The sequence below is a fragment of the Plantactinospora sp. DSM 117369 genome (assembly GCF_053764795.1).
Map to the genome: position 1 here is coordinate 6,977,501 of NZ_CM132446.1, position 57,671 is coordinate 7,035,171.

Consider the following 57,671-nt stretch of genomic DNA (forward strand, 5'->3'; position numbering starts at 1 on the left):
CACCGGCCCGGCACCACGGCGCCGTACGTAGTCGACGCCGGCGGTGATGTTGCCCCACTGGTCCGAACCGCCGAACTGCAGCGTGCAGCCGTACCGCCGGTGCAGCTCGAAGAAGTCGTTGGCCTGGAGGAGCTGGTAGCTGAACTCGGTGTAGCTGATCCCGCTCTCCAGCCGCGCCTTCACCACCTCGCGGGCCAGCATCCGGTTGACCGGGAAGTGCTTGCCGACGTCGCGGAGGAACTCCGCCACCGACATCTCGCCGGTCCAGTCCAGGTTGTTGACCGGGCGGGCGGCGTTGTCGCCCTGGTACGACACGAAGGGGGAGAGCTGCCGGCGGATCCGATCCACCCAGCTCGCCACCACCTCCGGGCTGTTCAGCGTCCGCTCGCCCCGCTCGTTGGGATCGCCGATCAGCCCGGTCGCCCCGCCGACCAGCAGCAGCGGGCGGTGCCCGGCGAGTTGGAGCCGGCGGGCGGTCACCACCTGCAGCAGGTTGCCGATGTGCAGGCTCGGCGCGGTGGGGTCGAACCCGACATAGAACGTCACCGGACCGGAGCGGAAGTGCTCCGCCAGCTCGGCGGGATCGGTCGAGTCGAAGAGGAGACCCCGCCACCGCAGGTCCTCGAGCGGAGACTCCCCGCCGACGGACGCGGCGGGAGGAAGGCTGCTATCGGTCACGGTGCCGATTGTCCACCATGCCGGCGGTCCGCCCGTACCCGGTTTGACGGCCCGCTGGCGAGCCCCGACGAGCCGGCGCCGGGACGGCGGGGCGTTGACGGGACAGGACGGCCGAAGGCACGCTACCCGGGCCAGGGCGTCACAAATACCGCGACCCGTGGAGGCGTACCCCGTGACCGTGCCGAGTCAGACCCGCCAGCCGGTACCGAGCCCCGCCAGCGGCGGCGGCCTGATCCACCTGCGCCGGGCCGGAGTCAGCCTGCTGGTGGACGGCACCGATCCCGGCGTGCCGGTGGTACTGCACTGGGGCGCCGACCTCGGACCGCTCACCGGGCCGGAACTCGCCGACCTCGGCACCGCGCTGCGCCGGCCGGTCCGGACCGGCACTCCCGAGGGCCGGCCGGTCGGCATCCTGCCCGAGCACACGTACGCCTGGTTCGGCCTGCCCGGGCTCACCGGGCACCGCGCCGGCCGCGACTGGTCGCCGCGGTTCCGCCGCACCGAGCTGCGGGTGCGGGACGACCGGGACGAGTCGGCCGCGACCATCGTGGTGACCGCCACGGACGAGGCCGCCCGGCTCGATCTGGTCGTCGAACTCGAACTGGATCCGGCCGGGCTGCTCCGGCTCCGGGCCGAGCTGGCCAACCCGCCGGACGCCGACCCGTACCAGCTGGAGGGGCTGCTGCTCGGGCTGCCGGTGCCGCCGCAGGCGGACGAGCTGCTCGACCTGACCGGCCGGTGGTGCCGGGAACGCAGCCCCCAGCGGAGCCCGTTCACCGTCGGCTCGCGATCCCGGGAGAGCCGCCGGGGCAAGCCCGGCCTGGACGCCTCGCTGCTGATGGTGGCCGGTACGACCGGCTTCGGCTTCCGGTCCGGTGAGGTCTGGGGGGTGCACCTCGGCTGGAGTGGCAACCACCGGCTGCACGCCGAGCGGACCCCGGACGGCGAGGCGCTGCTCGCCGCCGGCGAGCTGCTGCTGCCCGGCGAGATCGAGCTGGCGCCGGGCGAGCGCTACCGCACGCCCTGGCTCTACGCGTCCTACGGGCAGGGGTTGGACGAGATGTCGGCCCGCTACCACGCCCATCTGCGCCGGTCGGCGCGGGCCGGGAGGCGGGCGCGTCCGGTGGTGGTGAACACCTGGGAGGCGGTCTACTTCGACCACGATCTCGACCGGCTCACCGCGCTGGCCGACGCCGCCGCCGAGGTCGGGGCGGAGCGGTTCGTCCTGGACGACGGCTGGTTCCTGGGCCGGCGCGACGACCGGGCCGGGCTCGGCGACTGGTACGTCGACCCGGCCGTCTGGCCGGACGGGCTGCATCCGCTGGTCGCACACGTACGCGGGCTGGGGCTGGAGTTCGGGCTCTGGGTCGAGCCGGAGATGGTCAACCCCGACTCGGAACTGGCCCGGGCGCATCCGGAGTGGATCCTCGGCACCGGAGGCCGGCTGCCCCGGCAGGCCCGCTGGCAGCAGGTCCTCGACCTGACCCACCCGGAGGCGTACGAGTACGTGCTGGGGCGGCTCGACGCGCTGGTCCGGGAGTACGGGATCGGGTATCTGAAGTGGGACCACAACCGGGACCTGATCGACGCCGGCCACCAGCCGTCGGGGCGGCCCGGGGTGCACGGCCAGACCCTGGCGACCTACCGGCTCCTCGACACGCTCCGGGACCGCCACCCGGGGCTGGAGATCGAATCCTGCTCCTCCGGCGGTGGCCGGGTCGACCTGGGCATCCTGGAACGGACCGACCGGATCTGGGGCAGCGACTGCATCGACGCCCTGGAACGGCAGTCGATCCAGCGCTGGACCCAGCTCCTGCTGCCGCCGGAACTGATCGGCTCGCACGTCGGCGCGGGCCGGGCACACACCACGGGCCGTACCCACGACCTCGGCTTCCGGGCCGGCACCGCCTTCTTCGGCAGCTTCGGTATCGAGTGGGACCTGACCGCGGCCACCCCGGAGCAGCGCCGGGAACTGGCCTGGTGGGTAACGCTCTACAAGCGGCACCGCGCGCTCCTGCACAGCGGGACGGTGGTCCGGGTCGACCATCCGGATCCGGCGCTCTGGGTGCACGGGGTGGTCGCCGCGGACCGGTCCGAGGCGATCATGGCGATCGTCGCCACCGCGACCGGGACGACCACCAACCCCGGACCGGTACGCCTGCCCGGCCTGGACCCGGACCGCCGGTACCTGGTCCGGGCGGTCGCGCCGGAGGACGCCGCGCGCGGCCTGCCGGCGCCGCCGGGCTGGACCACCGGTTCCGGGGTACGACTTTCCGGGCGCGCCCTCGGGCACGCCGGCCTACAGGCCCCGCCGCTGCGCCCGGAGCAGCTCCTGCTGGTCCACCTGGGCGGTGACTGACCCGGCACCGGCCGGCGCCCCGGACCGACGGCTCCCTCGACAGCCGCTCGGCTGACAACCGGCTCCGGGTGACAACCGGCTCCGGTGGCGGGCTGGGGAGGGGGTGGGGAACGGCGAGTCGGCGGGTCAGCGACCCGGTACCGTGACCAGGCCGGTCTGGTAGGCGACGATGACGAGCTGGGCGCGGTCCCGGGCGTGCAGCTTGGCGAGCAGCCGGCCGACGTGCGTCTTCACGGTGGCCGGGCTGAGCCGCAGGTGACCGGCGATCTCGGGATTGGACAGGCCGCGTCCGATCAGGGTCAGCACCTCCCGCTCCCGGTCGGTCACCCCGGTCAGCTCCCGGGCCACCGGTCGGTCCGGTTCGGGCAGCCGGGCGAACTCGGCGATCAGTCGACGGGTCACGCTCGGCGCGAGCAGCCCCTCCCCGGCGGCGACCACCCGGATCGCGGTCAGCAGATCCTCCGGCGGAGCGTCCTTGAGCAGGAAGCCGCTGGCGCCGGCCCGGATCGCCGCGTAGACGTACTCGTCGAGGTCGAAGGTGGTGAGGATGAGCACCCGGACCTGACCGGCGGCGGGTGACTCGGCGATCCGCCGGGTCGCGGCAATCCCGTCCAGCTCCGGCATCCGGACGTCCATCAGCACCACGTCCGGGCGCTCCCGTTCGGCCAGCTCGACGGCGGCGGCGCCGGTGCCGGCCTCGCCGACCACGGTCAGCCCCGGCGTCGTCTCGATCAGCACCCGGAAGCTGCCCCGGAGCAGCGCCTGGTCGTCGGCGATGAGCACCCGGACGGGCTGGTCGGTCACCGGCCCGCTCCGGCCGAGCCGCTCCCCGGGCCCGCCTCGACCGCCGGCGGAGGCGCGGCGGCCAGCGGGGACGGGCGTTCGGCGGGTCGGTACGGCAGCCGGGCCGAGACGCGGAACCCGCCGTCGGCGGCCGGTCCGGCCTCGAATGTGCCGGCGTACAGGTGTACCCGCTCGCGCATGCCGATCAGGCCCTGCCCCTTCGGATCGGCCGGCCGGACCGGTCGACCGGGCTCGTTGGTCACCTCGATCCGCAACTCGGCACCGGCACCGGACACCGCGACCCGGCACCGGACCGGTCCGGCGTGCTTGACCACGTTGGTCAGCGCCTCCTGGACGATCCGGTACACCGAGCGGCCGACATCCTCCGGCGGCTCCGCCCCGGCGGGCAGCTCCAGCGCCAGCTCCGCGGCCACCCCGGCCGCCGCCGCCCGCTCCAGCAGACCCGGCAGGTCCGCCAGGCCCGGCGCGGGACCGAACTCGACCGGCGTACCCGGTGCGCCGGTGCGCAGCACGCCGAGGGTACGGCGCAGTTCCGCCAGCGCGCTCCGGCTGGTCGCCTCGATGTCCCGCAGCGCGTCCCGGACCTCCTGCGGCCGGGACTCCGCCACGTGGTTGGCGATCGCCGCCTTCACCGTGATCACGCTCATGCTGTGCGCCACGATGTCGTGCAGCTCGCGGCTGATCCGCAGCCGCTCGTCGACCGTGGCCTGCCGGGCCAGCTCCGCCGCCGACCGGGACGCGTACGCGCGCCGCTCGCGTACCGCCCGGCCGAGGATCCAGGTCGCGGTCAGGAGTACCAGCAGGAAACCGAGCCCGCTGACCGCCTCGTCCCAGTCCGCGGTCTTCGGGATTATCACCAGCGCGGCGCCGGCCAGCACCAGCAGCAGGGCCGGAACCGAGCGGCGCAACTCGTCGCCGAGCGCCACCTGGTAGAGCGCGAACGCGACCGCGATGAACACCGAGACCGAGGCGTAGACCGGCACCACCTCCACCAGTACGGCGGAGAACGCGGCGACCGTGACCACCGCCAGCACCGGTACGGGCCAGCGCCGGCGTACCGCGATCGGCCCCGAGACGACGACCGTGCAGAGCAGGGAGAGCCAGACCGGTTCCCGGACCAGCGGATCGGGGTACCCGGTCGCGGTGGGTGGGTCGGCGGCGGCATACCCGCAGATCACCGCCAGGCCAAGCGCCGCCAGCACGTCGAGGGCGATCAGGTCGACGCTGCGCAACCGGCGGGTGAGCAGCGGACGCGGGTGCACGGCGGTCATCCGTCGACGGTAGCGGCCGGCCCGCCCTGTCGCGTCCACCCGGAGCGGGTCATCCTGCGGTCTGATCCGACGGGTGTCGGGGCGGTCGGGTAGCCCGCAGAGCCGGGCCGGAAGTGACGGCTGCGCTCCGATGTGCCGGGGCCGCCGATGCCAGATCTTCGACGGCATGACGCAACGAGAGGAAACACCGGACCTGACCGTCGCCGTGCGGCTCCGCGACGTCGTCCGGGCGTACGGCACCGGGGCCCGGCGGGTGGCCGCGCTGGACGGGGTGACGGTCGACTTCGACCGGGGCACCTTCACCGCCGTGATGGGGCCGTCCGGGTCCGGCAAGTCGACCCTGCTGCACTGCGCCGCCGGGCTCGACCGGCCGACCGGCGGCACGGTCATCATCGACGGCACCGACCTCGGCACCCTCGGCGAGACCGCGCTGACCCTGCTGCGCCGGGCCCGAGTCGGGTTCGTCTTCCAGTCGTACAACCTGGTGCTGGCGCTGACCGCGGCGCAGAACGTGGCGCTGCCGCTGCGGCTGGCCGGCCGGCGGCCCGACCCGGCCGAGCTGGACGCGACGCTGGCCGAGGTCGGTCTGGCCGGACGGGGCCGGCACCGCCCGGACGAACTCTCCGGCGGGGAGCAGCAGCGGGTGGCGATCGCCCGCGCCCTGATCAGCCGGCCCGCGGTGCTCTTCGCCGACGAGCCGACCGGCGCGCTGGACACCCGGACCTCCCGGGACATCCTGCGGCTGCTGCGCAACCTCGTCGACCAGCACCGGCAGACGGTGGTGATGGTGACGCACGACCCGGTGGCCGCGGCCCACGCCGACCGGGTCGTGCTGCTGGCCGACGGCCGGGTGGTGGACGAACTCGGCGGCGACCTGGCGGCGGAGACGATCGCGGCCCGGATGACCAGGTTGGAGCCGGCATGCTGAGCTTCGCGGCGCTGCGCGCCCGGTGGACCGGACTACTCGGCCCGTTCGTCGCGCTCTGCCTCGGTGTGGCGCTGATGTCGATGACCGCGCTGATCCTGGTCTCCGCGCAACCCCGGGTGCCGGACCGGTACGCCGGCGCGGAGGTGCTGGTCGCCGCGCCCGCGGTCGAGGCGGCACCGGGCACCTTCCCGGAGCGCCGCCCGTGGTCGCCGCAGCGGGTCGCCGAACTGACCGGGCGGCTCGCCGCGATCAGCGGGGTGGCGGCGGCGGTACCGGACCGGTCGTTCTACGCCCAGGCGGTCGTCGACGGCCGACCGGTCGGCGAGCCCGCGCTGGGGGATCCGCAGGGCCACGGCTGGTCGAGTGCGGCACTGGCGCCGTACCGGCTGGTCGCGGGCGGCCCGCCGGTCGGGCCGGACGAGGTGGTGCTGGACCGGGCGCTCGGGTTGGCCCCGGGGAGCCCGGTCACCCTGCTGACCGCGACCGGGCCGGCCGGGTACACCGTCGCCGGCACCGTGGACGGACCCGGCTTCTACCTCGCCGATCCGGTCGCGGCACCGCTGGCCCGGGGCGTCCGGCTGATCGGCCTGGTCGTCGCGGACGACGCCGACGTCGCGGCGGTACGGGCGGCGGCGGAGTCGGTGGTCGGCCGGGACGGTACGGTGCTGACCGGCACCGACCGGGCGGAGGTCGAGCCGCCCCGGGACGTCCGGACCCGGTGGATCGGCATGCAGGTGCTGACCGCGATGACGGCGCTGGCCGGGTTCGTCTCGATCTTCGTCGTCGCCTCCACCTTCGCGTTCGGGGTCGCCCAGCGGCGCCGGGAGTTCGGGCTGCTGCGTACCGTCGGCGCCACCCCGGGACAGCTCCGCCGGCTGATGTACACCGAGGCGCTGGCGGTCGGTGCCGTCGGGGCGGCCGTGGGAGCGGTACTCGGTATCGCCGGTGCGCCGGCCTTCGGCGCCCTGCTCGTCGACGCCGGTTTCCAGCCCGTCGGGTTCCGGGTGCGGATCGAGCCCTGGCCACCGGCGGCGGCGTACCTGGTGGGTCTGGTCGTCGCCCTGCTCGGGGTCTGGTCGGCGTCCCGCCGGGCCGGCCGGGTACGCCCGCTGGAGGCGCTGCGGGAGGCGGTGGTGGACCAGCGCCCGATGACCAAGTCCCGGTGGATCGGCGGGATCCTCAGCACCGCCTTCGGGCTGCTGTTGACCGTACGACTGGCCGGGGCGGGCCCGGACGACATCGTGAACTACGCGTTGTACGCGGCGATGGCGCTGACCGGCGGGCTGACCCTGCTCGCCCCGGTACTGGTGCCGCCGTTGACGTACGCGCTCACCTGGCCGCTGGAGCGGCTGCCCGGGGCGACCGGGATGCTGGTCCGGCGCAACGCGCTGACCGCGGTGCGGCGTACCGCGTCGACGTCGGCGCCGATGCTGCTGACGGTCGGGTTCGCGGTGCTGATCGCCGGCTCGGTGGCCACCTCGGCCGGCGCGTACGCGAGCCGGGACGCGGCGGCGATCCGGGCCGGTTCGGTGCTCGTCCCGGCCGGTACGCCGGGACTGTCGGACGCGGCGGTGGCCGCCGTCCCCGGCACCGCACTGCTGCCCAGCACCGTCTACGCCGATCCACCCGGCGGCGCGGCGACCGGTGCCGGTATCCCGATCATCGCCGCCGGGGTGGACCCGGCCGGGTTCGCCCGGGTGAACGGGCGACTGAGCGTGCTCTCCGGGGACTTCGCGGCCTTCCGGGGAACGCAGACCGCGGTGGTCACCGCCGAACTCGCCGGTCGACTGGGCTGGTCGGCGGGGGCGCCCGCGCTGCTCGGCTATCCGGACGGCACCGGCGGGCAGGTCCGGGTGGCGGCGGTGGTCGCCGACGGCTCCATCCCGACGCAGTTGCTGCTGGCCCGGGAGGTGATCCGGGCGCACGATCCGTCGGCACTCACCGAGGCGGTCTTCACCCCGGCGACGGTCGGCCAGGACGGCGGCGGAGCCGGCCCCTGGGCGGCGCTCGGGGCCCGGCTGGTCGGCGTCGCCGAGTACGCGGCGGAACGGGACGCCGCCGAGGACCGGCTGGTCTGGCTCGGCACGCTGATCCTGATCGGGGTCTCGGCCGGCTACACCGCGATCGCACTGGCGAACACCCTGCTGATGGCGACCGCGCACCGGGCCCGGGAACTGCTGGTGCTGCTCCGCTCCGGCGCGACCGTCCGCCAGGTGCTGGCCGCGGTCGCCGCCGAGTCGGGGCTGGTGCTGTCGATCGGCACCGCGCTCGGCCTGCTGGTGTCGATGGTCGCGCTGCTGGCGATCCGCTCGGCGCTCAGCGAGCAGGTCGGGGTACCGGTCGAGTTGGTCGTGCCCGGTTCGACGATCGGGCTGTTGGTGGCCGGATGCGTGGTGCTGGCCCTGGCCGCCAGCGTGTTGCCGGCCCGGCTGATCCTGCGGGCCGGGCCGGGCGGCGGCGGGTACCGGGTGGAGTGAGCCTTTTCAACCTGGACAGCGCGGCGCGTGCGCCCCCCGACTTCCACCCTGCGGACACCACGGACCGTACGGGGAGGTTGCGAAGGTTCAGTGACCCGACCCGGCCGGTTCGGCCGACCGCGGGGGCATCGCCCGGGCCGCCGCGGTCGCCGACCGGGTGGTTCTTCGGGTTGCCGGGGTTGACTGCCGGGATCGCCGGGTCGACAATCCCTATGGGTTAGATGGGGAATCGGCGCAGCGGTGCGCGGTTTCACCACCGTCCCGTACCCGCCCCTGGTACGCCCATCGTCCGAACTGACGGCGCTGGCCCCGGCCGGAACGCCGCGACCGCCAGCCCGGACGGGCCTGCCTCGACCAATTCCCGGGAAGGAACGTCCCGTGCGAAAACTTCTGCTTCTCGCCCTGGTGGGGCTCGGCGCGCAGCTCGTCGACGGCAGTCTCGGCATGGCCTACGGCGTGACCTCCACCACCCTGTTGCTGGCGATCGGCACCAACCCGGCGGCGGCGTCCGCCACCGTGCACCTGGCCGAGATCGGCACCACGCTGGCCTCCGGTGCCGCGCACTGGCGGTTCGGCAACGTCGACTGGAAGGTGGTCGCCAAGATCGGCATACCGGGGGCGATCGGCGCGTTCGCCGGCGCCACCTTCCTGGCCAGCCTCTCCACCGAGGTCGCCGCGCCGATCATGGCGCTGCTGCTGCTCACCCTGGGGATCTACATCCTGGTCCGGTTCACCGCCGCCGGCATCCCCCGGGACCGTCTCGGCCTGCCGCTGCGCAAGCGGTTCCTGGCCCCGCTCGGACTGCTCGCCGGGTTCGTCGACTCCACCGGAGGCGGCGGCTGGGGGCCGGTCGGCACCCCGGCGATCCTGGCCAGCGGCCGGATGGCGCCGCGCAAGGTGATCGGCTCGATCGACACCAGCGAGTTCCTGGTCGCGGTGGCCGCGAGCATCGGCTTCCTGATCGGCCTGGGCAGCGAGAACGTCAACTTCGGCTGGGTCGTCGCGCTGCTGCTCGGCGGCGTGATCGCCGCGCCGATCGCCGCCTGGCTGGTCCGGCACATCCCGCCACGGATCCTCGGTTCGGCGGTCGGCGGCGTGATCATCGTGACCAATGCCCGGACCCTGCTGCGCAGCGACTGGATCGACGCGCCGGACGGCGTACGGTACTCCGTCTACGCGGCGATCTACCTGGTCTGGGCGCTCGCGCTGGCGTACTCGATCCGGCAGTACCTGGCGCACCGGGACGAGGAGACCGTCGAGGCGATCGACACCGTGGCGCCGGCCGCCGAGGCCGAACCCAGCGAGAAGACTTCCGCGTCTACTCCGGCCTGAGGCGGAAGCGGTAGCCCGACCGGGCGTACCCGACAAGCGCACGGCGGCCGCGACAATGTCGCGGCCGCCGTCGTCGTCTCCGCGCCCCGACGGGCTACTGCACCGCCAGGATGTCCACGACGAACCGGAGCGGGCCGGCCGGCTCGCCGCCGGTCGGGTTGTCGCCGTAGGCGAGGTCCGCCGGAATGTCGAGCTGTACCCGGCTGCCGGCCTTGACCCCCACCAGACCCTGGTCCCAGCCGGGGATCACGGCGCCGACGCCGATCTGCAGCGGGAACGGCTGGCCCCGGTTCCACGAGGCGTCGAACTCCTGACCGGTCCGGTAGGAGGCGCCGACGTAGTTGACCGTGATCGTCTGGCCGGCCCGCACCGCCGGCCCGGTGCCCTCGACCAGCGGCGTCACCGTGAGCTTGGTCAGCTCACCGCGACCGGCCTCGACGGTCGGCCGCTGTGCCAGCCGGGGATCCAGGTCGGCCGGCGGCCGGGACGGCGCCCCGGGGCTCTCCGGCGCGCCCGTCGGCGCCGGAGGGGCGGTCGGCTCGGCGGCCGGCGGAGTCGTCGCGGCGGCCGCCGGAGCAGCCGAGGAGCTGGGTGCGTCGTCCATCACCTGCGGCAGCACGACGATGGCGGCGACGCCCAGCCCGGCCAGGACGATTCCGACGGTCCCGCCGGCCACCCGCTGCACACGGGCCCGGTTCGCGGCGGCCTGAGCCGCGGCCGCTTCCGCGGCGGCCCGTCGTTCCTGCTTGGTCGGACGCCGCTGGCTCGTCGGCCCCGGCTGCTCGGGACTCTGGACCGGATCACTCATCTGATCTTGCACTCCTCGGGGGAAAGTGGAGTCGGGCGGGACGCCGTCGGCCCGTCGAACGGCTCCGCACACCGTACCCGCGCCGACGCTGCCGACGTCGGCTCGGTCCGGCGGGACTAGCCGGTGCCGGCGGAGATTGAGGACCGGGCGTCCGGAATGACCGTTCTGCCCGACGGGCCTTCGGCGATCGGCGAGTCCGCACCGGCGGCCGGCGAGTCGGCCAGGGTCCGGACCGGCCGCAGGGTCTCCGCCACCCCACCGGTCACGTCGGGAATCGGGTAGTGGACCGCCCGGACGGTACGACCGGCGTCGACGACCAGGGTCAGCCGCTTCAGCCGTACGGTGCCGCCGGCCCGGAAGGTCGCTGGTCGCCTGGGGCGGAGGCCAGCGGCGGAACGCGGTGTCGCCCGCTCAGGTCCGCTCGCCCGCACCGGGCGGCAGAACCGGCCGGACCGGCCGGCGGTCGCCAGCGGGCAGGCCGGCGTCGACCCGGGTGGCTGACCGGGTCACGGCGAGCCGAGACGACACCGGCGTTTGTGATCAGCCCCGGGACGAGAGACCCGGTGATCAGCCCGGGACGGCCCGGGGTGGGCCCGGCTCCGGCGCCGGACCGGCCGGTTTCGGGCCGGTGCGGGGCGGGCCGGGCGGTGGCGCGGCACCGGGTGGGTCGGCGGGTGGCTGCCCGGAGCCGAGAATCGGGCTCAGCGCCCAGCGCCGGGCCAGCACCACCGCCCCGGCCAGGGCGCCGCCCACGATGCCCGCCTCGGCCAGCAGGACCGGCGGGGTCAGGCTGTAGCCGGTCAGCCAGGCGAACCCCATCGTCACCGGAAGGGCCAGGAGGCCGGCCGGCGGCACCAGCAGCGCCATCCGGGTCACCGTGCGATCGATCCCCGCGCTGCCCCGCATGCCCCACCGCACCGCGAGCAGTACGCCGGCGACGAAGACCAGCGCGCTCAGCACGTACCGCAGCAGGAAGTTCGGCAGCGGGTCCATCCCGACCAGCAGGTGTAGCGGCACCAGCCACCACTGCCAGACCAGTACGAAGGTGAGCACCAGCCCGGGTACGCCGCCGGCCAGCCCGGTCAGCAGCAGCCGGCGGAACTCGTACGGTGCCCGGCGTACCCCGGCCGACACCGCGAGGTCCCGGGCGAACCGGCGTACGTCGGCGCCGAGCAACTGCTCCGGGGTCATCCCGTCGGCCGCCGCACCGGCGAGTTCCAGCCGCAGGTCACGGGCCAGGGCGATCCGGTCGGCGGCGACGATGCCCATGGCCCGCCACTCCCGGTCGGCCAGGGCGAGGGCGTGCCCGCTCGGGCTGTCGGCGTCGTCCGTGCTGTTCATGGTCACCTCTCCGTGCTCTCCGTCGAGGGCGCCACGTCGGTGAGCGTGGCGTTGATGGTCTGCACGAATCCGTGCCACCGTCCGGCCCAGGCCGCCAGCGTCCGCCGGCCGGCCTCGGTGAGCGCGTACACCCGGCGGGGCGGTCCGCTCGGGCTCTCCTGCACCTCGTCGGCGACGAGTCCGAGCCGGCGCATCCGGGTGAGCAGGGGATAGACGGTGCCGTATCCGACGGTGTCGAGCCCGGCGTCGTTGAGCCGCCGGACCAGCTCGTAGCCGTGCGCCGGGCTGCCGTGCAGCAGCGCGAGCATGCACATGTCGAGCACCCCGCGCAGCAGTTGGGCCTGCCGGTCGGCGCCGTCGTCGCCCCGCCCAGGAGCTGTCATGTGTCACATGATAGCGACCGGTATTAGGTACCGTCCAGTACTCCACGACGGCGCCGCACGCCACGAGGCACCGGCGCGCGGGGCAGCGGCAAGGGCGTGCGGGACGGAGCTGGCATCAAGGATCGCCAGGGCCGTCGACGGCAGATCGGTCCGGCCACGGCAGGGCGGTGGCCGGACCGACTCGGGAACAGCACGGCGGGCCGACCGAGGAGCCCGCGACTCACCGGGGTGGGCAGCCGGTCAGCCTACCGGGGAGGACGTCTCCGGCTGCGACCGTCCGCCGAGTTGCTGGTGGTCCCGGATGATCTCTGCGTAGCGGAGCCCGCTCGCCTTCATCGTCCGCCGCTGGGTGGCGTAGTCGACGTGCACCAGGCCGAACCGCTTGTCGTAGCCGTACGCCCACTCGAAGTTGTCCAGCAGCGACCAGTAGAAGTAACCCTCCACCGGTACCCCCCGGGCGGCGGCCGCCGCGCAGGCCAGGACGTGCTCCTCCAGGTACGCCGTCCGCTCCTTGTCCTCGATCCCGCCCTCGGCGGTGAAGGAGTCCGGCCAGGCCGAGCCGCTCTCGGTGACCAGGATCCGGGCCGGGGCGTACCGCTCGGTCACCGAGACCAGCAGCTCCTCCAGCCCGGTCGGGTACGCCTCCCAGCCCATCGCGGTCTGCACCGAGCCGGGCACCGGGATCTGCCGCGCGTACGGCACCGGCCCCGCCGGGTCGTCGACGATCACCTGCCGGAAGTAGTAGTTCAGCCCGAGGAAGTCGGTCGGGGCCGCGATGCACTCCAGGTCACCGGGGCGGACCGGCGGCTCGACGCCGTAGACCTCCAGCATGTCGGTCGGGTACCCCCGCCCGTACAGCGGGTCCAGCCACCACCGGTTGACGTGCCCGTCGGCCCGGACCGCCGCCGCCACGTCCTCCGGCCGGTCGCTGCCCGGCTCGCACGGGCTCGGGTTGAGCACGATGCCGACCGAGGCGGGCCGGCTCGCCGCCGCCCGGATCGCCGCCATGCCGAGGCCGTGCGCGAGCAGCGTGTGGTGGGAGGTGGCGACCGCCCGGGTCAGGTCCTGCTCGCCCGGGGCCATCCGGCCCTCCAGGTGCCCGATCCAGGAGACGCAGAGCGGCTCGTTCACGGTCACCCAGTCGGTGACCCGGTCGCCGAGCGCTCCGGCGACCACCGAGGCGTAGTCGGCGAACGCCTCGGCGGTGGCCCGCTCCGGCCAGCCGCCGCGGTCCTGCAACGCCTGCGGCAGGTCCCAGTGGTAGAGCGTGACCAGCGGCCGGATCTCGGCCGCCAGCAGCGCGTCGACCAGCCGGTCGTAGAAGGCCAGCCCGGCCGGGTTGACCCGGCCGGTCCCGTCCGGCATGACCCGGGGCCAGGCCACCGAGAACCGGTACGCGTCGACGCCGAGCCGGCGCATCAGGGCCACGTCCTCCGGCCACCGGTGGTAGTGGTCGCACGCCTCGTCGCCGGTGTCGCCGTTGTCGACGTTCCCGGGTACCCGGCTCCAGGTGTCCCAGATGGACGGGCTGCGGCCGTCCGCGCCGGCAGCCCCCTCGATCTGGTACGCCGCGGTGGCGACGCCCCAGGTGAAGTTCGGTGGCAACTTGGACAGATCCGGCATCGGTCGACTCTCCTTTGGATGGTTCAGAGCCTGCTGACCGCGCTGGTCATGGTCCGGGTCGGACGGTGGCTCGACGGGCAGGACAAGATATGCGGCTACTTGACCGCTCCGGCGGTCAGTCCGGCGACGAAGTAGCGCTGCAGGGCGAGGAAGCCGATCACCACCGGGATGCTCACCACCACCGAGGCGGCCATCGCCTGGTTCCAGTAGACGTTGTACTGGGTCGCGTACCCCTGGAGGCCGACGGCGAGGGTACGGCTGTGCTCGTCGGTCATCACCGAGGCGAAGAGCACCTCCCCCCAGGCGGTCATGAAGGCGTACACGGTGACCGCGACGATGCCCGGCACCGCCGTCGGCAGGATCACCTGGAACAGCGTGCGCAGCGGTCCGGCCCCGTCGACCTGGGCCGCCTCGTCGAGCCCGCGCGGGATCGAGTCGAAGTAGCCGACCAGCATCCAGATGGAGAACGGCAGCGAGAAGGTGAGATAGGTGATGGTCAGCCCGAGCCGGCTGGCGTACAGCTCGATCCCGGTCATGTTGCCCAGGTTGACGTAGATGAGGAAGAGCGGCAGCAGGAAGAGGATGCCGGGGAACATCTGCGTCGAGAGCACGGTGACCGAGAAGAGCTGCCGGCCGCGGAACCGGTAACGGCTGATCGCGAAGGCGGCGAAGATGGCGATCGCCACCGAGACCACCGCAGCCGAACTGGCCACCAGCAGGCTGTTCACCAGGTACCGGCCGAGCGGCACCGTCTGCCACATGTCCACGAACGGCTGGAACGTGACCCGGCTGGGCAGCCAGGTGAAGGCGCCCTGCACGTCGCGCAGCGGCTTGAGCCCGGAGCTGAGCATCACGTACAGCGGGGCGAGGACGAAGAGGGTCAGCAGGCTGAGCACGATGCGGCGGGCCCAGCGTTCGCCGGTTGACTCACGCATGCTCTCTCCTGCGGTTGGTGACGAGCAGGTAGACGGCGGTGACCACGAGCAGGAAGAGCAGCAGCGCCACCGACATCGCCGACCCGAGGCCGAAGTTCCAGGTGACGAAGGAGCTCTGGTAGATGTGGATCGAGATCAGGTCGGCCTGCCTCGGCGCGGAGCCGCCGAAGAGCACGTACGGGGTGTTGAAGTCGTTGAAGGTCCAGAGGAAGAGGACCAGCAGCAGTACCTGGTTGACCGGCCGGAGCATCGGCAGGGTGACGTCGCGCAGCCGCCGCCAGAAGTTCGCCCCGTCGATCGCCGACGCCTCGTAGAGCTCCGGCGGCACGTTCTGCAGCCCGGCCATCAGGCAGAGGAAGGCGAACGGCCAGGACTTCCAGACCGAGACGATCAGCAGGGCGACGAAGCTGTTCTCCCCGATCAGCCAGAACGGCGGGTTGGCTCCGTCGATCAGCCCGAGCTGGTCGAGGGCGTGGTTCACCAGGCCGGTGTCCCGCTGGAACATGAAGGTCCAGGTGATCACGGCGGTGTAGACCGGCAGCGCGTACGGGGTCAGGAAGAGGGTGCGCAGCAGCGCCCGACCCTTGAACGGCCGTTGCAGGAAGACCGCGGCGGCCAGGCCGAGGATCCAGGAGAACCCGACCGAGAGGGTGGTGTAGAGCGCGGTGACCCAGAACGAGTGCAGCAGGTCCTTGCCGGTGGCCGAGCCGAAGTCGAAGGTGACCCGGTAGTTCGCAAGGCCCGCGAAGGGGGCGGTGGACCAGTCCCGGATGTGGAACTGGGTGAGTTCGAGCAGGCTCATCCAGACCCCGACGAGCATCGGGATCACGTGGATGCCGAGTTCGAGCAGCGCGGCCGGGACGAGCAGCAGGTACGGCAGGTACGACCGCCGTACGGCACGGCGCCCGCGCCGGCGCGGCGGGCCGTCCTCGGCTGGTCGCCCGGCGGGCCGTACGGGGCCGGGCGCGGTGGTGGTGGCCATCGGATCCTCTCAGGGTGGACCGTGGAGGGGGCGGCGGTCCCCCTCCACGGTCAACCGTCGGCGTCGCGGCTCAGCTGCCCATCTTCTGTTGCGCTACGCCGAGCTTCTCCTTCACCAGCGCCTCGGTGACGGGCTTGCCGCCCGCGGCGTCGGCGAAGAGCTCCTTCATGGCGGTACCGACCAGGGTCTCGAACTGGCTCTCCTCGGGCACCTGCGGCAGCGGCGCGGCGGTGGAGCCGAGCACCTCGCCCAGCACCTTCTGCTCCGGCGCCTGGAACGCCGGGTCGGCGTTCGCCGTCTTGACCGACGGCAGCGAGCCGTAGGTCTTGTTGAGGATCACCTGCTCCGCGTCGCTGGTCATGAACTTCACGAACTCCAGCGCGCCGTCGAGGTTCTCGGTGTGCTTGAAGACCGCGATGTTGATGCCGGCCACCATGCTGTTGACCTTCTTACCGCCAGGCGGCGGGGTGGCCGGGAAGGGCACCGGGGCGATCCCCCACTCGTCCGGGCTCATCCCCTGGGCCTTGAAGTTCGACCCGGCGGCCTGCCAGAGCAGCATCGCCGCCTTGCGGTTGGCGAAGTCGGCCACGGACTGGTTCTGGGCGTACTCGGCGTTGCTGGGGTTGACGATCTTGTCAACCGCCATCAGGTCGATGTACCGCTTGACGGCCGCGACGTTCTGCGGAGTGTCGAAGGTCGGCTTGCCGGCGGAGTCGAACCACTCGCCGCCCCACTGCTGCCCGAAGGTGAAGGCGTGGTGGGAGTTCTCCGACGGGTTCGCGCCCTCCACGGCCAGGCCCCACTGGCCGGACTTGGTCAGCTTCTTGCCGGTCTCGACCAGCTCCTCCCAGGTGGTGGGCGGGGCGGCGATGCCGGCGTCGGTGAACATCTTCTTGTTGTAGTAGAGCGCGTACGCCAGGCTGTACAGCGGCACGGCGGCCGGCGGCTTGCCGGGAGCACCGGCGGCGGCCAGTGCGGCGGGCACGAACCGGTCCTTGCCGCCCACCTTGCCCAGGGTCGCGTCGTCGAACGGGACCAGCGCGTTGGTGGCCTGCAACGAGGCCGACCAGGTGTTGCCGATGTTCACCACGTCCGGGCCCTTGCCCGAGGTGGCGGCGGCGAGCAGTCGGTTGAGCAGGTCCGACCAGGGTACGACCTCGACGTTGACCTTGATACCGGTCTGCTGCTCGAACTTGTCCAGCTCGGGCTGGAGGGTCTGCTTGTCGAACTCGATGCTGGCGCCCTGGTTGCTGGCCCAGTAGGTGAGCGTCTTCGCCGCGCCCTCCGACGAGCCGCCGGAGTCGCCGCAGGCGGCGAGGGAGGCGGTCGTCAACAGGGCCGCGACAACCGTAGCGAGGTGTCGTCTGGACACGACTTGCCCTTCTGCGTCGGCCGGCGACCTCGCCGGCCCGTCGGCGGTGGCGCCGGAGCGGGGCCGTGGGCGGCCGGGGTGGTGGAGCGGTACGGGCACGATCACCGTCGGCGGAGATGGAGCGAGCCACCGAAGGGGGTTCCATCAAGGCTTAATTTACGCGGTTATTAAAGTGTCTGGTGGCTCGTCCGTCAAGGACGGCCCGTACAGTGACTCCCGGCGAACCCGGGTTTATCGAGGTGGTGGGTGGACCTGGAACGGACGACGAACCGGATCGTGCGACAGCGCAACCGGTCCGCCCTGCTGTCGAAGTTGTTCCTCGAGGGCCCGCTGACCCGGCAGGACCTCGCCCGCTTCACCGGGTTGAGCCAGCCCGCCGTCAGCAACGTGGTCGGCGACCTGATCGCGGCCGGGCTGGTGGTCGAGGCCGGTGCCGTGGAGTCCGACGGCGGGCGCCCCAGCATGATGCTCCGGGTGGCCCCCCGGTACGCCCTGGTCGCCGGGGTCGACGTCGGGGAGACCCGGATCCGGGTCGAACTGTTCGACCTGGCCATGACGATGCTGGCCAGTGCCGACTACCCGCTCGACGCGGCCGGGCCGGAGCCGGCCACCGTGGTCCGGCACATCCTGGCCGGGCTGGACGCCGTCACCGCGCAGGCCGGGGCAACCCGGTCGGAGATCCTCGGCGTCGGCATCGGCGTCTCCGGCGTGGTGGTGCAGGGCGGCGAGGCGATCGTGCACGCCCAGACCCTCGGCTGGCACGGCGTACCGCTGGAGCGGCTGATCCGCGCCGAGGTCGACCTGCCGGTGCACATCGACAACGGGGCGAAGACGCTGGGCCAGGCCGAGATGTGGTTCGGGGCCGGGCGGGGCAGCCGGCACGCCGTCTTCGCGCTGGTCGGCTCCGGGGTCGGGGCGGCCGTGGTGACCAACGGGGTGATGTACCGGGGCGTCTCCAGCAGCGCCGGCGAGTGGGGGCACACCACCCTGGTCTACGACGGCCGCGCCTGCCGGTGCGGCGCCCGGGGCTGCCTGGAGGCGTACGTCGGCGCCGAGGGGATCATCGACCGCTACCGGGAGGCCCGGCGCGGGCACGCCGTACCCGGCGCCGACGAGGAGTCCCAGCTGGGCGCCCTGATCGAGGCGGCGGACCGGTCCGCGACAGCCCGCCGGGTGCTGGCCGAGACGGCCGGCTACCTCGGCGCCGGGGTGGCCAACCTGATCAACCTGTTCAACCCGGAACGGGTGGTGCTGGGCGGCTGGGCCGGAGTGGCGCTCGGCGCCCACCTGCTGCCGGCGATCCGCGAGGCGGCGGCCGGGCAGGCGCTGCACCAGCCGTACGAGCAGGCCACGATCGAGCTGGGGCAGCTCGGGGTCGACGCGGTGGCGCTCGGCGCGGCCACCCTGCCGGTCGCCCGGCTGCTCGCCGCCGGGGGCATCCGGAACTGACGCCACCCGCCCGGAGGGGGACGGCCGTCCCGTCGATCCGGCGACTTCCGCGTGTTCCGGCATTCGGGATAAATTACGTCGTAATAAATTGATGTCTTGACGGCGACGGAACGCGGGCGCAACACTCGTGATCCTGCGAGAGCGCTCTCTACCGTCCACAGCCGACCGGTCGACGCCGCCCGCCGTCGGTCGTTTTCGCAGGTCGGCACCGACCTTCGGGCTACCCCACCCGCACCCCGCGAAGCAGCCCGACCGCAGCACACCCGCGGTCGGCACCACACACCGCCACTGGCCCGTCCGCTCGGCGACCCCGCAGGAGCGCCCGGCGCCAGACACCTCCGCACGGACAGGCAGGGTCATGATTTTTCATCGTTTTCCTCCCCGAGGGCACCCCGGTGGCCGCGCCCGATCGCGCCGGCTCGCCGGCGTACTCGCGGCGACGCTGCTGCTCGCCCTGACCCCGTTCGCCGGGCCGACCCCGGCGGCGAGCGCCGCACCGGCACTGATCTCGCAGGGCAGGCCGGCCACGGCCTCGTCCACCGAGGGCGGCGCCTTCACCGCGTCGGCCGCGGTGGACGGCAACACCGGTACCCGCTGGTCCAGCGCATTCAGCGATCCACAGTGGATTCAGGTCGACCTGGGCGCGAGCGCCACCATCAGCCAGGTCGTGCTGCGCTGGGAGGCGGCGTACGGCCGGGCGTTCCAGATCCAGGTCTCCGACAACGCCAGTAGCTGGACCAACGTCTACACGACCACCACCGGTACCGGCGGCACCCAGACCCTGAACGTCTCCGGCACCGGCCGGTACGTCCGGATGTACGGCACCGCCCGGGCCACCGGGTACGGCTACTCGCTCTGGGAGTTCGAGGTGATCGGCGAGTTCGGCGGCGGTGGCCCCGGCGATCCGGTCGAGCCGACCGACCCGCGCAACCCGAACTTCGGGCCGAACACCTTCGTCTTCGACCCGTCGACACCGACCTCCACCATCCAGGGCCGGCTGAACTCGCTCTTCACCGAGCAGGAGACCGCGCAGTTCGCCCCCCGGCGGTACGCGGTGCTGTTCAAGCCCGGCACCTACACCGCCGACGTCAACCTCGGCTTCTTCACCCAGGTCGCCGGGCTCGGGATGTCACCGGACGACGTCAACCTGAACGGGCACGTCCGGGTGGAGGCGTTCTGGATGGGCGGCAACGCCACCCAGAACTTCTGGCGGGCCGCCGAGAACCTCTCGGTCACCCTGCCGGCGGGCACCATCGTGGAACGCTGGGCGGTCTCCCAGGCAGCGCCGTACCGGCGGATGCACCTGCGCGGTGCCGGCAACCAGATCCAGTTGTGGAACGGCGGCGACGGCTGGTCCAGCGGCGGTCTGATGGCCGACACCAAGATCGACGGCATGGTCGTCTCCGGCTCGCAGCAGCAGTGGTACTCCCGGAACAGCGAGTTCGGCAGCTGGAACGGCTCGGTCTGGAACATGGTCTTCACCGGGGTCACCGGGGCGCCGGCACCGCACTTCCCGAACCCGTCGCACACGGTGGTCGCGCAGACTCCGGTGGTCCGGGAGAAGCCGTTCCTCTACATCGACGGCTCCGGGGAATACCGGGTCTTCGTACCGGCGCTGCGCAGCAACAGCCAGGGCACGAGCTGGTACAACAAGACCCCGGCCGGCTCGTCGATCTCGCTGAGCCAGTTCTTCGTCGTCCGGCCCGGCACCAGCGCGGCGACCATCAACGCGGCACTGGCCCAGGGCAAGAACCTGCTCTTCACCCCGGGCCTCTACCGCACCACCGAGACGATCCGGGTGACCCGGCCGGACACCGTGGTACTCGGTCTCGGCCTGGCCACCATCGAGCCGCAGAACGGCATCACCGCGATGACCGTGGCCGACGTGGACGGCGTCAAGGTCGCCGGCCTGATGTTCGAGGCCGGTGCCACCAACTCGTCGGTGCTGATGGAGGTCGGCCCGGCCGGCTCCTCGGCCAGCCACGCGGTCAACCCGACCTCACTGCACGACGTCTTCTTCCGGATCGGCGGCGCGGTGCCCGGCAAGGCCACCACCAGCCTGCGGATCAACAGCCACAACGTGATCGGCGACCACATGTGGCTGTGGCGGGCGGACCACGGTGACCCCGGCACCTACGGCTGGAACGTCAACACCGCCGACACCGGGTTGGTGGTGAACGGCAACAACGTCACCATGTACGGCCTCTTCGTCGAGCACTACCAGAAGTACGAGGTGATCTGGAACGGCAACGGCGGGCGGACGTACTTCTTCCAGAACGAGAAGCCGTACGATCCGCCGAACCAGGCGGCCTTCATGAACGGGTCGACCCGGGGCTACGCCGCCTACAAGGTGGCCGACTCGGTGACCAGTCACGAGGCATGGGGCCTGGGCAGCTACTGCTACTTCAACGTCAACCCGGCGGTGGTCAACGAACGCTCCTTCGAGGTGCCGGTCACCTCGGGCGTCCGGTTCCACAACATGGTGACGGTCTCGCTCGGCGGGGTCGGCACGATCAACCGGATCATCAACAACTCCGGCGGCACCGCCAACACCGCCAACCAGGTGCAGTACCTGAACAACTTCCCGTAGGCCGGCGCATTTCCCACCCCGACGGCTGGCTTCGGCAGACGCCGCGCCGAAGCCAGCCGTCCACCGGTACCGCCGGGCCCGCGTCGTGGCCGTCCGCCACGCGCGGGCCCGGCCGTGCGGAGACGGTCAGGTGCGGAGACGGTCACGTGCCGAGACGGTCACGTGCCGAGACGATCAGTCGAGCGGCCCGCCCTGGTGGATCCAGCGCACCAGGTCCGGGTCGACGCCGAGGCCCTGGACCTTGTCGCGGTAGCGCCGCTCGCCGTCGGCGTCCAGCAACTCCCGCCACTGACCGGTCTCGCCGCGATGGAAGAACCGGGTCGGGTCGTACCAGATGGCCAGGTCCGGGGTCAGCTCCCGGGACCGGCCGCGCATCTGGTCGAACCGGGCCGCCCGGACCAGCTCGGGCCAGCGTTGTGCGGGCACCTCGATGCCGAACCGGGCGGCGAGCCGCCGCATCGTGCCGTCGAGATCCGCCTGCATCTCGTCGTAGTGCAGCAGGGTGACGTTGGGCAGGTGCCGGGCCCGCCAGAAGGTGTCGAGGTGGTGCACCATCGCGGCCAGGCCGACGAGTACATCGTAGTTGTCGATCCAGGCCCAGAACCGGTCGTGGGCCGAGTCGAGCCGCTCGGGCAGTCCGGCGGGACGCTCCGGCTCGCCGTCCGGGCCCGGGCCGGCCAACCCGTCCGTGCCGACCGCCGCCACCCGCCGCCCCATCAGCACCGCGAAGTCGGTGTTCTCGATGTGGTTGTCCCAGGAGATCGCCGCGTCCCGGGGATCGCGCCCGATGCAGACGTACTCGACCTGGTCCAGATAGGGCAGGCCGTCCAGCGGGATGTGGGTCTTGAGGAACCGGCGGTGCGGCTGCGCCGCCAGCACGGCCAGGTTCTCCTCGTGCCGGCGGGTCAGCAGGTCGGGCCAGAGCGACATCGCGTCCAGCGGCTGCGGGAAGTCCGTCGACTGGAAGATCAGCAGCGCGCAGATCATCTGCATCCACGTCGTACCGCATTTCGGCGGGGTGGAGATGACGATGTCCCCGTCCCGGAACGGGAAGTCGTGCCAGCGGGTGCTGTCCATCAGGACGTTCTGGTACAGAGCTGTCGGCTGCGGCACGGCCTTCTCCCCCACGCTCGGTGCCCGAGGCCGGGCCGGTGCCCGGTCCCAGGCACGGCGGACCCGACCGGTGATTGACAGTAACGAATGTAGGGCACCACGTGACGGGACGACTACGGTCGCCGCCCCGGAGACGACTTCCGGTCCGCCCGCCGTGGCACGTGCCGGCGATAGTCGCTGACCGTCGGGTCGCCGTCGATCCAGAACCGCCACGGAACGTCGTGCGCCCCGGTGACCCCGACCCGCGGGCCGGCCGCGATCGACTCCGGCGGCACCGGCGCGGCCGGCGGGCGGAGCCGTACCGGGCCGTCGCCGAGCAGGTAGCGGCCGTAGACGGACCGGTCCAGGCCAAGGGCCGCGCAGAGCCGGGCCGGTCCGCGGGCCAGGTCCACATCCCGGCGTACGGCGGTGCGCCTGCTCCGGGCGATCTCCAGCCCGTCGACCACCTCACCGGCCCGGAGCAGTACCGCCGACGCCTCCCCGTCCGGCCCGGTGACCACGTTCACGCACCAGTGCATGCCGTAGGTGAAGTACGCGTAGGCGTGCCCGGCCGGCCCGAACATCACCGCGTTGCGCGGGGTACGCCCCCGGTGCGCGTGCGACGCCGGATCACCGCCACTGCCGGCGTACGCCTCCACCTCGGTGAGCCGGACCGTGACACCGCCCGCCGAGAGGGTGGCGCCGAGCAGCCCGCGCGCCGCCGCCACCACCGGCCCGGCCAGCAGCGCGGCGAAGTCGTCGGCCGTCGTCATCCGGCAAGGACACCACGGTCGGCCGGCCCGATGCCGGGCGGGGTGGGTGCCAGGGTGCTGGCTAACTAACGGGTTAGCCGGCTAACGGAAGGGGCACGGGATGGATCTGGGATTTGCCGGTAAGCGGGTACTGGTCAGTGGAGCGTCGAGCAACATCGGCCGGGCCACGGCCGGAGCCGACCGGCCACGACGGTTCGGCACGCTGTCGGCACGCCGTCCGGCCATGCGGCGCGCCGGTATGCCATGTGGCGCCGGCAGGCTATCCGGCGCGCTCGGGTAGGTCGGTGCGGAGGAACTGGCGGACGCAGGCGACGAGCCGTTCGGCGTCGTCGGCGTAGACCCGCAACTCGTGCACGGGCTCCTCGGTGCCCCTCGGCACCGGCAGCACGATCGGCTCGCGCAGCAGGATGTCGACGGCGGTCTGGCTGGAGACCCCGATGTTGAGCACGATCCGGGTGTCGGTCCGCTCCACCTGCACCGTCCGGCCGGACGACAGCGAGCGGTGCCGCCTGCGTACCGTGTCGATCGCGTCCCAGGGCAGGGTGAGGTCGATCGAGATGCCGTTGCGGACCCGGATCCCCGCCTCGCCGACCAGGTGCGGATGCACCCGCAGGCTGGCCAGCAGCCCGATCATCCAGAACACCCCGTAGACCCCGAGCGCGGCGGCGACGATCCGGGCGATCTTCCAGGGCAGGATCAGGTCGAGCACGGGGATCTCGATCGTGGAGACCACGATGAAGACGATCAGCAGCGGCGTCACCACGCCCGCGTACCCGAAGGCCACCGTGCCGTCCGGGCCGGTCGGCCGGCGCAGGATCCACCGGAACAGGCTGCGCCACATGCCCAGCTCGTAGACGGTGGCCTTGCGCAGCAGCGACCGGGCTGTCGCCAGTGCCGTCGAGAACGTGGTCCGGGTCATCGGTCGCCTCCAGGTTGCTGCTCCGCCAGGCCGATCCCGCGCAGCCGGGTGAGGATCTCGCCCAGCCCGGCGGTGAAGCAGTCGAACCGCTCCGCCGGCATCTCCGCGAACAGCAGGTGGGCGAACTCCCGCTGGCCGCGCTCCATCGCCTCGACCGTCTGCCGGCCCCGCTCGGTGAAGGTGACCAGGGTCGCCCGCCGGTCGGTCGGGTGCGGCTGGCGGCTGACGAATCCGGTTGCCTCCAGTCCGTCGACCAGCCCGGTGACGGTACGGGCACTCACCTTGAGCGCGGCGGCGAGGTCCCGCTGGGTGGTCGGACCGTGCCGGCGCAGCTCCCAGAGCAGGTGCGTACGCGAGACGGTCAGTCCGTCCCGGGCCAGGCTCCGGGTCATGTCGTCATTGATCAACACGACGAGTTCGAGTATCTGGTCCAGCGCCGCGTAATGTTTGTCGCCAATCATGAGCCTGACACACCATGAGCCATGCTCACTATTCTGCCACGGCACCGGTACGAGCGTCACCTCCCGGGTCGGCCGCCGCACCGATGATTCATGACGCTCAATTGCTCACTCGCTCGCGATCTCGGCCCCCGGCCTTGCAGCTTCCGATAGGCGACGCAAAGGTAACTTTCAGTCGCCGAAATGGAGGACCCATCATGTATGTCACCGCGGCAGGGCTCGCCGGGATGGCGTTGGGTTTCATCGCCGGCCTGTGTACCTACCGAACATCCCGCCGCTGGTGTGCGGCGTGCGGCGGCAGCCTGAGCTGCCCGGCCTGCGCCAGCCCGGGCGTGGGCGTGGGCGTACGCCGCAACACCCCCGCCCGGCGGTTCCGATGAGCGCCACCCCGGCCGCGTCACCGAACGTGCCACCCGGCACCGTGCTCGAACTGGCCAAGGAGGACTGGCGGTACGGCAGCCACCCGCTCCGCCTCATGGTCGAGTTCGTCCGCCTCGACCTGTCGACGTACTACGACAACCAGTGGGTCTGGATCAGTGGCCAGCGGCTCGCCCGGGACGGCAGCCCGCTCGGCCATCTCGACGCCCTGGTCCGGGTCTCCGCCCTGCCCTGCTCGCAAACCGACAACGGGCGTGCGGCCAACTCCGGAAAACCCGCCTCCGGCAGGCGTGCCACCGGATCGAACGGCGCGGCAGGCCGGACCGCACCACGGCAACGCACCAGGCGGGACTCCGGTCAGCGGTCGGAGCGCGGCGACCACGGACCGGACGGCCGGGACGGATTCTCGGTCAACCGTCCGTAACCGCCACGACCGCGTCGTGGTGCGCCAGTACCCCCCGGGCGGCGGCGAGCGCGGTCTCCGCCTCCGGCGTGCTCGCGCCGGCCAACTCGACCACGGCCCGGAGGTGCTGGTCCACCGCGTCCGCCAGCCGGCGCCACCGGACCGGACGTGCCGTCGCCGGATCGAGTACCGAGCCGGAGTCGCGGGATCGCAGCGTCTCGGCGAGCGCGGCGTCCAGCGCGCGTACCGCCCGGTCGAGGGGCGCGGCGGACCGCTCCAGGGCGGTGTAGCCGGAGGCCTGGTCCAGCACCATCCGGAAGACCGTGACCAGATCGTCGGCGTGCCCGGAGACCCAGCGCCGGGTCCGGTGGATCCGGCCCAGTTCGGGCCAGCGCTTCCGGGCCGCCTGCCGGGTGCTGCCGGTCGACTCCCCCAGGTCGGCCAGGCTGGCCCCCAGCCAGACGGCGTCCACCGCGTCCTCGGCGGCACATCCGGCGGCCACCTCGGCGAGCAGCGCCTGCGCGGCCTGGCCGGCCCGGACCCGGCGCAGGTACCCCGCCCGGCGCAGCCGCTCGTCGTCGACGTCACCGGGCTTCGCCCCGCCCTCCGGGGCGGCGAACGACGGATGTTCGGCCAGCATCCCGGTGAGCCGCCGGCTGAACTCGACGACGAGACCGGCGAGTTCGTCGTACTCCCGCTGGGAGAGGTGATCGAAGACTGCTTCCGTCCGGCGTACCCGTGTCATGGCCCCACTCCTGACAACCTGAGGTTTACAGGGTGACCGTACCCTGTAAACCTCAGGTTTACAAATAGTGCGCAGCCTCGTCAGGCGGCGCCGAGCGAGCCGAAGAACCGGCGGATCTCGTCGGCGAGCAGATCCGGCTCCTCGTGCGGCATGAAGTGGCCGCCGATGCCCGGTTCGGTCCACTGGCGCAGGTCCGGACAGGCCCGCTCGGCGAGCTGGCGGGGGAACCCGGCCAGGCCCGGTTCCGTGCTCAGGGTGACCGCCACCGGCACGGTGATCTCCGGCCGCGGCGGGTTGCGCGGATAGTCGAGGTACTGCCGGAACGACGAGCCGACCGCCCCGGTGACCCAGTAGAGGGTGAGCACGGTGAGCAGGGTGTCCGGGTCGAATCGGCTGGCCAGGTCGCCGTGGCAGTCGCTCCAGTCCCGGTACTTGTCGACCAGCCAGGCCGCCAGCCCGGCCGGCGAGTCGACCAGCGCCGCCGCGATGGTGTCCGGCCGGGTACCCATGATCGCGCTGTAGCCGCCGTCGGTCTCGTCGTAGCGCCGCTCGGCCTCGATGAAGGCGCGCTCGGCCGGGTCCAGGGGCCGGGCGTCGAAGCTGGCCGGGAAGGGCGGATGGATCAGGTGGACCCCCCAGACGTGGTTGGGGTACGTCGCACCCAGCCAGCCGGCCACCGCCCCGCCGATGTCACCGCCGAAGACCCCGTACCGGTGCTGGCCGAGCAGCTCGGTCATCAGCCGGTGCAGCGTCCGGGCCATGGCGAACCGGGTGAGCGGTCCCGCCGGCAGTTCGGAGTAGAGGAAACCCGGGATCGACGGCACCACCACGTCGAAGGCGGTGGCGGGGTCGGCTCCGTACCGGCCGGGATCGGTCAGCCGGTCGGCCAGCGGCAGCAGCTCCACGAAGCTGCTCGGCCAACCGTGGGCCAACAGCAGCGGCGGCGGTGCCGGCACCCCGGCCGGCCGCCGTCCGGCCATCCGCACGACGTGCAGTCGCCGGCCGTCGACCTCGGCCAGGAACTGCGGGTACGCGTTCAGCCCGGCCTCCCGGGCCCGCCAGTCGAAGCCGTCGGCCCAGTAGCCGACCAGCTCGCGGAGATAGTCGGGATCGGTGCCGGCCTGCCAGGGCCGATCACCACTGCGGTCGGTGAACCGGCTACGGCGCAGCCGGAAGCGCAGGTCGTCGAGGACCGGGTCGGATACCTCGATCTGGAACGGGGAAATCATCAGAAGTCCTCCGGAACGGAGGGCATCGTCCCCGGACCGCTATGGCGCGGAACGCGCCGGAGTCAGCGGAGGCGGAAGGCCGGAGAGGATGCCCGAACGGAACGGTCGCACTGCATCGGGCTCACCTCCTCTCGGCGCTGACCGGAGGATCTTTCCACGGATCCGACCGGCCCACAAACCGGTTACCGCGGCGGTCACCGGCTCACCGCCGGCCGGTGGTCCTCGGCTGCCCGCGGTGCTGCTGCCAGAACTGGATGATCTCCTGGAGTTCCGCCAGGAACCTGTCCGCTCCGGAGAAAGCCCGCTCGTCGAGGAAGAACAGCGTCTTGCGCCGCCGCTGCTGCTGGTGGTCGTAGACCGCCACCACGTACCGGGAGGTGACGTCGAAGGGGCCGACCCGGGTCACTCCCCGGTTGTCGTGCAGGTAGAAGTCGTGGATCTCCGACCAGGCGTACCGCCGGTCGCCGAGGAAGCCACGCCGGAGGATCCCGTCGGCGCTCACCACCGTCCCCATCCGGGACACTCGCAGGGCCACCCCGAGCAGCAGGCCGAGGGTCCCCAGCAGGATCACCGCCGACAGCCAGCCGGGCAGCCCGGTGCCCAGCGCGGCGTAACCGACCGGCAGCATCACGACGACGGTCAGGACGACGAAATAGCCGATCATGTCTCTCGGCATCCGGTACGTCGCCGGCAGCGGCCTCAACGCAGCTCACCACCCCATCCATCGCCCGTACGCCCGACGGGCGCCCGGAACGAAGATTATCGACGTCCGAGGCGCTGCGCCATGCGCCGGACGGCGGATCCCGCCCCTGTGGCCGGGACGGCGTCCGCCCGGTCGACGCCAGCGGGAACCGGACCTCCCCGGGCACCGCGTCGATCCGCCGACGGGTCCGGGGAGGTCCCGCGATCCGTCAGGTACGCGGCAGGACCTGCTCGGTGGACCACTCCCGCCAGCCGTCGAGCTGATCGGCGGCGGCGGCGAGCTGATCGGAGACCGGCCCCGGCCCGGTCGAGCCGGGCGTGGTCCGGGCGGCCAGCGCGGAGCGGACCGACAGCACGTCCCGGACCCCGGGGTCGAGGTGCTCGCTGACCAGCCGCAGGTCGTCGTCGGAGACCTCGTCCAGCTCGCAGTCACGGGCCACGCAGAGCGCCACCAGCCGGCCGGTCACCTCGTGCGCCTCCCGGAACGGCACGCCCTTGCGGACCAGCCAGTCGGCGACCTCGGTGGCCAGCGAGAAGCCGACCGGGGCGGCGGCGGCGAGCCGGTCCACCCGGACGGTCATGGTGGAGATCATCCCGGCCAGCGCCGGCAGCACCAGATCGAGGGTGTCGATCGCGTCGAACGCCGGCTCCTTGTCCTCCTGCATGTCCCGGTCGTACGCCATCGGCAGGCCCTTGAGCATGGTCAGCACGGTGACCAGCCCGCCGATCAGCCGGCCGGACTTGCCCCGGGCCAGCTCGGCGACGTCGGCGTTCTTCTTCTGCGGCATGATCGACGAACCGGTGGCGAACGAGTCGTCCAGCTCCACCCAGCCGAACTCCTGCGAGGTCCACATCACCACCTCCTCGCCGATCCGGGACAGGTGCACCCCGAGCAGCGCGGTGACGAAGAGGAACTCGGCCACGAAGTCCCGGTCGGCGACCGCGTCCATCGAGTTGGCGAACGAGGTCCGGAAGCCCAGCTCCTTGGAGACCGCCACCGGGTCGAGCGGCAGCCCGGAGCCGGCCAGCGCGCCCGCGCCGAGCGGGCTCACCGCCGCCCGGTGATCCCAGTCGCGCAGCCGCTCCAGGTCCCGCAGCAGCGGCTGGACGTGCGCCAGCAGCCAGTGTCCGAAGGTGACCGGCTGGGCGTGCTGCACGTGGGTCATCCCCGGCGCCGGTGTCTCCAGGTTGCGGGCCGCCTGCTCGACCAGCGCGTCGGCCAGCCCGACGATCCGGGCGGCCAGCCCCCGGGCGTGGTCGCGCAGATAGAGCCGCAGGTCGGTGGCGACCTGGTCGTTGCGAGACCGGCCGGCCCGCAGCTTGCCGCCGAGCGTACCGAGGCGTTCCAGCAGGCCGCGTTCGAGCGCGGTGTGCACGTCCTCGTCCTCGACGGTGGGCCGGAAGGTGCCGGTCAGCACCGCCGCCTCCAGGTCGTCCAGCGCGGCCAGCATCCGGCCCAGCTCGTCCGGGTCGAGCAGGCCGGCGGCGGCCAGCACCCGGGCGTGTGCCCGGGAGCCGGCCAGGTCGTACGGGGCGAGCCGCCAGTCGAACTGGACGCTGACCGACAGCCGGGCCAACGCCTCGGCGGGACCACCGGCGAACCGGCCACCCCAGAGGCTCGTACGGTTGGTGCCGGCGCTGTTCTCGGTCAGGCTCTTGTCGTCCACGCCGACCATTGAACCCTTCACCTTTCCACGCCGCCCACCCGGGCGTCCCGGGCCGACGCCAGCTTGCTCGGCAGACCCCAGAGCTGCACGAAGCCCTTGGCCAGGGACTGGTCGAAGGTGTCCCCGGTGTCGTAGGTGGCCAGGCCGAAGTCGTAGAGGCTCGCCTCGGAACGCCGGCCGGTCACCACCGCCCGGCCGCCGTGCAGGGCCAGCCGCACCTCACCGGAGACGTGCTGCTGGGTGTCGTCGATGAACGCGTCCAGCGCGTGCTTGAGCGGCGAGAACCAGAGGCCGTCGTAGACCAGCTCGCCCCAGCGCTGGTCGACGCCCTTCTTGAACCGGGCCACGTCCCGCTCCACGGTGACGTTCTCCAGTTCCTGGTGGGCGGTGATCAGCGCGATCGCGCCCGGCGCCTCGTACACCTCGCGGCTCTTGATGCCGACCAGCCGGTCCTCGACCATGTCGAGCCGGCCCACGCCCTGGGCCCCGGCCCGCCGGTTCAGCTCCACGATCGCCTGGTACGGGGTGACCGTCTCGCCGTCGATCGCCACCGGTACCCCGGCGTCGAAGGTGATCACGACGGTGTCCGGGTCGCGTAGCTCGGCCGGGTTGGCGGTGTAGGAGTAGACGTCCTCGATCGGGGCGTTCCAGATGTCCTCCAGGAAGCCGGTCTCCACCGCCCGGCCCCACAGGTTCTGGTCGATCGAGTACGGCGACTTGTGCGTGACGTCGATCGGCAGCCCCTTCTCCTCGGCGTACGCGATCGCCTTGTCCCGGGTCCAGGCGAAGTCCCGGGCCGGCGCGATCACCTTGAGGTCCGGGGCGAGGGCGCCGAGCCCGACCTCGAACCGGACCTGGTCGTTGCCCTTGCCGGTGCAGCCGTGCGACACGATCGTGCCGCCGTAGTACTTCGCCGCCTCGGCCAGGTGCTTGACGATCAACGGCCGGGACAGCGCAGAGACCAGCGGATACCGGTCCATGTAGAGCGCGTTGGCCCGCATCGCCGGGATGCAGTAGTCGGCCGCGAACTCCTCGCGGGCGTCGACCACCACCGACTCGGCGGCGCCGCAGTCCAGCGCCCGCTGGCGGATCGCGGCCAGGTCCTCGCCGCCCTGTCCGACGTCGATCGCCACCGCGATCACCTCGGCGCCGGTCTGCTCGGCCAGATACGGAATGGCGACCGAGGTGTCCAGGCCCCCGGAGTACGCCAGGACGACGCGGTCGCTCATGCCGGCCCTCCGCTGCGCTCCGGGCCGCCATGAGGCACATCCGCACTGAATTCGATGACTCGCTCGCTACGCTCGCTCATGGTGTGGTGCTCCCTTCAGCAGGTTCTTCCCGGGCCGCCCAGGCGGCGAGCTTCTCCCCCAGCGCCGCGCCGCCGGTCGCCTCGCGGGCCACGACGAGGATGGTGTCGTCACCGGCGATGGTGCCGACGACCTCCGGCAGCCCCGCCCGGTCCAGCGCGCTGGCAAGGTACTGTGCGGCACCGGGTGGGGTGCGCAGCACGGCGATGTTGCCGCTGGAGTCGACCCCGTTGAGCAGTTCGCGGAGCAGCCGGATCAGCCGGGCCGGCGCCTGCTCGGCGTCCCGCAGCGGCCGCTTGCCGTCCTCCGGGATGAGGTAGACGGCCGGTCCGTCGCCGCCGCGCACCTTGACCGCGCCCAGCTCGTCCAGGTCGCGGGAGAGGGTGGCCTGGGTGACCTGCACCCCGGCGTCGGCGAGCAGGTCGGCCAGCTCGGTCTGCGAGCGGATCGCCCGCTCGCGGATCAGGTCGACGATCCGGGCGTGCCGGGCGGCCCGGGTCAGTGGTCCGGTCATGCCGACTCGCCGACCACAGACGCGATGATCGAGGCCGCCGACGGCTCGCCGGCCGGCTGCGCCGCGGCTTCCCCGGCGGCCGCGCGCTCCTCGGCGTGCCGCTCCAGTAGCCAGGCGAGCAGGGCCTTCTGGGCGTGCAGCCGGTTCTCCGCCTGGTCGAAGACCGCGCTGCGAGGGCCGTCGAGCACCTCGTCGGTGATCTCCTCGCCCCGGTGCGCCGGCAGGCAGTGCAGCACCACGACCTCCGGTGCGGCACTGGCCAGCAGGGTCTTGTTGACCTGGTACGGCTGGAACGCGGTGAACCGGTCCCGGCCGTCGCCCTCCTGCCCCATCGAGGTCCAGGTGTCGGTGGCGACCACGTCGGCGCCGGCCACCGCCTCGGCCGGGTCGCGCAGCACGCGTACCGAGCCGCCGGTGCCGGCCGCGATCTCGGCGGCCCGGTCCAGTACGGCCGGGTCGGGTTCGTGGCCGGCCGGGCCGGCGACCCGGACGTGCATCCCGGCGGTCGCGCCGCCGACGAGGTAGGAGTGCGCCATGTTGTTGGCCGCGTCGCCGAGGTACGCCAGGGTCCGGCCGGCGGTGCCGCCACAGTGCTCGCGGACGGTGAGCAGGTCGGCCAGGAGCTGGCAGGGGTGGAAGCCGTCGGTCAGCCCGTTCACCACCGGCACCGTCGCGCCCTCGGCCAGCTCGGCGATCCGGTCGTCCCCGAAGGTGCGCAGCACGATCGCGGCGACGTACCGGGACAGCACCCGGGCCGCGTCCACCAGCGACTCGCCCCGGCCGAAGTGCGTGACCTGGGTGTCCACCACGATCGGGTGGCCGCCCAACTCGGCGATGCCGACGTCGAAGGAGAGCCGGGTACGCAGGCTCGGCTTGTCGAAGAGCACCGCCACCGCCCGGGGCCCGGCAAGCGGGCGCAGGGCGTAACGATCAGACTTCATCCGGGCGGCGAGGTCCAGTACCGCCGCCTGCTCGGTCGGGCTGAGGTCGTCGTCGCGCAGGAAGTGCCGGGGCATCAGAGTCCACCCCGGGTCTGCTCGACGACGGCCGGAGCCGACGTTTCCGGGCCGGCCGGTGCCGCCGCGTCCAGTGCTGCCGGCAGGGCGGCGAGGAACGCGTCGGCCTGGTCCAGACTCAGGATCAGCGGCGGGGCCAGCCGGATCGTCGCCGGCTGCACCGGGTTGGCGAGGAAGCCGGCGTCCCGCAGCACCCCGGCGGTCGCGGCGGCGGCCGGGGCACGCAGCACGATGCCGAGCAGCAGCCCGGCGCCGCGCACCTGCGCCACCAGCGGGTGGTTCAGCGCCTCCACCCCCCGCCGGATCCGCTCGCCGACCCGCTTCACGTGGTCGAGCAGCCCCTCGTTGGCGATGGTGGAGATGACGGCGAGGGCGGCGGCGCAGCTCACCGGGTTGCCGCCGAAGGTGGTGCCGTGCAGGCCCGGCCGGAGCAGCTCGGCGGCCTTGCCGAAGGCCAGGCAGGCACCGATCGGCAGCCCGCCGCCGAGCCCCTTGGCCAGGGTGACCAGGTCCGGCTCGATCCCGTCGGCCTGGTGCGCGAACCAGTGCCCGGTACGCCCGATCCCGGTCTGTACCTCGTCCAGCGCCAGCAGCGCGCCGTGCGCGGCGGTGATCCGCCGGGCCGCCGCGATGTAGCCGGGCGGCGGCACGACGACGCCGTTCTCGCCCTGGATCGGTTCCAGGATCACCATCGCGGTCCGGTCGGTGACCGCGGCGGCCAGCGCCTCGACGTCGCCGTACGGGACGTGGGTCACCTCGCCGGGCAGCGGGCGGAACGGGTCGGCCTTGGCCGGCTGGCCGGTGAGCGCCAGCGCGCCCATGGTCCGGCCGTGGAAGCCGCCCTCGGTGGCGACCACCTCGGTGCGCCCGGTCAGCCGGGACAGCTTGAAGGCGGCCTCGTTCGCCTCCGCGCCGGAGTTGGCGAAGAAGACCCGGCCGGGTCGGCCGGCCAGCGCCAGCAGCAGCTCGGCCAGCGCCACCGGCGGCTCGGCGACGAAGAGGTTGGAGACGTGCCCGAGGGTGGCGACCTGCCGGGAGACCGCCTCGACCACCGCCGGGTGGGCGTGCCCGAGCGCGTTGACCGCGATGCCGCCGACCAGATCGACGTACTCCCGGCCGGCCTCGTCGACCACGACCGCGCCGCTGCCGCGGACCAGCGCGAGCTGCGGGGTCCCGTAGTTGTCCATCATGGACTGCGTCCAGCGGTCGACCAGGGTCGTTGTCATGACGAGACCGCCCCGGGCTCGGGAACCACCATCGTGCCGAATCCTTCCGATGTGAAAACTTCCAGCAGGGTCGAGTGCGCCACCCGCCCGTCCACCACGTGCGCCGCCGGCACCCCGCCGCTGACCGCCCGCAGGCAGGCCTCCATCTTCGGCACCATTCCCGACTCCAGCTTCGGCAGCAGCTCGGCGAGCTGACCGGTGGTGATCTCGGAAACCAGGCTGTCGGTGTCCGGCCAGTCGGCGTAGAGCCCGGGTACGTCGGTGAGCACCACCAGCTTGCGGGCCCGCAGCGCGACGGCCAGCGCGGCGGCGGCGGTGTCGGCGTTGAGGTTGTGCAGCACACCGTCGACGTCCGGCGCGACGGTGGAGATCACCGGAATCCGGCCGGCCGAGATCAGGTCGGCGACCGCCGAGACGTTCACCCGGTCCACGTCGCCGACCTGGCCGATGTCGACCGGTTCGCCGTCCACGTACGCCGGCCGGCGTACCGCCGTGAAGAGCCGGGCGTCCTCGCCGGAGAGACCGACCGCGTACGGGCCGTACTCGTTGATCAGCCCGACCAGTTCCCGGCCGACCTGGCCGACCAGCACCATCCGGACCACGTCCATCGCCTCCGGCGTGGTCACCCGCAGCCCGCCCTTGAACTCGCTGGTGATGCCGAGCCGGCGCAGCATGGCGGAGATCTGCGGACCGCCGCCGTGCACCACCACCGGCTTGAGCCCGGCGTAGCGCAGGAAGACCATGTCGGCGGCGAACGCCCGCTGCAACTCCGGGTCGATCATGGCGTTGCCGCCGTACTTCACCACCACGGTGGAGCCGGAGAAGCGGGCCAGCCAGGGCAGCGCCTCGATGAGGGTGGCCGCCTTCCGCTGCGCCTCGGTCAGGTCACGGGTCAGCATCATGTCGAGTACGCCGAGTTCTCGTGCACGTACGCGTGCGACAGGTCGTTGGTCAAGATGGTGGCCTCGGCCGGGCCCGCGTGTAGGTCGATCCGGATGGTCACCTGCCGGCCGGAGAGGTCGACCTTGGCCCGGTCCTCGGCGGCGGCCCCGGACCGGCACACCCAGATCCCGTTGACCGCCACGTCGATGCCGTCCGGCTCGAAGGCCGCGGCCGTGGTGCCGACGGCGGCGAGAATCCGGCCCCAGTTCGGGTCGTTGCCGAACAGCGCGGTCTTGACCAGGTTGTTCCGGGCGACCGCCCGGCCGACCTCGACCGCGTCGTCCTCGCCGGCCGCCCCGACCACCTCGATCGCGACCTCCTTGCTGGCGCCCTCGGCGTCGGCCACCAGTTGCCGGGCCAGGTCCCGGCAGGCCTCGGTGACCGCAGCGGTCAGCTCGGCCTGGCTCGGCGCGATCCCGGAGGCGCCGCTGGCCAGCAGCAGCACGGTGTCGTTGGTGGAGAGGCAGCCGTCCGAGTCGACCCGGTCGAAGCTGACCCGGCAGGCCTCCCGGAGCGCCTCGTCCAGCACGGCCGGCCCGGCGACCGCGTCGGTGGTGACCACGCAGAGCATGGTGGCCAGCGCGGGTGCGAGCATCCCGGCGCCCTTGGCCATCCCGCCGACCGTCCAGCCGGTGCCGGCGACCACGGTCGTCTTGGGCCGGGTGTCGGTGGTCATGATCGCCTCAGCCGCCGCCGGTCCGCCGTCGGCGGCCAGCCCGGCCACCGCCGCGTCCACTCCGGGCAGCAGCCGCTCCATCGGCAGTCGCTCGCCGATCAGCCCGGTCGAGCAGATCGCCACCTCGCCGGCGCCGACCGCCGGCCCGCCGTCAACGGATCCGGAGAGCGCGGCGGCGGCGTGTTCGGCGGTGGCGTGGGTGTCCTGGAAGCCGGGCGCTCCGGTGCACGCGTTGGCGCCGCCGGAGTTGAGCACCACGGCGCGGACCAGCCCGGCCCGCAGTACCTGCTGGCTCCAGAGCACCGGTGCCGCCTTGACCCGGTTGGCGGTGAAGACCCCGGCCGCCGCGGCGTCCGGTCCGTCGTTGACCACCAGCGCGACGTCCCGGGCGCCGCTGGACTTGAGTCCGGCGGCGACGCCGGCCGCCCGGAATCCCCGGGGCGCGGTGACGCTCATGCCAATCCTCCCTCGTTGCCTGCCACCGTGCCTGCCACCGTCGCGATCTCCGCCGGCCCCGCGGTGCCCGGCAGGCTCGCGGTCCGCGACGCTCCCGCACCGACGGGTACGCAGCCCGCTGCCGCGACACCGGCTGCGACCGGCGGCCGTCCGACCGCCGCGACCAGCGCCCATCCGACTGCCGCGACCAGCGGCCGTCCGACTGCCGCGACACCGGCTGCGACCGGAGCGGGCCCGGCGACCGTTGACACCCCGGTCACGGTGCCACCCCGTGCACGGACAGGCCGGTGGTCTCCGGCAGCCCGAGCATCAGGTTGGCGCACTGCACCGCCTGGCCGGCGGCGCCCTTGCCGAGGTTGTCGATGGCGCTGACCACGATCAGTCGACCGGAGTCGACGTCGACGGTCGCCTGCAGGTGGCAGGAGTTGCCGCCGAGCGTGGCGGCGGTGTGCGGCCACTGCCCCTCGGGCAGGAGGTGCACGAACGGCGCGTCCGCGTACGCCTCGGCCAGCACCGCGCGCGGGTCGGCCGGGACGCCGCCGGCGGGCAGCGCGGTGACGGTGGCCAGGATGCCGCGCGGCATCGGAGCCAGCACCGGCGTGAAGGAGAGCCCGGTCGCCCCACTGGCCTGCTTGATCTCCGGGACGTGCTGGTGGGCGCCGACCTTGTAGGGCGAGAGGTCACCCATCACCTCGCTGCCGAGCAGGTGCGGCTTGGCCGACCGGCCGGCCCCGGAGGTGCCGGAGGCGGCGACCACCACCACGTCGTGCGGGGCGGCCACCCCGGCGGCGAGCAGCGGGGCGAGGGCGAGGGTGGTGGCCACCGCGTAGCAGCCGGCGGCGGCGACCCGGGTCGCACCGGCGATCGCCGCCCGCTGGCCGGGCAGCTCCGGCAGGCCGTAGGTCCAGGCGCCGGCATGGGTGCCGCCGTAGTAGCGGGTCCATGCGGCGGCGTCGGTGAGCCGGTGGTCCGCGCCGAGGTCCACCAGGCGGACCCCGTCGGGCAGGGCGGCGGCCAACGCCGCCGACTCGCCGTGCGGCAGGGCCAGGAAGACCAGGTCCGCGTCGGCGAGCACCGCCGGTTCGGTCCGGCCGAGCACCAGGTCGAGGCCGGTGAGCTGCGGGTGTACGGCGGCGACCGGCTGACCGGCCTGGCTGTGTGCGGTGGCGGCGACGAGGTCGAGTTCGGGGTGCCCGGCGATCAGCCGGAGCAGTTCGCCACCTGCGTAGCCACTCGCGCCGGCGACCGCTACTCGAATTCCCATGCCCACCTCCGCATTTCTATGCAGCGAGCACGCTAGCAGACATCGCCGGACAACTGCAAGTCTATGCGGTGGACTGAATGATCTTTCGATCAGGTGGACCCGCGTCGCGCATCTGCGTCGCCGTCCCGGTGTCTGGCGGCCGCACCCGGGGTGGCGCTGGTTGTCCCCGACCGGCAGCCCGGTGGTCTCACCCGGATCTTCGCCGCGTAGCAGGGGTCAAGCCGGTCCGGTCAACTGCCACAGGCCCAGCCGGTCCGGGGCCGTCCGGCAGACCAGGGCGGCCGGGCCGGCCCGGCAGTCCACCACCCCGGGCGGCAGGGCACCGACGATCCGCAGCGCCGCACCGTCGGCCACGGCCAGCAGCGACCGGCCGTCGTAGGCGTCCGGCCGGATCAGGATGTCCGGGGACCAGACGATCGAGTTCCATCCCCGGGGCCGGGCCCGGCGCCACCGCTCCGCCCCGCTGGCCGGATCCAGGGCGACCACCCGCGATTCGCCGTCCAGGCAGGCCAGCCCTGCACAGTCCCGGATCAGCTCGCCGATCCCGTCACCCGGCCGGGTCCACCGTCGGGTCAGCCCGGGCAGGTCGTACCCGCTGACGGCCGGCTCCCGCCCGGCGGGGTGCCGCAGTACCAGCCGGCCGCCGACCACCCGTGGGTTGCTCTGCGCGTAGTCGGCCGGCGGCAGTGCACCGGTGCCGACCAGGGCACCGGTGGCGAGGTCGCGCAGTTCCGCCGTGACGTTGTCGTGCACGACCAGCACCCGGGCCGGATCACCGGGCACCGGCTGCACGACCGCGGTCGACGCCAGCCGCAGCCGCCACCGGACCTCCCCGGTGGCCAGGTCCACCGCCTCGACGGCCCCCTCCAGCCGGCGACCGGCACCGGAGACGCTGCGCACCTCGGAGACCCCGAGCCCGAGGCCGCTGCCGCCGACCCGGATGACCCGGCCCGGCCGGACCCACCGCACCGCACCCGTGCGGACCGACCGGGCGGCGGTCACCGTACGCCGGCCGACGGAGTCGAGTTCGGCGACCAGCAGGATCTCACCGGCCCGCTCCGCGTAGTGCCGGCCGGCCATGGTGACCGGTACCGTCCAGCGCCGGTCCCCGCCCGGCAGGTCGTACGCGGTGAGGGTGCTCGGCCGGCCGACCAGCGCGGCGGAGACCAGCAGCACGTCGTCGGCGACGAAGTACGTGCTCTCGGCCGGCACGTCGAGACCGCCCACCGGCCGCAGCGCACCGTCCGGCGGCGCGGCGGCGGTCACCCCGAAGAGCACCAACAGGCTGGAGAGCAGCCCCGCCAGCCAGCGCACCGAGCCCCGGCGCGACCCGGGCGAAGGCGGCGTTTCGACATCGGGGAGGCCGCGATCGTCGCCGAGGTCGATGAGCACCGTGGCGCGGCTCTCCACCTGGTCTCCCGATCTGCGGCCCAGTCCCGGGCCCGGCGGTCAGCCGAGCCTAACCCGTCCGGCACCGCGAGGTCGTCCGGCACGGCACCGCCCGCCGCCGCTCGGCTGGCGGCGGTCACCGCGCCGTCCCGCAGCCTCGGCGCCGTCCCGACGAGCGTCGGTCGCCGACCGGCGTCAGTCGCAGACCTCGTCGAACTCCTGCCGGACCTGCTCGAACGCCGTGTCGAACTCGGCCAGCTTCGGTCGCAGCGTGGCGGCCGGCTGACTGGAGTCGATGTCGGCCGCTTCGATGGTGTCGGCCAGCCGCTGGATCGCGCCTTTCACGTCGCCGTCCGCAGACTCCGCCACCTTCGCCAACTCGGGTTGCATGGCCTCGATCTGGGTGGCCCGGACCTCCTCCGCCGAGCCTCGCAGGCCATGGAACTGGCCGAGCACGGTCCGGGCGTCGTCGCACGCCTGCGGCGAGGTGTTGACCCCCGCCCCGCGACATCCCCCGGCTAACAGCAGCACCAGCAGTACGCCGCACCCGAGCGCCCGCCGTCGATGACTTCCCACCCCGTGACCTCCGAAAGTCGTGTGCGAGGCAGATCCTTCAGCATCACCGGCGAGATGTCCATTCTTCGATGTCACCGGCGCCGTCGATGTCACCGGCTCCGGCCGGGCGAGTCTGGCCCGCGCATCCCACCGTCAGGCTCCGACCGCAACGTCCGGATCTGCCAGAGCGCCAGCAGCACCAGTCCGACGCCGACGCCGGCCCACACCCCGGCCGCGAAGGGTGTGGAGCGCCGCTCGGACAGGACCCCGAGGGCGGGGCGGGCGACCGCGATGCCTACCCCGGCCAGGCTGGCGACCACCCCGAAGACCAGGGCGCGGACCCGGCGTGAGGTGACCTCGTTGGTGAGCACCTCCAGCACCGTCATCCCGAGCGCGTAGCCGAGGCCCATCACCGGCAGGAACAGGAACGGGCCGAGCCACTCCGCCTGGCTCACCGCGACCAGGGTGGCGAGCACGAGCAGGAACGACACGGTCAGCGCGAGCCGCCGGCTCGGCGCCGAGACATATCCGGCCAGCAGGCCGCCGAGCACCGACGCGGCGGCGAAGGCCGCGTACATCCAGCCGGTGACCTGCGCGGACAGCCCGAGTTCCAGGGCCAGTGGCTGGAACAGTATGCGGGCGCTCCAGCCGAACAGCAGCAGCAGGACCCCCAGCCACACGGCCCGGCGCAGCCGCACGTCGGCCACCGCGGCCCGGATGTCGGCGTACACCGAGGAGAGCGTGGTCGTGACCCGTGATCCGGCGATCTCCGGCAGGGTCAGGGCGAGCAGGAACGCCACCCCGGCCAGCCCGGCGGTGACGGTGAACGGCAACGTCGGCTCCGTCTTGTACAGGTAGCCGGCGGCGAGTAGGGAGAGCAGCACCGAGCCGCTGCCCACCGCCCGGATCAGCCCGAAGGCCCGGGCCGGATCGATCTCCAGATCGTCCTGTACGCAGAGTTCGTAGAGGTAGGCGCTGGCCGCCCCGGAGGTGAGCGCCCAGAGTACGGCCCAGAGCACCCACGCGGCGAAGAGCATCTGCACGGTACGGACCTGCGAGATCGCCGCGAACGTCAGCACCGCACCCCCGGCCAGCGTCAGGTACGCCCGGCGCCGCCCGATCCGGTCCGCGAGCACACCCACCGGAAGCTCGCAGGCCACCGAGACGATCCGGAACACCCCGTCGGCGAGTACCGCGGTCGCCAGCGGGAAGCCGAGGTCGAGCAGGTAGATCAGCCAGATCGGAAACCAGAACTGGACCTCCAGCAGGAACTGGGTGACCGCGAAGGTGCGGATCGCCCGGCTGCGCAGCGCCTGCCTCATCCAGCCTCGCCGCACCCGGTGCGGTGCCGGCCTCCCGGGTCCGGGCCGGACTCCACGGGTGCCGGGGCGGCCGGACCCGCTCCGGTCGGACCGGCGGAGCTCATGCGCTGCGATCCCGCCGGAAGAACAGGTACACGACGACCAGCAGCGCGGAGACCACCCCGGAGGTGACCAGGATGGCGTCCGCCGGTTGCGAGGCGACCCAGGCCACCAGGGAGGATCGGCCGAGGTCGTAGACGGCCATCTCCGGATCGCTGGCGATGGAGCGGCCGAACTCGGTCACCGCGAGCGCCGTACCGAGGATCGACGTCATGGCGATGCCGAGCAGGATCAGGTCGGTGAACATCGCCGACCGGGCCGTACGCCGGGCGGCGAGCTCGGCCAGCCGCCGTCCACAGAGTTCGATCTTGAAGTGTACGGGCTGCTCCAGGAGCTTCTCGTAGTCCCAGAAGTCGAGGATCGCGTCCATCTCGACCCGTACCGCCCGCTTGAGGTACTTCGACAGGTCCTGGCGCTCCATGATGATCAGCTCGGCCCGCTGGCTCAGCCCGGTCAGTTTCCCCTTGAGCTGCTCCAACTCCCACCGCGAGCCGGCCGCCGCCGAGTCGGCGAGGATCTTCGACAGCCGGGCGTCGATCCGCTCCAGCACGCCGTAGAAGACCTGGGCGTAGCGCAGCGCCTCCCACTGGTCCCGGAACGGGTCGCCGGGCAGCATCCGGGCACCCGCACCGGTCCGGTCCAGGAAGAGGTAGTTCAGCCAGCGGACCAGGTGGTCGAGGTCGCCGTCGAGCAGCCGGTCCGCCGGAGCGCGCTGGTCGTCGCCGATGACGACGTCCTTGACCCAGTGCCGGGTCATCTCCTCGGCACCCGGCGCGGACGGGTCGACCACCAGGCTGCGGGTCACCCAGAGCGCCTCGCCGAACTCCGCCGTCACCGGGTCGTCGGCCGGGGTGGCCGCCCCCAGCACCTCCCCGTCCCGGTCCGCCTCGCGCAGCAGCGCGAGCACCGGGTTCAGGTACTGCCGAACGATCTCCCGGGCGGTCTGCTCACCCAGCTCCACCGCCCGGGCCTGCAACTCGTCGAGCCGGGCCGGTAGCCGGTCGGCCTGCCCGGCCAGCCAGGGGTCCACCTCCGCCAGCATCTCCAGCAGCATCAGCCCGTGGTCGTAGAGCCGGAAGCTGATCTCCACGAGCCCGGCCCACAGCAGGTCACCGGAGCGCTCCGCCAGGTGCTCCGGGCGGAGCCGGCCAGTCAGCACGTGCAGCGTCCGCTCCGCCGCGTGTTCGCTGATGCTGCGGTAGAGGTTCAGCGAGCTGCGCGGCCGGGTGTGCTTGAGCACCACCACCGGCGGCGACCCGGCGGCCTCCGCCGGGACGGGCGGCGCCAGCCGGGGCAGCAGCGCGTCCAGGGCCGGCTGCCGCTCGGCCCAGAACCGCGCGTGCGCCTCCGGATCCCGCAGCGCCGCTCCGGGTACGGCGTAGAAGTCGACCACCACCGGGGCGAGGATCCGCAACTGGGTCATCGGCCCGCCGCCGTTCCCAGCCGGAGCGCCCGGGCGTCGACGTGCAGTACCCGACCCTGCGCCGGCCCGTTGGTCAGCTTCACCTCGACCAGGATCCGCCCGGGGGTCGGGCCGGCCCGGCCGACGAACTCCTCCGGCCAGTCGAGCACCTGCGCCCGGGTGCCCCGCGGGGCGAGCAGCACCAGCCTGCCGCGCTCGTCGCGCAACTCCACCAGTCCGGTGCCGCCGACCGGGTCGAGGGTGACCTCCCGCTGCGCGGGCGGGTCGAGTTCGGCGACGATCTCCGCGTACTCCTCGCTCCGGCGCAGTTCCCCGAGCACCTGGTTGAACTCCCGCATCACCACGGCCGCCTCGGCGCTGTCCGCCATCATGAAGTACAGCCCCTCGACGGAGTGGATCAGCGGGTCGTCGCCCTTGAGGTGGTCGAAGTCGCCGACGTCACCGGCGAAGGAGGGGTCGGCCAGCGCCGCCTGGCCGGAGAGCAGCCCCTCGGCGAGCAGGTCGATGCGGCCGTCGGCCAGCGCCCGGAAGCCCTCCAGTGTGGACGGGAACTCCACGAAGTCGGTGACCGCCGACTCCAGCTCGTCCCAGTAGCCGTACCCGGTGATGCCGCCGACCCGCAGCGCACCCAGCTCGGCGGCGGACGTGACCTTCGGCTGGCCGGCCCGGCGGTTGTAGAAGAGCACGTACTCGAAGTCGACGAGCGGGTCCGACAGCAGCAGGTCCGCCCGCCGGGACTCGCTGCCCACCAGCGGGAACGTCCCGATGGTGGCACCGGAGCGGACCTGCTCCTCGGCCAGGGACCAGGAGGTGTACCTGATCTCGGGGCGGTAGCCGGACCGGTTGAGGACCTCCACCACCAGCTCGGTGACCGGGCCGCCGTCGGGCAGCTCCGAGCCGACGAACGGGGCCCAGTCTCCACTGGAGACCAGCACCGGCCGGGACGGCGAGGTGGGCGACGGGCGCAGTCCGGCCACCACGTACGCCCCGGCGCCGGCCACCACCAGGAGCAGGGCGAGCACCGGGCCCCAGATCCGGAGCGGCTTGCGCAGGGCGTTCCACCTGGTTGGGTTCGGCGTCACGTTCGATCTTCCAATCCGGACAGTGACGCCCCGGGGCCTGCGGCACGCGTACCCCCGAGACGTCTCCGCGAGACCGTAGAGTACAAGATCCGCGAAACCGGACGGGCGCTGCGCCGGAGACGGCCGCCGTCCTGCCGCCCGAGGACGTCGCGGCCGCCGCGCCGGAGCGCGACGGCCGCGATCGGACCATCCGTCGGGGTTGCCGTCCCGGTCAGGCGCCCCGGAGCACCGCCCCGAACCGGCGGGCCGCCTCGGCCACCGCCGCGTCCCGGGCGGCCACCGCCTCCTCGCCGGTCAGGGTCCGATCCGGCGCCCGGAACACCAGCTTGTACGCCAGTGACCGGCGACCCTGCCCCAACTGCTCGGAGGAGTAGACGTCGAAGAGCCGGATCGACTCCAGCAGCTCACCGGCACCCTCGGCCAGCGCCCGGCCCACCTCGTCGGCCGGCACGCCGGCATCCAGCACCAGCGCCACGTCGATCAGCGCGGGCGGATAGCCGGAGATCCGGGGTGCCGGTACCACCGGGGCGGGCGGCAGGGCGTCCAGGTCGATCTCCAGGGCACTGGTCCGGGGCGGCAGGTCCAGCTCGGCCAGTACCGCCGGATGCAGCTCACCGGCGTGCCCGACCACCACGTCGTCGACCCGGAACTCGGCGCACCGGCCCGGGTGCCAGGGCGCGTACCCGGCCTGCCGGACCATCACCCGGTGCCCGGGGATGCCGGCGGCGGCCAGCACGTTCCGGCCCGCCTCCACGGCGTCCGCCCAGCCGGCCGGGCGCCCCGCACCCCACCAGCCGGCCGGCTCCACCTCGCCGGTCAACACCGCGGCGACCCGCCACGGCTGGTCCGGCAGGACGGCGTCGGCGGCCCGGAACTCCTCGTCGCTGGGCCGGTGGTCCACGCCCATCGCGGGGGGTGCGGCGGTCCCCGGCCGGGGCAGGAAGACCATGCCGATCTCGTAGAGCGCCACGTCCCGGTGGCCACGCCCGAGGTTGCGGCGCAGCGTGCCGAGCACGGTGCCGAGCAGCGTGGTCCGCAGCAGCGGCTCGGTGTCCGCCAGCGGGTTGGCCAGGCGTACCGCGGTGCGGCGCGGGTCGTCGGCGGGCAGCCCCAGCCGGTCGAACAGCTCCGCTGAGACGAACGGCGGGGAGAGCGCCTCGACGAAGCCGCTCTCCGCGAGGGTACGGCTCACCGAGCGGCGCCGCCGCTGCTCCGGGGTCAGCCCCCGGCCGGGCGGGGCGACCGGCAGCACCGACGGCACCTTGTCGTAGCCGTCCAGCCGGATCACCTCCTCGACCAGGTCCGCCGGGTCCGTGAGGTCGGGCCGCCAGGTCGGCGGGGTCACCACCAGGGTCTCCGGCCCGCTCGCGTGCCGCCCCCCGTTTCCGTTGCCGTTGCCGGCACGCCCGTCGCCGACCGCCACCGCGCAGCCGACCCGCTCCAGCAGCGCCACCGTCCGGGCCGGCTCGTACGGCACCCCGGCCCGCCGGGCCGGCAGGTCCGCGTCGATGACGATCCGGTTCGGCGGGCTGACGTGGTCGACGTCCAGCACCTCGGCGCCGGCCGTGCCACCCCCGTACGTGGTGAGCAGCGCGACCGCCCGCTCCAGGGCGACCAGCGGCAGCGCCGGGTCGACGCCCCGCTCCCAGCGCTTGGCGGCCTCGCTGAACAGCCGGTGCCGGCGGGCCGTCCGGCCGACCACCACCGGGTCCCAGTGCGCCGCCTCGAAGAGCACGTTGACGGTGGTGTCGGCGACCTCGCTGGTCTCGCCGCCCATCACGGCGGCGAGCGAGATCGGCACTCCGCCGTCACCGGCCACCGATCCGGGCAGGCCGGCGTCGCAGATCACCAGGTCCTCCGGGTCGAGCGCCCGGTCCACCCCGTCCAGCGTGGTCAGCCGCTCACCCGGCACCGCCCGGCGGACCACCAGCTCGCCCCGGAGCGCGTCCAGGTCGAAGGCGTGCATCGGCTGGCCCAGCTCCAGCATCAGGTAGTTGGTGATGTCGACCGGCAGCGAGATGGTCCGGATGCCGGCGTGGGTGAGCCGCTGCCGCATCCACGTCGGCGACTCGGCGGCCGGGTCGATCCCCCGGACCACCCTCGCGGCGAACCGGTCGCAGCCGACGGTGTCGACGACCCGGATCGGGTACGCCGGCTCCGGCGTCGCCCCGGGCGCGGATGAGCGCCCCGGGTCCCGGAACGGCACCTCGAAGGCGTGCGACAGCTCCCGGGCCAGGCCGCGCACGGACATCGCGTACCCCCGGTCCGGGGTGATCTCGACCTCGACGACCACGTCGTCGAGCCCGACCACCGGCCGCGCGTCGTCACCGGGCTTCGCCGGCACGTCCTCGGGCAGCACCAGGATGCCCGCGTGGTCGTCGCCGATCCCCAGCTCGCGGACCGAGCAGATCATCCCGTTGGAGTTGCGCCCGTACGTCTTCCGGGCGCCGATCGCGAACCCGCCGGGCAGTACGCCGCCGGGCAGGATCACCACCACCCGGTCGCCGACGGCGAAGTTGGTCGCCCCGCAGACGATCTCCTGCGGCTCGCCGGTGCCGTTCGCGGCGCCGACGTCGACCCGGACGAACCGGATCGGCTTCTTGAACCCGGTCAGCTCCTCGATCTCGAGCACCTCGCCGACCACCAGCGACCCGGTGACGGTGCCGCGCAGGTCCACGACGGACTCGACCTCGATGCCGAGGTTGACCAGCGCCTGGTCCAGCTCCTCGGGGCTCAGCTCGGCGGGCAGGTCGACATGCTCGCGCAGCCAGGAAACAGGAATTCGCATGACTCAGACCACCGCATCCGTTCCGACGTGCATCGCTTCCGTTCCGTCATTCGCCATCGGCGTTCACACCTCGACCCCGAACGCGCGGGTGAACCGCACGTCGCCCTCGGCCATGTCCCGCATGTCGCCGATGCCGTGCCGGAACATCAGCGTGCGCTCGATGCCCATCCCGAAGGCGAATCCGGAGTAGACGTCCGGATCGATGCCGCAGGCCCGCAGCACCCGGGGGTTGACCATGCCGCAGCCGCCCCACTCCACCCAGCGCGGGCCGTCCCGGTGCTGGGCGAACCAGACGTCGAACTCGCCGCTCGGCTCGGTGAACGGGAAGTAGTGCGGGCGCCAGCGGGTCCGTGCCTCGGCCCCGAACATCGCCTTGGCCAGGTGGTCCAGGGTGCCCCGCAGGTGCGCCATGGTGATCCCCTCGTCCACCACCAGCCCTTCGACCTGGTGGAAGACCGGGCTGTGCGTGGCGTCCAGCTCGTCGGTCCGATAGACCCGGCCGGGGCAGACGACGTAGATCGGCGGCTTGCGGGCCAGCATCGTCCGGGCCTGCACCGGTGAGGTGTGGGTACGCAGCACCAGCCCCGGTAGGTCCAGGTAGAAGGTGTCCATGGTGCCCCGGGCCGGATGGTCCGGCGGGATGTTCAGGGCGTCGAAGTTGGTCCACTCCAACTCGACCTCGGGCCCCTCGGCGATCTCGTAGCCCATCCCGACGAAGAGGTCGCCGATCCGCTCCGACAGGGTACTGATCGGGTGCCGGGCGCCGCGCGGCCGCCGGTCGTAGGGCATCGTGACGTCCACCCGCTCCTCGGCGAGGATCCGCTCGGCCTGCGCCGCCTGGACGACCGCGAGCCGCTGCGCGTAGGCGGACTCGATCGACCGGCGGGCCTCGTTGACCCGCTTGCCGGCGTCGGACTTGGCGGCCGGCGGCAGCGCGCCGATCTCCCGGCGGGCCAGTGACACCGGCGCCCGGTCGCCGAGGTGCGCCCGGCGCAGTTCGGCCAGCCCGTCGGGATCGGTGGCGGCGTCGAACGCGGCCGTCGCGTCGGCCACCGCCGCCGCCAGCGCCTCCGGGTCGAGCAGGGCGACCTGCTTCGGGTCGTACGGGTCGTTGCGATACGTCATGGCGTGCGGCTACTCCCTCTACATCGCGGGCGGTGGTCCCGCTGCCTCGCGTCGAATGTCCGCTGCGCCGTGCTGGACGCCTCCGGCACCCCCGCCGGAGACCCGGGTCGCCCGCTCACGAGCGGTACGAGAACCGGGCGATCCGGTCGGTGTGCACCGGAGCACCGGCGACGCCGTGGACAGGTCGGTGAACCTCGGTCAACCTCCCGTGCGGTCCATCGTGGCCCGAGGTCAGGTTCGCTGGCGCCGGCACCGCGCTGTTCAGGTTGAAAAGGTTCGGTGGGCAGCCCTTCCGGGCGGCTCCGGAGAGTCTACGGACGGGCGGCTGGGCCGCAGCCCGCCGGTGGGGAGGGTGCGCAGGGAGGAGAAGAGTCAGCCCTGCCGCCCGCCGACACCGGCGGGCTGGCTAAACGAGTGGCGTCGTGCGTCGCGGACACGCCACCTCGCGGACTCGGTCATCAGGTCGACAACTCCCTGGTCTGTTCTGCTGCCCCGGACCCATTATGCGCTCTCCGGCGCGGTGCGGGCGGCCCCGGGCCGCAGTGCTCTGGCCGAAGCGTACAGGCAGACCGCGGCGGCGGCAGCCAGGTTGAGGCTCTCGGCCCGGCCGTGCAGCGGCACGCGAACCCGGGCGTCGGCGGCGTCGGCCAGCTCCGCCGGCAGACCGTGCGCCTCGGAGCCGAACAGCCAGGCGGTGGGGCGGGCCAGGCCGCCGGAGTCGGCGAGGTCGTCCAGGTCGGTCTCGCCGTAGCCGGAGGCGGCCAGCACGGCCAGCCCGGCCGCCCGCAGCTCGGCCACCACGCCGGCCGGCTCGGCAGCCCGGACCACGTCGAGATGGAAGAGGCTGCCGGCCGACGACCGCACGCACTTGCCGTTGTACGGGTCGACCGCGTCCCCGGCGAAGACCACCGCACCGGCCCCGGCGGCGTCGGCGGTGCGCAGCACGGTGCCGGCGTTGCCCGGGTCACGGATCTCGGCCAGCACGGCGACCAGCCGGGGACGCCGGTGCAGCGCGGTGCCGATCGGCACGTCGAGCCGGGCGCAGACCGCGACGATCCCCTGCGGGGCGACCGTCTCGGTCAACGCCGCGAGCGCGTCGTCGGTCACCCCGGAGACCGGTACTCCGGCCGTGGCGGCGGTGCCGGCGAGGTCGGCGTACCGGTCGAGCCCGGCCGGGGTGCCGAAGAGCTCGACCACCAGGCCCGGCGCGGCCAGTGCCTCCCGGACCGCCTGCGGGCCCTCGGCCAGGAACCGGCCGGTGGTGTCACGTTCCCGGCGCCGGTGCAGCCGCCGGGCCGCGACGATCCTCGGGGTACGCGGAGTGAACAGCGGCTGATCCGGTGCCCGGACATGGTCAAGGCGCCCCACCTGCGGGTTTACCGACATGCGGGACGCCTCGATCGGGTGTCGCGGTGTGGTCAGGCGGCCTGGGCCGACGCGCCACCGGTGCCCTCGGCCGCCACGGCGGCGCGGGCGACCTCGACGATGGCCGCGAAGGCCGTCGGGTCGTTGACGGCGAGGTCGGCCAGGATCTTGCGGTCCACCTCGACGCCGGCCAGCTTCAGGCCCTGGATGAGCCGGTTGTAGGTCATCCCGTTGGCGCGGGCTGCCGCGTTGATCCGGGTGATCCAGAGCTGCCGGAAGTCGCCCTTGCGGTCGCGCCGGTCCCGGTAGGCGTACTGCATCGAGTGCAGCACCTGCTCCTTGGCCTTGCGGTAGAGCCGGGACCGCTGGCCGCGGTAGCCGCTGGCGGTCTCCAGGACCGTGCGACGCTTCTTCTGGGCGTTCACTGACCGCTTGACGCGTGCCATCTCAACTACTCCTTCAGGTCAAGAGGCGCGCGTCAGCGGCCCAGCAACTTCTTGATTCGCTTGAAATCGGCCTTGGCCACCTCGACGGTGCCGGTGAGCCGGCGGGTCCGGGTGGAGGGCTTCTTCTCCAGGTTGTGCCGGAGGCCGGCCTGCTGGGCAACGATCTTGCCCTTGCCGGTCACCTTGACCCGCTTGCCCATCCCGGTGTGGCTCTTCATCTTCGGCATCTTGGTGCGTCTCTCCCCTGTTACTCGCCGGTGGTTCCGGCGGGTCCGGCCGGACCGGGCGCCGCCTCGGCGACCGGCGGTGCCTCGGCGGCACCGGCCTCCCGCTCTCGCGGCGAGCCAGCCCGGGCAGCCGTGGCGGCGGCCTTGGTGGCCCGGTGCGGAGCCAGGACCATGATCATGTTACGGCCGTCCTGCTTCGGAGCGGCCTCGACGTACCCCAGTTCCGAGATCTCGGATTCGAGTCGGCGCAGGAGCCGGTAACCCAGCTCCGGTCGGCTCTGCTCCCGACCGCGGAACATGATCGTCACCTTGACCTTGTCACCCGCCTTGAGGAACCGCACCACGTGACCCTTCTTGGTCTCGTAGTCGTGCGGATCGATCTTCGGACGGAGCTTCATCTCCTTGATGACGGTCTGTTGCTGGTTACGCCTGGCTTCGCGCGCCTTGAGTGCGGACTCGTACTTGTACTTGCCGAAGTCCATGAGCTTGCACACCGGCGGGCGCGCCATGGGCGCAACCTCGACCAGGTCCAGGTCGACGTCCGCGGCCAGCTGCAGAGCGCGCTCCAGCGGGACAATGCCCACCTGCTCGCCCTCAGGGCCGACCAGTCGGACCTCACGTGCCCGGATCTGTTCGTTCACGCGTGGCTCGACGCTGATGGGGCCTCCTCGTGGTGATCCTCACCGGCCGCGCGTCAGCGGTGGCCGGTCCTAACGTCTTCGACCCAAAGCAGAAGGCCCCGGCGCATGCCAGGGCCCGCTCGACCGGTCTGCGGCGATCTGCGATCGCACCCCCGGATCGGCGAAGCCGAACCGGTGACCGGACCCGGCCACCGGATGAGGCGACACGGGTGGGAGCAGGCGCTCCGCTTCTTGACTGCCTGCGGATAAACCCAGACAGTGGTCGACTGGTAAAGACTAGCAGGTCAGCCCGCAGGATGCCAAAACGGGCACGCCGGAGACGGCAGGTCGCCGACGGGCGATCACCGCGCCGTCCGCTGCCCCTGGACGACCTCGGGTTCCGGCTGTGCCGGCTGGGGCTGCTGCTGCGCGGCGTGCAGCGCACGCAGGGCCCGTACGCCGTCCACCGCCAGCTCGCGGTCCACCGCCTGGAGGGCCAGCACCGGCACCAGCTCGTCGTCGTGCAGTTCCAGGCTGGCCCAGGCCGAGCTCCGGTCGAAGCGGACCGCCCGGACCACGTCCCAGGGCAGGTCGTAGCCGCGGAAGACGTTGCGCACCCGGACCCCCTGGGCGTCCGCCTCCACCCGGGGCCGGGTGAAGAGCAGCACCACGAAGCCGCCCAGCACGCCCAGCCCGGCCATGGCGAGCTGGTCGCCGCGCTGGAAGGTAGCCGCCCCGGAACCGGTCGAGCCGTGCAGCCCGATGCTCAGCAGGGCGAACATGACCACCAGCGCGGGCGCCAGGATCCAGCAGACCGTCCGGATGCGTCGCGGACGCACGTGTACGGTGCCAGGATCACGGGCGACGGCGGATTCGGTCACGCCGTCCAGTCTGCCATCCGGCGTCCGACCGGATGCCGCCAGCCCACCCGAGGCGGAGCACGGTGAGCGCCTGGAACGCCGGGCGGTACCGCTGCGATCAGGTCGGCCTCGACCGGTATGACCGGCGGGCCGGGAAACGAACCGGGCCGTGGCCGGCTCAGGTGGCGGCCGGGGCACCCCGGGCCGCCCGGCCGGAGACGACCACCGCGAGCAGGGTCAGCACCGCCCCGACCAGCACCGCCAGACTCGCGCCGGGTCCACCCGGCCGCAGGTCGAGCAGCAGCGCCCCGCCCAACTGCCCGGCGACCAGGGCCAGGCCGGTGCGGAGCAGTCCCATCGACCGGATGCCGACCAGCAGCGCGACGGTGATCGTCACCCCGAGCGGACCGCCGACGTACAGGTACCACTCGCTCGGCCAGCCGGTCGCGCCGAGCTGGGCCAGGGCGCCGGTCACGGCCGCCACCGGCAGCATCGCCGCGCTGCTCACCGCGAAGTTGACCGCCGTGGCGGCGGCCGGGTCGGCGACCGTGGAGATCCGGCCGTTCAGCGCGCCCTGGACGGCGACCAGCACCCCGCAGACCACGCCGAGCAGCACCAGCCCCACCGCCAGGTCGCCGACCGGCCGGCCGAACTGGGCCAGCGCCACCGCCGCGATCCCGAGCAGCGCACCCGCCACCCGGGACCGGGTCAGCCCCATCCGGCCGGCCGGGGCGAGCCGGGTCCGGTCGACGACGAGTCCGCCGCCGCTGTTGCCGGCCACCTGGGCGATGGTGTAGATCGCCACCCCGAGCACCGGCACGATGTACGTCGCCGCGACGATGAAGAACGCCCCGCACAGCCCGCCCAGATACGTCCACCACGGCAGTCTGGTCCGGCGCAGCACCCCGAGACCGGCGCGCATCGACGGCAGGGCGAGCAGGCCGAGCAGGACCAGGGCCACTCCGCCGGTGTTGTTGACCAGCGCCCCGATGATCGGATGACCGGTCCGCTCGCCCATCTCGGCGTTGGCCAGGCTCTGCGCCGCCGAGCCCACCCCGGCCAGCACGGTCAGCCCGATCGCCGCCCAGCCCGGCAGCACCTTCACCGGCAGACCCGGCACCCTTCGCACAGCGACACCCCGTCCGAACGCGCCGCCCGGACGGGCCGCCGTTCGACCGGCTCCGCACAGCGCCGGTCCAGCTTCACAGCCGGCGGGTACGGCTGTCAGTGATCGTGACCAGGATCGCTCCGCCCCGGCGGGCGGCGCCGCTCAGTCGACGACGAACGCGGAGACGATCATCACCGACGACAGCGCGACACCGACGACGCCGAGGACCATGCCGATGGTCGCCCTCACCTGGTGCGATCTCCCGCGCCTCGGCCGGCCGAGCAGGATGGCCACCGCCCCGGGCAGCACCCCCGCGCCGAGACAGAGCGAGAGCGGTAGCGACACGATGCCGAGGATCAGCGCGGCGACCCAGGTGTCGCGCTCCTCGCCGCGCTCCGTGCCAACCTGCCCGAGCTGCCCGGGCCGTCCCCCCGGTGGCCGCACCAGCGGCGCGGCCGCCGCACCGGCGGGCGGGTGCGGATACCACCGGAACTGCGCCGGCAGGTCGGCCAGCGGCCGGGTGAGGTCGGCGACGGTCCTGGCGGCCTGCACGGACACCATCCGTTCCTCGTATTCGGCGAGCTCGAGATAGCCCTCCTCGAGCGCCCGGGAGAGCAGGTCGAGCACCGTGCCGCGCTGGGCGGTGCCGACCCGCTCGTTCATCAACACTTCCACGGGCTCCTCGCTGTTGCCGAGGCGGTCGCCGGAACAGCTCCAAGGTAGCCAGGCTCCGTCAAGCCGAGGACACGATTCGGCCACACGCCCGTGTCTTCCGGCAGCAGGGGCCGATCGCGACCGGGGAGATCAGCTCACCCGGACCGGCCGCCCGCAGGGAGGGGCGAGCCGGGGACGACAATCGTCGCGTGGCGAAACGCAAGGCCCGCCGGGCGGGCGGCGACGAGTCCGGCCGGCCGTGTCCGTGCGGCTCAGGATCGGGGTACGGGGAGTGCTGCGGCGCCCTGCACCAGGGGCGTACGGTCGCGGCGACCGCCGAGGCGCTGATGCGCTCGCGGTTCAGTGCGTACGCCGTCGGCGACCCCGGTTATCTGCTCCGGACCTGGCACTCCAGCACCCGCCCGGCCCGGCTGACGCTCGACCCGGCGGACCGGTGGACCCGGCTCGACATCCTCGACACCGACCGGGGCGGGCTGTTCGACACCACCGGCACCGTCGAGTTCCGGGCCCACTACCGGCGGTCGGGCCGGCCCGGGGAGCTGCACGAACGCAGCCGTTTCGGCCGCGAGGACGGCCAGTGGCGCTACCTCGACGCCGGGTAGCCCGCCGGGTCGGGAACCCGCTGGCCCGCCGGTCGGTCGGCACCGAACACCCGGATCGGCGGACGGGAGCGGGCAGTGTGGACCATCAGGTCGGCCACCCCGGACGCCACCTGCGGGGTCGGGTCAGCTCCAGCCGGAGCCGCCTCGGGTCGAGACCCGGTGCACCGAGCGCCGCCGGTACTCCGCTACCAGATGCAACCGCAGACCCCGACAATTCGCTGGCCGGACCCGTACGGCCGGCCGTACGGTGAGCCGGATGCGGGCCGGGCCCGGGTGCCGGCCGCGACCGACGGGCCGGTGGCGCACCTGGTGCAGGTGACCGAGTTGGACAGCACCCCCGTGCTGTGCCAGCCGAAGCTGACCAGGGCCTTGACGGCCGCCGCCTGGCGGCATCGGCAGCGCTGACGCGCCGCGACCTCGCCACCGGGATCGGGAGCGCGTCCCACCCGGGCCGGCGGTGCACCCCACGGGCGGCGGACGTTCGGTAGCCTGCCTCCGCATGACCGCCGTCGTGATCCGCGCACCGCGCGGGGCTCCCGGCCGTACCGTCGTCGCCCGTCGCGGCGTCGGGCTCGTCGGCCTCGTCGGGCTGGTGGTGCCGGTCTCCGGCTGCACCGGCGGGGAGACGACCGGCCCGGCAAGCACGCCGCCGGCCGCGTCGGCGACGGCCGCCGCGCCGACGCCGAGCCCCACCCCGGCCGCGACGGACGGCTGCCCGGTCGACGCGGCGACCCTGTTCACCGCGCTCAAGGCCAACCGGAAACTGTTCGCCGCCGTCGACGCGGAGATCAGCGGCGTCCGTGACCCGGCCTGCCACCGGGGGTACGCGACCGCGACGACGATCGTCCCGCCGGAGCGGGCCGATCCGGCCTGGGTCGTCTTCGCGTACGACCGGGACAGTGCGACGTGGACGGCGCTCGCCGCCGGCACCGATGCGGTCTGCACGGACCTGGTCCCGTCCGACGTCATTCCCCGGTTGCCGGGCTGCTTCGGCTCCTGATCACCGGCCGCTCGGGACGGGCGGCGCGGTTCCGCGACCTCGGGCGAATGGATTCGCGCGTATCGACGCGTCCGAACATGATCCGGTAGGCTCTCGACGATTATCTGAAATATTTCCGGAAGTTGATCGGAACAACCACCGGAACAACCACCGGAAAGCCACCTTTTCCACCGGACTCGGCCCGGCCTTCGCGACGTACTGCGTCGGCTGGCGCAGGAGGTGATGGCCGTGATCGATGGCCCCACCATCGGCGTACTCACCATGTCTGTCGGTTGTGACTATTTCGGCAGCATTCTTGGCGGAATCGCGCGTACGACCGCAGCCGCCGGCGGCCGGATGATCGCCATTCAGACGCTCGGCGCCGGCACATTCGACTTCGACCCGCCCGAACCTCCGGACTTTCCGCACCCGGTGGCCTGGGACCACGTCTCCGCGTTCGTGGTCATCCTGAACTCGGCAGCGCCGGGATACCTGAACTCGATCCAGCGCGCCGGCAAACCGGTGATCATGATCAGCCACGAGATGCCCGGCGTCTCCTGCCCGGTCGTGCTCCCCGACAACCGCGGCGGAGTACGCGAGGCGGTACTGCACCTGGTCGAGCACGGCCATCGGGAGATCGCCTTCGCGGGATATCTGGAACTGCGGGATCTGCGCGAGCGTTACGAGGCCTATCGCGACGCCCTGCTGGAGTGCGGGATGACACCGCGTACCGATCTGCATTTCGACACCGGTGACAACCGGGAGAGCGGCGGCGAACGCGCGGGCCGGGCGATGCTGGCCGCCGGGCTGCCGTCGACGGCGGTGGTGGCCGGAAACGACCTCAACGCGATCGGACTGCTCCGCACCTTCCTGGCCGCCGGCGTGCAGGTGCCGGATGAGCAGGCGGTGGTCGGCTTCGACGACATGGAAGGGGTGGTCTACTTCACCCCGAGCCTCTCCACCGTCCGGCAGAGCTTCGAGGACCTGGGCCGGATCGCCGCGGAGCTGGCGCTGCGCGCCGCGCGCGGGGAGGAGGTCGAGGCCCGTACCTTCTCGGTGCCCACGTCGTTCCAGCCGCGCGAATCGTGCGGCTGCCCCGACCCGCTGGCCCCGGTGGCGCTGGCGACGGAGCCGGATGCCGACCTGTCGACCGCCGACCACCTGGTCGCCCGACTCGTCACGGCACTGCCCGCTCCGGTCGATCCGACCCGCCGGGCCACCATCGCCCGGGCCGGCACCCTGATCGCCGACACCCTCGCCGCGGCCGGCGACGGTACCGCGGGTCCGGACCTGCTCGACCTCCGCCAGTCCCTGATCGGCCTGCAGAGGCTGAGCCAGCGGCATCCGGAGGGCGTGGTCCGGATGATGGACTGCGTGCGGCGGTATGGGCTGGGTCTGGTCCGGCGTGTCGGGCGGCACGACCAGGCCGGCGCCGAACGGGTCCGGGCCGGCACCGAGGAGATCGTGGTCGCACTGGCGCAGAGCCGGTCCCGGGCCCACAAGATCGAGGAGAACGAGTTCCAGACCACCCTCAAGACGCTCTACACGGTCAGCAAGAACCTGCTGCGCAGCCACGAGAAGGACCCCCGGGCACTGGCCTGGATCCAGGACACCACCGCCCGCGGCGGCTGCCTCGGCCTCTGGTCGGGCACCCTGGCCGGCGGTGACGCCGCCGAACCGGCGCTGGACCTGGTCACCATGTTCGAACGGGACCGTGGACCGGTGCCGATGCCGGTCGAGCCGGTGCCGCCCCGGTCGTTCCCCCCGCCCGAACTGGTCGACCTCGCGGACCTGGACGCCGACCAGATGGTCTACGTGGCACCGCTGCGGATCGGCGCCAGCGACTGGGGGATGCTCGCAGTCGTCGGTCCGATCGAGGCCGAGGTGGCCAGTGGCCGGGAGATGATGAACCAGTGGGCGGCCCTGCTGACCATCGCCCTCGACCACGACGCGGTGCTGAAGTCCCTGCGTGAGCAGGAGGACCTGCTGCGGCACGCCGCGCTCTACGATCCGCTGACCGGGCTGGCCAACCGGACCCTGTTCCTGGACCGGCTACAGGCGGCCGTCGCGGCCCAGACGCGGCACCCGGAGCGGCACTACTCGGTGCTGCTGCTCGACCTCGACGGTTTCAAGCTGGTCAACGACAGCCTGGGACATCTGGCCGGTGACCGGCTGCTGGTCCAGGTCGCCGAGCGGATCCGGGCCAGCGCCCGGGAGGCCGACGTCGCGGCCCGGTTCGGCGGGGACGAGTTCGCCGTACTGCTGCGGCAGCGGCCCGGCGGCGAGGACCCGGTCGCGGTGGCGGAACGGATCCGGGGCGCGCTGGACGTGCCGTTCCGGCTCGGCGAGGAGGAGTTCGTCGTCTCGGCCAGCATCGGCATCTCCCGCAGCAGCACCGGCTACCAGCACGCCGAGGACGTGATCCGGGACGCCGACACCGCGATGTACTCGGCCAAGTGGCAGCGCAAGGGCTCGCACGCGGTGTTCGACATCGCCATGCACGAGCGGGTCGTCGGGCGGCTGCGTACCGAGGCGGAGCTGCGCCGGGCACTGGAGACCGGCGGCTTCGAACTGCGCTACCAGCCGATCGTACGGCTGACCGACGGTCGTACCCGCGCCTTCGAGGCCCTGGTGCGCTGGCGGCATCCGGTACGCGGCCTGGTGCTGCCGGCCGAATTCCTGCCGATCGCCGAGGAGAGCGGGCTGATGCCGTCGATCGGCCGCTGGGCGCTGACCGAGGCGTGCCGCCAGCTCGGCGCCTGGCGGGCGAGCGGGTCCGCCCCGGACGGGTTGCGGATGAGTGTCAACGTCTCCAACCGGCAGTTCTGGCACACCCGGCTGCTGGAGGACATCGAGGAGAGCCTGCGGGCGGCCGGGCTGGACCCGGCGGCGCTGATCATCGAGATCACCGAGGGCGTCATCGTGCACGACGTCCCGGCGGCGCGGACGAAGCTGGCGGCCCTGCACGAGCTGGGCGTACAGCTGCATATCGACGACTTCGGCACCGGCTACTCCTCGTTGCAGGCGCTGCACCACCTGACGATCGACGCGTTCAAGATCGATCGGTCCTTCGTGGCGCCGCTGGCGACCGACGGCAAGAGCCGCGAACTGGTCCGGTCGATCGTGTCGATGGGGCTCAACCTGGGGCTGGAGCTGGTGGCGGAGGGGATCGAGACCGCCGCACAGCGGGACCAGTTGCGCCGCTACGGCTGTCACCACGGCCAGGGCTATCTCTTCGCCGGCCCGGTCACCGGGGCGGAAGCCGAGGCGATCCTCCGCGACGGCACGCCGGTCGACCTCCCCCGGCTGGCGGCCCGGGCGGTCCGCTGACCCTGGCGCCGGAGACCGCGCCCGGCCCCGGTGGACCGCGCGCCCGCCCGCGCCCGGCACAGCGCCGCTAGACATCGACCATCGCCGTTGAATATATTTCGATCGACACCGCGGAATATTTCAACGCCCACCATCGCCGGCAGGCCACCCTGCCCCCACCGAGGAGCCCGCATGCCCCGTCCACGTTCCCGGCCGAGCGGCCTGTACGCCGCGCTCGCCGCCACCGCTCTGGCCGTCACCGCCGGAGTCGTCGCCGTCACCGCCGCGGCCCCACCGGTCGCCGCCGCGGCCTGCAACGGTTACGTCGCCCTGACCTACGACGACGGACCCAACACCGGCACCACCAGCGCGCTGCTCAACGCGTTGCGGTCGGCCGGCGCCCGGGCCACCTTCTTCAACATCGGCCAGCGGGCCCAGCAGAACCCGGCACTGGTCCGCGCCCAGCAGCAGGCCGGGATGTGGATCGGCAACCACAGCTGGACGCACCCGCACATGACCCAGCTCAGCACCGCGCAGATGACCTCGGAGATCAGCCAGACCCAGCAGGCCATCCAGCAGGCCACCGGGACCGCGCCGA

Annotated in this window: 52 protein-coding genes (2 of these 52 running past the window's edge); 12 read left to right on the top strand and 40 right to left on the bottom strand. The window is 72.9% G+C overall.

Annotated elements, in window-relative coordinates; translation table 11 throughout:
* Positions 1-678 carry the 5' portion of a tyrosine--tRNA ligase gene (gene tyrS, locus ACSMXO_RS29355; RefSeq protein ID WP_455414674.1) on the bottom strand. 624 nt of this gene lie to the left of the window's left edge, so the window shows 678 of its 1,302 coding nt (coding positions 1-678); the start codon lies at positions 676-678; the stop codon falls past the left edge of the window.
* A 172-nt stretch (positions 679-850) separates the two neighbouring features.
* Here tyrS and ACSMXO_RS29360 point away from each other — a divergent pair, with 172 nt between their 5' ends.
* Positions 851-3,037, top strand: a complete 2,187-nt coding sequence (locus ACSMXO_RS29360) for an alpha-galactosidase (RefSeq protein ID WP_455414675.1) — start codon at positions 851-853, stop codon at positions 3,035-3,037.
* Positions 3,038-3,163: 126 nt separating this feature from the next.
* On the opposite strand, the gene ACSMXO_RS29365 is transcribed toward ACSMXO_RS29360, so the two are convergent.
* Together ACSMXO_RS29365 and ACSMXO_RS29370 are read right to left on the bottom strand one after the other, a co-directional pair.
* A complete protein-coding gene (locus ACSMXO_RS29365; protein WP_346263195.1) occupies positions 3,164-3,841 on the bottom strand; it encodes a response regulator transcription factor in 678 nt (225 codons plus the stop codon).
* Positions 3,838-5,112 (bottom strand): sensor histidine kinase, encoded by a 1,275-nt coding sequence (locus tag ACSMXO_RS29370; RefSeq protein WP_455414676.1) that lies wholly within the window; start codon positions 5,110-5,112, stop codon positions 3,838-3,840. Before ACSMXO_RS29370 ends, ACSMXO_RS29365 begins: the two co-directional genes overlap by 4 nt.
* 166 nt (positions 5,113-5,278) lie before the next feature.
* Between ACSMXO_RS29370 and ACSMXO_RS29375 the strand changes: the two genes are divergently transcribed.
* The 3 genes from ACSMXO_RS29375 to ACSMXO_RS29385 all read left to right on the top strand — a co-directional run bounded on the left by ACSMXO_RS29375 (position 5,279) and on the right by ACSMXO_RS29385 (position 9,849).
* Positions 5,279-6,040, top strand: coding sequence for an ABC transporter ATP-binding protein (locus tag ACSMXO_RS29375; RefSeq protein WP_455414677.1), 762 nt, complete (start codon positions 5,279-5,281; stop codon positions 6,038-6,040).
* The gene (locus tag ACSMXO_RS29380; protein ID WP_455414678.1) at positions 6,034-8,517 is read left to right on the top strand and encodes an ABC transporter permease; all 2,484 of its coding nucleotides are present in this window, start codon (positions 6,034-6,036) and stop codon (positions 8,515-8,517) included. Before ACSMXO_RS29375 ends, ACSMXO_RS29380 begins: the two co-directional genes overlap by 7 nt.
* A 378-nt stretch (positions 8,518-8,895) precedes the next feature.
* Positions 8,896-9,849, top strand: coding sequence for a sulfite exporter TauE/SafE family protein (locus ACSMXO_RS29385; RefSeq protein WP_455414679.1), 954 nt, complete (start codon positions 8,896-8,898; stop codon positions 9,847-9,849).
* A 94-nt stretch (positions 9,850-9,943) separates the two neighbouring features.
* On the opposite strand, the gene ACSMXO_RS29390 is transcribed toward ACSMXO_RS29385, so the two are convergent.
* From ACSMXO_RS29390 to ACSMXO_RS29425, 8 genes are all read right to left on the bottom strand, one after another.
* Positions 9,944-10,657, bottom strand: coding sequence for an FKBP-type peptidyl-prolyl cis-trans isomerase (locus tag ACSMXO_RS29390; protein WP_346263200.1), 714 nt, complete (start codon positions 10,655-10,657; stop codon positions 9,944-9,946).
* Between the two features lie 116 nt (positions 10,658-10,773).
* Complete coding sequence (locus tag ACSMXO_RS29395; RefSeq protein WP_455414680.1) at positions 10,774-11,088, bottom strand: hypothetical protein; 315 nt, start codon at positions 11,086-11,088, stop codon at positions 10,774-10,776.
* Positions 11,089-11,224: 136 nt separating this feature from the next.
* A complete protein-coding gene (locus tag ACSMXO_RS29400) occupies positions 11,225-11,998 on the bottom strand; it encodes a hypothetical protein (RefSeq protein WP_455414681.1) in 774 nt (257 codons plus the stop codon).
* A gap of 2 nt (positions 11,999-12,000) precedes the next feature.
* Complete coding sequence (locus tag ACSMXO_RS29405; RefSeq protein ID WP_346263203.1) at positions 12,001-12,381, bottom strand: PadR family transcriptional regulator; 381 nt, start codon at positions 12,379-12,381, stop codon at positions 12,001-12,003.
* A gap of 240 nt (positions 12,382-12,621) precedes the next feature.
* The gene (locus tag ACSMXO_RS29410; RefSeq protein WP_455414682.1) at positions 12,622-14,004 is read right to left on the bottom strand and encodes a GH1 family beta-glucosidase; all 1,383 of its coding nucleotides are present in this window, start codon (positions 14,002-14,004) and stop codon (positions 12,622-12,624) included.
* 95 nt (positions 14,005-14,099) lie between these two features.
* Complete coding sequence (locus tag ACSMXO_RS29415) at positions 14,100-14,939, bottom strand: carbohydrate ABC transporter permease (RefSeq protein WP_455414683.1); 840 nt, start codon at positions 14,937-14,939, stop codon at positions 14,100-14,102.
* Complete coding sequence (locus ACSMXO_RS29420) at positions 14,932-15,921, bottom strand: carbohydrate ABC transporter permease (protein WP_346263206.1); 990 nt, start codon at positions 15,919-15,921, stop codon at positions 14,932-14,934. Before ACSMXO_RS29420 ends, ACSMXO_RS29415 begins: the two co-directional genes overlap by 8 nt.
* 70 nt (positions 15,922-15,991) lie before the next feature.
* A complete protein-coding gene (locus ACSMXO_RS29425) occupies positions 15,992-17,254 on the bottom strand; it encodes an ABC transporter substrate-binding protein (RefSeq protein ID WP_455414684.1) in 1,263 nt (420 codons plus the stop codon).
* Positions 17,255-17,539: 285 nt separating this feature from the next.
* On the opposite strand from ACSMXO_RS29425, the gene ACSMXO_RS29430 reads away from it, so the two are divergent.
* Both ACSMXO_RS29430 and ACSMXO_RS29435 read left to right on the top strand, forming a co-directional pair.
* Positions 17,540-18,742, top strand: coding sequence for an ROK family transcriptional regulator (locus ACSMXO_RS29430; protein ID WP_346263208.1), 1,203 nt, complete (start codon positions 17,540-17,542; stop codon positions 18,740-18,742).
* Positions 18,743-19,100: 358 nt separating this feature from the next.
* On the top strand, positions 19,101-21,332 hold the full coding sequence (locus ACSMXO_RS29435) for a discoidin domain-containing protein (protein WP_455414685.1): 2,232 nt from the start codon (positions 19,101-19,103) through the stop codon (positions 21,330-21,332).
* A 174-nt stretch (positions 21,333-21,506) separates the two neighbouring features.
* On the opposite strand, the gene ACSMXO_RS29440 is transcribed toward ACSMXO_RS29435, so the two are convergent.
* The 4 genes from ACSMXO_RS29440 to ACSMXO_RS29455 all read right to left on the bottom strand — a co-directional run bounded on the left by ACSMXO_RS29440 (position 21,507) and on the right by ACSMXO_RS29455 (position 24,577).
* Positions 21,507-22,445: a sulfotransferase domain-containing protein gene (locus ACSMXO_RS29440; protein ID WP_455414686.1), complete on the bottom strand. Its 939-nt coding sequence runs from the start codon at positions 22,443-22,445 to the stop codon at positions 21,507-21,509.
* Positions 22,446-22,558: 113 nt separating this feature from the next.
* Entirely contained in the window at positions 22,559-23,197 is a 639-nt protein-coding gene (locus ACSMXO_RS29445) for a DNA-3-methyladenine glycosylase (protein WP_346263211.1), read from the bottom strand.
* A 259-nt stretch (positions 23,198-23,456) separates the two neighbouring features.
* Positions 23,457-24,116, bottom strand: a complete 660-nt coding sequence (locus ACSMXO_RS29450; protein ID WP_455414687.1) for a PH domain-containing protein — start codon at positions 24,114-24,116, stop codon at positions 23,457-23,459.
* Positions 24,113-24,577 carry a MarR family winged helix-turn-helix transcriptional regulator gene (locus ACSMXO_RS29455; RefSeq protein WP_346263213.1) on the bottom strand — a complete coding sequence of 155 codons (465 nt, stop codon included), beginning with the start codon at positions 24,575-24,577 and terminating at the stop codon, positions 24,113-24,115. The genes ACSMXO_RS29450 and ACSMXO_RS29455 overlap by 4 nt, the downstream gene beginning before the upstream one ends.
* A gap of 286 nt (positions 24,578-24,863) precedes the next feature.
* Between ACSMXO_RS29455 and ACSMXO_RS29460 the strand changes: the two genes are divergently transcribed.
* Positions 24,864-25,376, top strand: a complete 513-nt coding sequence (locus ACSMXO_RS29460; protein WP_455414688.1) for a hypothetical protein — start codon at positions 24,864-24,866, stop codon at positions 25,374-25,376.
* On the opposite strand, the gene ACSMXO_RS29465 is transcribed toward ACSMXO_RS29460, so the two are convergent.
* From ACSMXO_RS29465 to ACSMXO_RS29585, 25 genes are all read right to left on the bottom strand, one after another.
* Complete coding sequence (locus tag ACSMXO_RS29465; protein ID WP_455414689.1) at positions 25,363-26,100, bottom strand: hypothetical protein; 738 nt, start codon at positions 26,098-26,100, stop codon at positions 25,363-25,365. The genes ACSMXO_RS29460 and ACSMXO_RS29465 overlap by 14 nt on opposite strands.
* A gap of 80 nt (positions 26,101-26,180) precedes the next feature.
* On the bottom strand, positions 26,181-27,329 hold the full coding sequence (locus ACSMXO_RS29470) for an epoxide hydrolase family protein (RefSeq protein ID WP_455414690.1): 1,149 nt from the start codon (positions 27,327-27,329) through the stop codon (positions 26,181-26,183).
* 202 nt (positions 27,330-27,531) lie between these two features.
* Entirely contained in the window at positions 27,532-28,032 is a 501-nt protein-coding gene (locus tag ACSMXO_RS29475) for a PH domain-containing protein (RefSeq protein WP_455414691.1), read from the bottom strand.
* Positions 28,033-28,240: 208 nt separating this feature from the next.
* A complete protein-coding gene (gene argH / locus ACSMXO_RS29480; protein WP_346263218.1) occupies positions 28,241-29,707 on the bottom strand; it encodes an argininosuccinate lyase in 1,467 nt (488 codons plus the stop codon).
* An 8-nt stretch (positions 29,708-29,715) separates the two neighbouring features.
* On the bottom strand, positions 29,716-30,927 hold the full coding sequence (locus ACSMXO_RS29485) for an argininosuccinate synthase (RefSeq protein WP_455414692.1): 1,212 nt from the start codon (positions 30,925-30,927) through the stop codon (positions 29,716-29,718).
* A 76-nt stretch (positions 30,928-31,003) separates the two neighbouring features.
* A complete protein-coding gene (locus tag ACSMXO_RS29490) occupies positions 31,004-31,519 on the bottom strand; it encodes an arginine repressor (protein ID WP_346259624.1) in 516 nt (171 codons plus the stop codon).
* Entirely contained in the window at positions 31,516-32,535 is a 1,020-nt protein-coding gene (gene argF, locus ACSMXO_RS29495) for an ornithine carbamoyltransferase (protein WP_455414693.1), read from the bottom strand. Before argF ends, ACSMXO_RS29490 begins: the two co-directional genes overlap by 4 nt.
* Positions 32,535-33,761, bottom strand: coding sequence for an acetylornithine transaminase (locus ACSMXO_RS29500; protein WP_346259626.1), 1,227 nt, complete (start codon positions 33,759-33,761; stop codon positions 32,535-32,537). Before ACSMXO_RS29500 ends, argF begins: the two co-directional genes overlap by 1 nt.
* On the bottom strand, positions 33,758-34,663 hold the full coding sequence (gene argB, locus ACSMXO_RS29505) for an acetylglutamate kinase (RefSeq protein WP_346259627.1): 906 nt from the start codon (positions 34,661-34,663) through the stop codon (positions 33,758-33,760). Before argB ends, ACSMXO_RS29500 begins: the two co-directional genes overlap by 4 nt.
* Entirely contained in the window at positions 34,660-35,835 is a 1,176-nt protein-coding gene (argJ, locus tag ACSMXO_RS29510) for a bifunctional glutamate N-acetyltransferase/amino-acid acetyltransferase ArgJ (RefSeq protein WP_455414694.1), read from the bottom strand. Before argJ ends, argB begins: the two co-directional genes overlap by 4 nt.
* A gap of 256 nt (positions 35,836-36,091) precedes the next feature.
* Complete coding sequence (gene argC / locus ACSMXO_RS29515; RefSeq protein WP_455414695.1) at positions 36,092-37,099, bottom strand: N-acetyl-gamma-glutamyl-phosphate reductase; 1,008 nt, start codon at positions 37,097-37,099, stop codon at positions 36,092-36,094.
* A gap of 216 nt (positions 37,100-37,315) precedes the next feature.
* Complete coding sequence (locus ACSMXO_RS29520) at positions 37,316-38,509, bottom strand: outer membrane protein assembly factor BamB family protein (RefSeq protein ID WP_455414696.1); 1,194 nt, start codon at positions 38,507-38,509, stop codon at positions 37,316-37,318.
* A 174-nt stretch (positions 38,510-38,683) separates the two neighbouring features.
* Positions 38,684-39,064, bottom strand: coding sequence for a hypothetical protein (locus ACSMXO_RS29525; RefSeq protein ID WP_455414697.1), 381 nt, complete (start codon positions 39,062-39,064; stop codon positions 38,684-38,686).
* A gap of 89 nt (positions 39,065-39,153) precedes the next feature.
* On the bottom strand, positions 39,154-40,365 hold the full coding sequence (locus ACSMXO_RS29530; RefSeq protein ID WP_455414698.1) for an MFS transporter: 1,212 nt from the start codon (positions 40,363-40,365) through the stop codon (positions 39,154-39,156).
* A gap of 100 nt (positions 40,366-40,465) precedes the next feature.
* The gene (locus ACSMXO_RS29535; protein WP_346259633.1) at positions 40,466-41,887 is read right to left on the bottom strand and encodes a hypothetical protein; all 1,422 of its coding nucleotides are present in this window, start codon (positions 41,885-41,887) and stop codon (positions 40,466-40,468) included.
* A complete protein-coding gene (locus tag ACSMXO_RS29540; RefSeq protein WP_346259634.1) occupies positions 41,884-42,969 on the bottom strand; it encodes a substrate-binding periplasmic protein in 1,086 nt (361 codons plus the stop codon). Before ACSMXO_RS29540 ends, ACSMXO_RS29535 begins: the two co-directional genes overlap by 4 nt.
* Positions 42,970-43,180: 211 nt before the next feature.
* Positions 43,181-45,757, bottom strand: a complete 2,577-nt coding sequence (pheT, locus tag ACSMXO_RS29545) for a phenylalanine--tRNA ligase subunit beta (RefSeq protein WP_455414699.1) — start codon at positions 45,755-45,757, stop codon at positions 43,181-43,183.
* Positions 45,758-45,820: 63 nt separating this feature from the next.
* The gene (locus tag ACSMXO_RS29550) at positions 45,821-46,882 is read right to left on the bottom strand and encodes a phenylalanine--tRNA ligase subunit alpha (protein WP_346259636.1); all 1,062 of its coding nucleotides are present in this window, start codon (positions 46,880-46,882) and stop codon (positions 45,821-45,823) included.
* Between the two features lie 501 nt (positions 46,883-47,383).
* Positions 47,384-48,268, bottom strand: a complete 885-nt coding sequence (locus tag ACSMXO_RS29555; protein ID WP_455414700.1) for a TrmH family RNA methyltransferase — start codon at positions 48,266-48,268, stop codon at positions 47,384-47,386.
* Positions 48,269-48,300: 32 nt separating this feature from the next.
* The gene (gene rplT / locus ACSMXO_RS29560) at positions 48,301-48,693 is read right to left on the bottom strand and encodes a 50S ribosomal protein L20 (RefSeq protein ID WP_346259638.1); all 393 of its coding nucleotides are present in this window, start codon (positions 48,691-48,693) and stop codon (positions 48,301-48,303) included.
* A 32-nt stretch (positions 48,694-48,725) separates the two neighbouring features.
* Complete coding sequence (gene rpmI / locus ACSMXO_RS29565; protein WP_203860005.1) at positions 48,726-48,920, bottom strand: 50S ribosomal protein L35; 195 nt, start codon at positions 48,918-48,920, stop codon at positions 48,726-48,728.
* A gap of 20 nt (positions 48,921-48,940) precedes the next feature.
* Positions 48,941-49,561, bottom strand: a complete 621-nt coding sequence (gene infC, locus ACSMXO_RS29570) for a translation initiation factor IF-3 (protein WP_278062658.1) — start codon at positions 49,559-49,561, stop codon at positions 48,941-48,943.
* A gap of 341 nt (positions 49,562-49,902) precedes the next feature.
* On the bottom strand, positions 49,903-50,421 hold the full coding sequence (locus ACSMXO_RS29575; RefSeq protein WP_455414701.1) for a PH domain-containing protein: 519 nt from the start codon (positions 50,419-50,421) through the stop codon (positions 49,903-49,905).
* Positions 50,422-50,578: 157 nt separating this feature from the next.
* Positions 50,579-51,529, bottom strand: coding sequence for a DMT family transporter (locus ACSMXO_RS29580; RefSeq protein ID WP_455414702.1), 951 nt, complete (start codon positions 51,527-51,529; stop codon positions 50,579-50,581).
* 141 nt (positions 51,530-51,670) lie between these two features.
* Entirely contained in the window at positions 51,671-52,183 is a 513-nt protein-coding gene (locus tag ACSMXO_RS29585; protein WP_455414703.1) for a DUF1707 domain-containing protein, read from the bottom strand.
* Between the two features lie 188 nt (positions 52,184-52,371).
* Between ACSMXO_RS29585 and ACSMXO_RS29590 the strand changes: the two genes are divergently transcribed.
* The 5 genes from ACSMXO_RS29590 to ACSMXO_RS29610 all read left to right on the top strand — a co-directional run.
* Positions 52,372-52,785: a YchJ family protein gene (locus tag ACSMXO_RS29590; protein ID WP_455414704.1), complete on the top strand. Its 414-nt coding sequence runs from the start codon at positions 52,372-52,374 to the stop codon at positions 52,783-52,785.
* 75 nt (positions 52,786-52,860) lie between these two features.
* Positions 52,861-53,190 carry a hypothetical protein gene (locus ACSMXO_RS29595; RefSeq protein WP_455414705.1) on the top strand — a complete coding sequence of 110 codons (330 nt, stop codon included), beginning with the start codon at positions 52,861-52,863 and terminating at the stop codon, positions 53,188-53,190.
* Between the two features lie 94 nt (positions 53,191-53,284).
* Complete coding sequence (locus ACSMXO_RS29600) at positions 53,285-53,785, top strand: hypothetical protein (RefSeq protein WP_455414706.1); 501 nt, start codon at positions 53,285-53,287, stop codon at positions 53,783-53,785.
* 228 nt (positions 53,786-54,013) lie between these two features.
* The gene (locus ACSMXO_RS29605) at positions 54,014-57,094 is read left to right on the top strand and encodes an EAL domain-containing protein (RefSeq protein ID WP_455414707.1); all 3,081 of its coding nucleotides are present in this window, start codon (positions 54,014-54,016) and stop codon (positions 57,092-57,094) included.
* A 171-nt stretch (positions 57,095-57,265) separates the two neighbouring features.
* Positions 57,266-57,671 carry the start of a polysaccharide deacetylase family protein gene (locus ACSMXO_RS29610; RefSeq protein WP_455414708.1) on the top strand. Its footprint extends 644 nt past the window's final position, so the window shows 406 of its 1,050 coding nt (coding positions 1-406); it begins with the start codon at positions 57,266-57,268; its stop codon lies beyond the right edge, outside the window.

Coding starts and splice junctions, on each gene's coding strand:
- ACSMXO_RS29370 (WP_455414676.1), bottom strand. CDS start 5,112: ATGACCGCCGTGCACCCGCGTCCGCTGCTCACCCGCCGGTTGCGCAGC.
- ACSMXO_RS29375 (WP_455414677.1), top strand. CDS start 5,279: ATGACGCAACGAGAGGAAACACCGGACCTGACCGTCGCCGTGCGGCTC.
- ACSMXO_RS29380 (WP_455414678.1), top strand. CDS start 6,034: ATGCTGAGCTTCGCGGCGCTGCGCGCCCGGTGGACCGGACTACTCGGC.
- ACSMXO_RS29390 (WP_346263200.1), bottom strand. CDS start 10,657: ATGAGTGATCCGGTCCAGAGTCCCGAGCAGCCGGGGCCGACGAGCCAG.
- ACSMXO_RS29400 (WP_455414681.1), bottom strand. CDS start 11,998: ATGAACAGCACGGACGACGCCGACAGCCCGAGCGGGCACGCCCTCGCC.
- ACSMXO_RS29405 (WP_346263203.1), bottom strand. CDS start 12,381: ATGACAGCTCCTGGGCGGGGCGACGACGGCGCCGACCGGCAGGCCCAA.
- ACSMXO_RS29410 (WP_455414682.1), bottom strand. CDS start 14,004: ATGCCGGATCTGTCCAAGTTGCCACCGAACTTCACCTGGGGCGTCGCC.
- ACSMXO_RS29415 (WP_455414683.1), bottom strand. CDS start 14,939: ATGCGTGAGTCAACCGGCGAACGCTGGGCCCGCCGCATCGTGCTCAGC.
- ACSMXO_RS29420 (WP_346263206.1), bottom strand. CDS start 15,921: ATGGCCACCACCACCGCGCCCGGCCCCGTACGGCCCGCCGGGCGACCA.
- ACSMXO_RS29435 (WP_455414685.1), top strand. CDS start 19,101: ATGATTTTTCATCGTTTTCCTCCCCGAGGGCACCCCGGTGGCCGCGCC.
- ACSMXO_RS29445 (WP_346263211.1), bottom strand. CDS start 23,197: ATGACGACGGCCGACGACTTCGCCGCGCTGCTGGCCGGGCCGGTGGTG.
- ACSMXO_RS29450 (WP_455414687.1), bottom strand. CDS start 24,116: ATGACCCGGACCACGTTCTCGACGGCACTGGCGACAGCCCGGTCGCTG.
- ACSMXO_RS29455 (WP_346263213.1), bottom strand. CDS start 24,577: ATGATTGGCGACAAACATTACGCGGCGCTGGACCAGATACTCGAACTC.
- ACSMXO_RS29465 (WP_455414689.1), bottom strand. CDS start 26,100: ATGACACGGGTACGCCGGACGGAAGCAGTCTTCGATCACCTCTCCCAG.
- ACSMXO_RS29470 (WP_455414690.1), bottom strand. CDS start 27,329: ATGATTTCCCCGTTCCAGATCGAGGTATCCGACCCGGTCCTCGACGAC.
- argH (WP_346263218.1), bottom strand. CDS start 29,707: ATGGTCGGCGTGGACGACAAGAGCCTGACCGAGAACAGCGCCGGCACC.
- ACSMXO_RS29485 (WP_455414692.1), bottom strand. CDS start 30,927: ATGAGCGACCGCGTCGTCCTGGCGTACTCCGGGGGCCTGGACACCTCG.
- ACSMXO_RS29490 (WP_346259624.1), bottom strand. CDS start 31,519: ATGACCGGACCACTGACCCGGGCCGCCCGGCACGCCCGGATCGTCGAC.
- argF (WP_455414693.1), bottom strand. CDS start 32,535: ATGCCCCGGCACTTCCTGCGCGACGACGACCTCAGCCCGACCGAGCAG.
- ACSMXO_RS29500 (WP_346259626.1), bottom strand. CDS start 33,761: ATGACAACGACCCTGGTCGACCGCTGGACGCAGTCCATGATGGACAAC.
- argB (WP_346259627.1), bottom strand. CDS start 34,663: ATGATGCTGACCCGTGACCTGACCGAGGCGCAGCGGAAGGCGGCCACC.
- argJ (WP_455414694.1), bottom strand. CDS start 35,835: ATGAGCGTCACCGCGCCCCGGGGATTCCGGGCGGCCGGCGTCGCCGCC.
- argC (WP_455414695.1), bottom strand. CDS start 37,099: ATGGGAATTCGAGTAGCGGTCGCCGGCGCGAGTGGCTACGCAGGTGGC.
- ACSMXO_RS29530 (WP_455414698.1), bottom strand. CDS start 40,365: ATGAGGCAGGCGCTGCGCAGCCGGGCGATCCGCACCTTCGCGGTCACC.
- ACSMXO_RS29535 (WP_346259633.1), bottom strand. CDS start 41,887: ATGACCCAGTTGCGGATCCTCGCCCCGGTGGTGGTCGACTTCTACGCC.
- pheT (WP_455414699.1), bottom strand. CDS start 45,757: ATGCGAATTCCTGTTTCCTGGCTGCGCGAGCATGTCGACCTGCCCGCC.
- ACSMXO_RS29550 (WP_346259636.1), bottom strand. CDS start 46,882: ATGACGTATCGCAACGACCCGTACGACCCGAAGCAGGTCGCCCTGCTC.
- ACSMXO_RS29555 (WP_455414700.1), bottom strand. CDS start 48,268: ATGTCGGTAAACCCGCAGGTGGGGCGCCTTGACCATGTCCGGGCACCG.
- rplT (WP_346259638.1), bottom strand. CDS start 48,693: ATGGCACGCGTCAAGCGGTCAGTGAACGCCCAGAAGAAGCGTCGCACG.
- rpmI (WP_203860005.1), bottom strand. CDS start 48,920: ATGCCGAAGATGAAGAGCCACACCGGGATGGGCAAGCGGGTCAAGGTG.
- ACSMXO_RS29600 (WP_455414706.1), top strand. CDS start 53,285: ATGACCGCCGTCGTGATCCGCGCACCGCGCGGGGCTCCCGGCCGTACC.